53 protein-coding genes and 1 tRNA gene (2 of these 54 cut by a window edge) are annotated in these 56704 nt (G+C 61.0%); 20 read left to right on the top strand and 34 right to left on the bottom strand.

Annotated elements, in window-relative coordinates; translation table 11 throughout:
* Together HWW83_RS12960 and HWW83_RS12955 are read left to right on the top strand one after the other, a co-directional pair.
* Positions 1-323 carry the final stretch of an alpha/beta hydrolase gene (locus HWW83_RS12960; RefSeq protein ID WP_060660030.1) on the top strand. 466 nt of this gene lie to the left of the window's left edge, so 323 of the gene's 789 nt are visible here — the last part of the coding sequence; its start codon lies beyond the left edge, outside the window; it ends in the stop codon at positions 321-323.
* Between the two features lie 13 nt (positions 324-336).
* The gene (locus HWW83_RS12955) at positions 337-879 is read left to right on the top strand and encodes a chorismate mutase (protein ID WP_033641664.1); all 543 of its coding nucleotides are present in this window, start codon (positions 337-339) and stop codon (positions 877-879) included.
* 128 nt (positions 880-1007) lie between these two features.
* On the opposite strand, the gene HWW83_RS12950 is transcribed toward HWW83_RS12955, so the two are convergent.
* On the bottom strand, positions 1008-1886 hold the full coding sequence (locus HWW83_RS12950; protein ID WP_033641665.1) for a U32 family peptidase: 879 nt from the start codon (positions 1884-1886) through the stop codon (positions 1008-1010).
* Between the two features lie 11 nt (positions 1887-1897).
* Positions 1898-2893 (bottom strand): ubiquinone anaerobic biosynthesis protein UbiU, encoded by a 996-nt coding sequence (ubiU, locus tag HWW83_RS12945; RefSeq protein WP_047572964.1) that lies wholly within the window; start codon positions 2891-2893, stop codon positions 1898-1900.
* A 258-nt stretch (positions 2894-3151) separates the two neighbouring features.
* On the opposite strand from ubiU, the gene ubiT reads away from it, so the two are divergent.
* Both ubiT and HWW83_RS12935 read left to right on the top strand, forming a co-directional pair.
* Positions 3152-3673, top strand: coding sequence for a ubiquinone anaerobic biosynthesis accessory factor UbiT (ubiT, locus tag HWW83_RS12940; protein WP_033644181.1), 522 nt, complete (start codon positions 3152-3154; stop codon positions 3671-3673).
* Positions 3667-4170 carry a GNAT family N-acetyltransferase gene (locus HWW83_RS12935; protein ID WP_021504238.1) on the top strand — a complete coding sequence of 168 codons (504 nt, stop codon included), beginning with the start codon at positions 3667-3669 and terminating at the stop codon, positions 4168-4170. Before ubiT ends, HWW83_RS12935 begins: the two co-directional genes overlap by 7 nt.
* Here the strand turns inward: HWW83_RS12935 and HWW83_RS12930 are convergent.
* The 4 genes from HWW83_RS12930 to speFL form a co-directional block, all read right to left on the bottom strand.
* A complete protein-coding gene (locus tag HWW83_RS12930; RefSeq protein WP_139120340.1) occupies positions 4157-4462 on the bottom strand; it encodes a GIY-YIG nuclease family protein in 306 nt (101 codons plus the stop codon). The genes HWW83_RS12935 and HWW83_RS12930 overlap by 14 nt on opposite strands.
* Positions 4463-4548: 86 nt before the next feature.
* On the bottom strand, positions 4549-5865 hold the full coding sequence (gene potE, locus HWW83_RS12925) for a putrescine-ornithine antiporter (protein ID WP_033648789.1): 1317 nt from the start codon (positions 5863-5865) through the stop codon (positions 4549-4551).
* A 62-nt stretch (positions 5866-5927) separates the two neighbouring features.
* On the bottom strand, positions 5928-8090 hold the full coding sequence (gene speF / locus HWW83_RS12920; protein ID WP_069100495.1) for an ornithine decarboxylase SpeF: 2163 nt from the start codon (positions 8088-8090) through the stop codon (positions 5928-5930).
* A gap of 275 nt (positions 8091-8365) precedes the next feature.
* Positions 8366-8470: a leader peptide SpeFL gene (gene speFL / locus HWW83_RS12915; RefSeq protein ID WP_004933443.1), complete on the bottom strand. Its 105-nt coding sequence runs from the start codon at positions 8468-8470 to the stop codon at positions 8366-8368.
* Positions 8471-8903: 433 nt separating this feature from the next.
* Here speFL and HWW83_RS12910 point away from each other — a divergent pair, with 433 nt between their 5' ends.
* Positions 8904-9344, top strand: a complete 441-nt coding sequence (locus HWW83_RS12910; protein ID WP_069100496.1) for a YhbP family protein — start codon at positions 8904-8906, stop codon at positions 9342-9344.
* Between the two features lie 30 nt (positions 9345-9374).
* Positions 9375-10007, top strand: a complete 633-nt coding sequence (locus HWW83_RS12905) for an NAD(P)H-binding protein (protein ID WP_176589354.1) — start codon at positions 9375-9377, stop codon at positions 10005-10007.
* Here the strand turns inward: HWW83_RS12905 and phnP are convergent.
* From phnP to phnF, 11 genes are read right to left on the bottom strand one after another with little or no spacing between them, the layout of a single operon-like run.
* Positions 9964-10746, bottom strand: coding sequence for a phosphonate metabolism protein PhnP (gene phnP / locus HWW83_RS12900; RefSeq protein WP_033641671.1), 783 nt, complete (start codon positions 10744-10746; stop codon positions 9964-9966). The genes HWW83_RS12905 and phnP overlap by 44 nt on opposite strands.
* A gap of 12 nt (positions 10747-10758) precedes the next feature.
* A complete protein-coding gene (locus tag HWW83_RS12895; RefSeq protein WP_064290800.1) occupies positions 10759-11361 on the bottom strand; it encodes a DapH/DapD/GlmU-related protein in 603 nt (200 codons plus the stop codon).
* Entirely contained in the window at positions 11358-11927 is a 570-nt protein-coding gene (gene phnN / locus HWW83_RS12890; protein WP_176589353.1) for a ribose 1,5-bisphosphokinase, read from the bottom strand. The genes HWW83_RS12895 and phnN overlap by 4 nt, the downstream gene beginning before the upstream one ends.
* Positions 11927-13063 (bottom strand): alpha-D-ribose 1-methylphosphonate 5-triphosphate diphosphatase, encoded by a 1137-nt coding sequence (gene phnM / locus HWW83_RS12885; protein ID WP_048796086.1) that lies wholly within the window; start codon positions 13061-13063, stop codon positions 11927-11929. Before phnM ends, phnN begins: the two co-directional genes overlap by 1 nt.
* Positions 13063-13767 carry a phosphonate C-P lyase system protein PhnL gene (gene phnL / locus HWW83_RS12880; RefSeq protein ID WP_033641673.1) on the bottom strand — a complete coding sequence of 235 codons (705 nt, stop codon included), beginning with the start codon at positions 13765-13767 and terminating at the stop codon, positions 13063-13065. The genes phnM and phnL overlap by 1 nt, the downstream gene beginning before the upstream one ends.
* Before the next feature lie 16 nt (positions 13768-13783).
* Positions 13784-14572 carry a phosphonate C-P lyase system protein PhnK gene (gene phnK / locus HWW83_RS12875; protein WP_060434012.1) on the bottom strand — a complete coding sequence of 263 codons (789 nt, stop codon included), beginning with the start codon at positions 14570-14572 and terminating at the stop codon, positions 13784-13786.
* Complete coding sequence (locus tag HWW83_RS12870; protein WP_004933420.1) at positions 14572-15432, bottom strand: alpha-D-ribose 1-methylphosphonate 5-phosphate C-P-lyase PhnJ; 861 nt, start codon at positions 15430-15432, stop codon at positions 14572-14574. Before HWW83_RS12870 ends, phnK begins: the two co-directional genes overlap by 1 nt.
* On the bottom strand, positions 15425-16510 hold the full coding sequence (locus tag HWW83_RS12865; RefSeq protein ID WP_033641675.1) for a carbon-phosphorus lyase complex subunit: 1086 nt from the start codon (positions 16508-16510) through the stop codon (positions 15425-15427). Before HWW83_RS12865 ends, HWW83_RS12870 begins: the two co-directional genes overlap by 8 nt.
* Entirely contained in the window at positions 16510-17091 is a 582-nt protein-coding gene (gene phnH, locus HWW83_RS12860) for a phosphonate C-P lyase system protein PhnH (protein WP_069100499.1), read from the bottom strand. Before phnH ends, HWW83_RS12865 begins: the two co-directional genes overlap by 1 nt.
* Before the next feature lie 3 nt (positions 17092-17094).
* Complete coding sequence (phnG, locus tag HWW83_RS12855; RefSeq protein ID WP_019453314.1) at positions 17095-17538, bottom strand: phosphonate C-P lyase system protein PhnG; 444 nt, start codon at positions 17536-17538, stop codon at positions 17095-17097.
* On the bottom strand, positions 17539-18267 hold the full coding sequence (gene phnF / locus HWW83_RS12850) for a phosphonate metabolism transcriptional regulator PhnF (RefSeq protein ID WP_015376439.1): 729 nt from the start codon (positions 18265-18267) through the stop codon (positions 17539-17541). It abuts the gene before it with no gap.
* A gap of 227 nt (positions 18268-18494) precedes the next feature.
* Here phnF and HWW83_RS12845 point away from each other — a divergent pair, with 227 nt between their 5' ends.
* A complete protein-coding gene (locus tag HWW83_RS12845) occupies positions 18495-19550 on the top strand; it encodes a permease (protein WP_089197616.1) in 1056 nt (351 codons plus the stop codon).
* A gap of 213 nt (positions 19551-19763) precedes the next feature.
* The gene (locus tag HWW83_RS12840) at positions 19764-20207 is read left to right on the top strand and encodes an acetyltransferase (protein WP_074446861.1); all 444 of its coding nucleotides are present in this window, start codon (positions 19764-19766) and stop codon (positions 20205-20207) included.
* Positions 20208-20226: 19 nt separating this feature from the next.
* On the opposite strand, the gene HWW83_RS12835 is transcribed toward HWW83_RS12840, so the two are convergent.
* From HWW83_RS12835 to HWW83_RS12820, 4 genes are all read right to left on the bottom strand, one after another.
* Positions 20227-20811, bottom strand: a complete 585-nt coding sequence (locus HWW83_RS12835) for a helix-turn-helix domain-containing protein (protein WP_025305101.1) — start codon at positions 20809-20811, stop codon at positions 20227-20229.
* A 251-nt stretch (positions 20812-21062) separates the two neighbouring features.
* Positions 21063-21527 (bottom strand): anaerobic ribonucleoside-triphosphate reductase-activating protein, encoded by a 465-nt coding sequence (gene nrdG, locus HWW83_RS12830; RefSeq protein WP_142001831.1) that lies wholly within the window; start codon positions 21525-21527, stop codon positions 21063-21065.
* Positions 21528-21695: 168 nt separating this feature from the next.
* Positions 21696-23834 carry an anaerobic ribonucleoside-triphosphate reductase gene (nrdD, locus tag HWW83_RS12825; protein WP_049294746.1) on the bottom strand — a complete coding sequence of 713 codons (2139 nt, stop codon included), beginning with the start codon at positions 23832-23834 and terminating at the stop codon, positions 21696-21698.
* A gap of 244 nt (positions 23835-24078) precedes the next feature.
* Complete coding sequence (locus tag HWW83_RS12820; RefSeq protein WP_046688121.1) at positions 24079-24993, bottom strand: LysR family transcriptional regulator; 915 nt, start codon at positions 24991-24993, stop codon at positions 24079-24081.
* A gap of 104 nt (positions 24994-25097) precedes the next feature.
* On the opposite strand from HWW83_RS12820, the gene HWW83_RS12815 reads away from it, so the two are divergent.
* Complete coding sequence (locus tag HWW83_RS12815; protein ID WP_176589352.1) at positions 25098-25622, top strand: NAD(P)H-dependent oxidoreductase; 525 nt, start codon at positions 25098-25100, stop codon at positions 25620-25622.
* Positions 25623-25650: 28 nt separating this feature from the next.
* Here the strand turns inward: HWW83_RS12815 and treC are convergent, their stop codons facing one another.
* The 3 genes from treC to treR form a co-directional block, all read right to left on the bottom strand.
* The gene (gene treC / locus HWW83_RS12810; protein ID WP_089197619.1) at positions 25651-27315 is read right to left on the bottom strand and encodes an alpha,alpha-phosphotrehalase; all 1665 of its coding nucleotides are present in this window, start codon (positions 27313-27315) and stop codon (positions 25651-25653) included.
* Positions 27316-27584: 269 nt separating this feature from the next.
* The gene (gene treB, locus HWW83_RS12805) at positions 27585-29000 is read right to left on the bottom strand and encodes a PTS trehalose transporter subunit IIBC (RefSeq protein WP_033651452.1); all 1416 of its coding nucleotides are present in this window, start codon (positions 28998-29000) and stop codon (positions 27585-27587) included.
* Between the two features lie 129 nt (positions 29001-29129).
* On the bottom strand, positions 29130-30077 hold the full coding sequence (treR, locus tag HWW83_RS12800; RefSeq protein WP_042783558.1) for a trehalose operon repressor TreR: 948 nt from the start codon (positions 30075-30077) through the stop codon (positions 29130-29132).
* 424 nt (positions 30078-30501) lie between these two features.
* Here treR and mgtA point away from each other — a divergent pair, with 424 nt between their 5' ends.
* From mgtA to HWW83_RS12780, 4 genes are all read left to right on the top strand, one after another.
* Positions 30502-33210 (top strand): magnesium-translocating P-type ATPase, encoded by a 2709-nt coding sequence (gene mgtA, locus HWW83_RS12795; RefSeq protein WP_176589351.1) that lies wholly within the window; start codon positions 30502-30504, stop codon positions 33208-33210.
* Positions 33211-33421: 211 nt separating this feature from the next.
* Positions 33422-35815 carry a beta-N-acetylhexosaminidase gene (locus HWW83_RS12790; RefSeq protein WP_176589350.1) on the top strand — a complete coding sequence of 798 codons (2394 nt, stop codon included), beginning with the start codon at positions 33422-33424 and terminating at the stop codon, positions 35813-35815.
* Between the two features lie 141 nt (positions 35816-35956).
* The gene (locus HWW83_RS12785; RefSeq protein ID WP_033651448.1) at positions 35957-36535 is read left to right on the top strand and encodes a hypothetical protein; all 579 of its coding nucleotides are present in this window, start codon (positions 35957-35959) and stop codon (positions 36533-36535) included.
* Between the two features lie 62 nt (positions 36536-36597).
* Positions 36598-36864 carry a hypothetical protein gene (locus HWW83_RS12780; RefSeq protein ID WP_046688125.1) on the top strand — a complete coding sequence of 89 codons (267 nt, stop codon included), beginning with the start codon at positions 36598-36600 and terminating at the stop codon, positions 36862-36864.
* A gap of 47 nt (positions 36865-36911) precedes the next feature.
* Here the strand turns inward: HWW83_RS12780 and ridA are convergent, their stop codons facing one another.
* The 5 genes from ridA to argF form a co-directional block, all read right to left on the bottom strand.
* A complete protein-coding gene (gene ridA, locus HWW83_RS12775; RefSeq protein ID WP_004933379.1) occupies positions 36912-37298 on the bottom strand; it encodes a 2-iminobutanoate/2-iminopropanoate deaminase in 387 nt (128 codons plus the stop codon).
* Between the two features lie 159 nt (positions 37299-37457).
* Positions 37458-37922 (bottom strand): aspartate carbamoyltransferase regulatory subunit, encoded by a 465-nt coding sequence (gene pyrI, locus HWW83_RS12770; RefSeq protein ID WP_033641690.1) that lies wholly within the window; start codon positions 37920-37922, stop codon positions 37458-37460.
* 12 nt (positions 37923-37934) lie between these two features.
* Positions 37935-38870 carry an aspartate carbamoyltransferase gene (pyrB, locus tag HWW83_RS12765; RefSeq protein WP_033641691.1) on the bottom strand — a complete coding sequence of 312 codons (936 nt, stop codon included), beginning with the start codon at positions 38868-38870 and terminating at the stop codon, positions 37935-37937.
* A gap of 289 nt (positions 38871-39159) precedes the next feature.
* Complete coding sequence (locus HWW83_RS12760) at positions 39160-40728, bottom strand: ABC transporter substrate-binding protein (protein ID WP_176589349.1); 1569 nt, start codon at positions 40726-40728, stop codon at positions 39160-39162.
* Positions 40729-40924: 196 nt separating this feature from the next.
* Positions 40925-41944 (bottom strand): ornithine carbamoyltransferase, encoded by a 1020-nt coding sequence (argF, locus tag HWW83_RS12755; RefSeq protein WP_176589348.1) that lies wholly within the window; start codon positions 41942-41944, stop codon positions 40925-40927.
* 162 nt (positions 41945-42106) lie between these two features.
* Here argF and rraB point away from each other — a divergent pair, with 162 nt between their 5' ends.
* Together rraB and miaE are read left to right on the top strand one after the other, a co-directional pair.
* On the top strand, positions 42107-42532 hold the full coding sequence (gene rraB / locus HWW83_RS12750) for a ribonuclease E inhibitor RraB (protein WP_004933365.1): 426 nt from the start codon (positions 42107-42109) through the stop codon (positions 42530-42532).
* A gap of 179 nt (positions 42533-42711) precedes the next feature.
* On the top strand, positions 42712-43476 hold the full coding sequence (miaE, locus tag HWW83_RS12745) for a tRNA isopentenyl-2-thiomethyl-A-37 hydroxylase MiaE (protein WP_015376459.1): 765 nt from the start codon (positions 42712-42714) through the stop codon (positions 43474-43476).
* Positions 43477-43491: 15 nt separating this feature from the next.
* Here miaE and HWW83_RS12740 read toward each other — a convergent pair whose 3' ends face one another.
* The 5 genes from HWW83_RS12740 to pepA all read right to left on the bottom strand — a co-directional run bounded on the left by HWW83_RS12740 (position 43492) and on the right by pepA (position 50962).
* The gene (locus tag HWW83_RS12740) at positions 43492-45099 is read right to left on the bottom strand and encodes a GMC family oxidoreductase (protein ID WP_169539863.1); all 1608 of its coding nucleotides are present in this window, start codon (positions 45097-45099) and stop codon (positions 43492-43494) included.
* Positions 45100-45323: 224 nt separating this feature from the next.
* Positions 45324-45827: a GNAT family N-acetyltransferase gene (locus HWW83_RS12735; protein ID WP_033636872.1), complete on the bottom strand. Its 504-nt coding sequence runs from the start codon at positions 45825-45827 to the stop codon at positions 45324-45326.
* A 200-nt stretch (positions 45828-46027) separates the two neighbouring features.
* On the bottom strand, positions 46028-48904 hold the full coding sequence (locus HWW83_RS12730) for a valine--tRNA ligase (RefSeq protein WP_033641696.1): 2877 nt from the start codon (positions 48902-48904) through the stop codon (positions 46028-46030).
* Positions 48905-48916: 12 nt separating this feature from the next.
* Complete coding sequence (locus HWW83_RS12725; RefSeq protein ID WP_025305119.1) at positions 48917-49366, bottom strand: DNA polymerase III subunit chi; 450 nt, start codon at positions 49364-49366, stop codon at positions 48917-48919.
* 84 nt (positions 49367-49450) lie between these two features.
* Positions 49451-50962: a leucyl aminopeptidase gene (pepA, locus tag HWW83_RS12720; RefSeq protein ID WP_004933352.1), complete on the bottom strand. Its 1512-nt coding sequence runs from the start codon at positions 50960-50962 to the stop codon at positions 49451-49453.
* Between the two features lie 282 nt (positions 50963-51244).
* Between pepA and lptF the strand changes: the two genes are divergently transcribed.
* The 5 genes from lptF to dptF all read left to right on the top strand — a co-directional run.
* A complete protein-coding gene (lptF, locus tag HWW83_RS12715; RefSeq protein ID WP_033641697.1) occupies positions 51245-52339 on the top strand; it encodes an LPS export ABC transporter permease LptF in 1095 nt (364 codons plus the stop codon).
* Positions 52339-53409: an LPS export ABC transporter permease LptG gene (gene lptG / locus HWW83_RS12710; protein WP_033641698.1), complete on the top strand. Its 1071-nt coding sequence runs from the start codon at positions 52339-52341 to the stop codon at positions 53407-53409. The genes lptF and lptG overlap by 1 nt, the downstream gene beginning before the upstream one ends.
* 150 nt (positions 53410-53559) lie before the next feature.
* On the top strand, positions 53560-54279 hold the full coding sequence (locus HWW83_RS12705) for a LuxR family transcriptional regulator (protein WP_033641699.1): 720 nt from the start codon (positions 53560-53562) through the stop codon (positions 54277-54279).
* A 992-nt stretch (positions 54280-55271) separates the two neighbouring features.
* Positions 55272-55356 (top strand) — tRNA-Leu (locus HWW83_RS12700).
* Between the two features lie 438 nt (positions 55357-55794).
* Positions 55795-56704 carry the 5' portion of a DNA phosphorothioation-dependent restriction protein DptF gene (gene dptF, locus HWW83_RS12695; RefSeq protein ID WP_176589347.1) on the top strand. The gene runs 740 nt beyond the window's last position, so the window shows 910 of its 1650 coding nt (coding positions 1-910); it begins with the start codon at positions 55795-55797; the stop codon falls past the right edge of the window.

Below are 56704 nucleotides of genomic sequence, written 5' to 3'. Positions count from 1 at the left end.
CCGCGCTCTGGTGGGCGAATGGCGCGGTGCTGCCCGAAGGCGACGCTAAGCTTGCCGCAAGCATTGATTGGTTATCGCTGCTATTAGGCAGCCGCGAGGAGCGGGCGGAGCCGGACAGTACCGATCTTGAGAAAGAGATCTTCCAGCGCATAGGGGATAACCCAAGGTTGAATGTCAGGAATCTGGCGTCGCAGTTAGTGAAAGACGGCGAGCGCTGCAGCTTCGAGTTTCTTCCCGGGCGCAAACATCCGGCGGTGGCAAAAGATTATGCACGCATAGCGAATTTCGTTGCGAGCCAAAAACCACTGCCAACAGGGCTGTGACAGGAGAGGTTAAATGGATTTTAAAGTGACGAGAGGGTTGCTGCTTTTGGCTGGATTATTTTTCTCTATCACGGCGGTGGCAAAGCCTATTCAAACCGACGAGACCGCCTCATTGATTAACCAGCGATTGTCTTACATGAAAGACGTTGCCGGGTATAAGGCAAACAACCATCTGGCCATTGAGGATTTGCCTCAGGAGGCCAACGTATTGGCCAACTCAGTCCGCGAGGCGGAAGCATTGGGATTGGATGGCAAGTCGGTGGCTCCTTTTATACAGGCGCAAATGGATGCGGCCAAAGCGATTCAGTATCGCTACCGGGCAGACTGGCTGTCGGCGCCGGAAAACGGCTGGCAGCCTGAATCGCTGGACAGTGTGAGAGCGAAAATCAGCCGGTTGAATACCCAGATTTTGACCAGCGTCAGCAATAAATTGAAGAAAGGCGAGCGCTTTAATGACAGGTTTGTTTTTATGAAATCCCTGGAACAAACCCACCTGAAAGTTGGCGATAAAGAACGCCTGTGGCAGTCATTAAAGCGAATTGCGTTGAAAGGGTAATCGCCTGCCGTTGTTCTGGCTGAATGCGCCCGATGTGTGGTTTCGGGCGCATTCTCCTCACGGGCGGCCAGCCGAATAATGGCGTTGAAAGGCTCCTCTGGCGAGGGAAAGCCCGGCGCCGGCCTCAATCACCCCACCAACGCCAACCCGGCCACGCGGCGCCAGTAGCCGTTGCAGTCGGCGTGGTCGGTCAAGGCCAGCGGCTGCTCGCCGCGCTCGTTGGCGCGGAAGGCATCGATCTGCGCCAGCGTCTCGGCGCCCTGCGGCGACAGCCGCACGATGTCCACCAGCCCCTGCATGTTCGGCAGCTCGTTACCGAGGTTATAGCAGTAACCGCTCATCGTCTGGATGCCGTTGAGTACGAACACCTGCTGTTGTTCCTGCGAACGCATCATGCGGCCCTGCGGATACTTGATGCAGCAGGTTTCGCACTCGTCCTTGCCGCGGTTCTCCGAGCGGGCGGTGAAGCAGCGCGCGGAATAGGCCAGCGGCAGATGGCCGTAGCTCAGCACCTCCACCTCGAAGTCGTGGCGGAAGCCCAGCTCGTCGCACTGCGTCAGCAGATTGGCCAGCCAGTCGCGCGACAGCTCGACCGGCATGCACCAGCGGATCATGCCCTGACGGCGCAGCAGGCGCAGGGTATAGGCGTTGTAACAGTTCAGCGCATGGCCGGCGACGAACGGCAAGCCGCGCTCCGCCGCCATGTTCACCGCGCCCAGATCGTTGGCTTCAAACAGGAACTCGCCGTTTTCCACATAGCGTTTCAGCTCATTCAGTTCGGACGGCGCCTGCAGCAGCGCCAGCGTGGAGATCACCACCTGTTTACCACTGCGGGCGATTTCGCGCGCCAGCGCCAGCCAATCGCCGACCTTCATCTCGCGGCGCTTGGCGCAGACGCTCTCGCCGAGATAAATGATGTCGGCGCTGCTGTCCGCTGCCTGTTGATAGAACGTTGCGATGTCGTTTTTCGGCCAGTAGTAGAGTACCGGCCCGAGTGCGTATTTCATGTTTCCTCCGGCTACTGCCATTTGCGGTGATAGGCGCCCAGCGTGGTTTGGGTGCCTTCGGACATCGCGCCCAGCGTCTCCATCCAGGCGGCGTCGGCGCGGTAGGCGGCCGGATCGGCCTGGCAATGGTCGATCGCCTGGCGCCAGACGCGCGCCACCTGGCTGACGTAAGCCGGGCTGCGCTGGCGGCCTTCGATCTTCACCGAAGCGATGTTGGCGGCCAGCAACTCCGGCAGCAGCTCCAGGGTATTGAGGCTGGTAGGCTCTTCCAGCGCGTGGTAGCGCACGTCGTCCACCAGATAGCGGCCCTTGCACAGCGTCGGGTAACCGGCGTTTTCGTGGTCCTGATAGCGGTCGATCAGCACGTCGTTCAGGCGCGACTCCATGCCCTGTGCGGTTTGCTGCCAGCGCACGAAACGCGCCGGCGAACAGGCGCCGACGGTGTTCGGCGACTCGCCGGTCAGGTAGGAGGAGAGGTAGCAGCGCCCCTCGGCCATGATGCACAGGCTGCCGAAGGCGAACACTTCCAGCGGCACCGGGCTGGTGCGCGCCAGCTGTTTCACCTGGTGCATCGACAGCACCCGCGGCAGCACCACCCGGCCGACCTCGAAGTTGCGCTGGTAGAAACGGATCGCCTCCTCATTGGTGGCGGAAGCCTGCACCGAAACGTGGCGCTCCAGCTGCGGGTAGCGCTGGGCGGCGTATTCCAGCATCGCCAGATCCGCCAGAATCAACGCGTCGGCGCCCAGTTGGGCGGCCATATCCACCGCACGCTGCCAGCGGGCGTAGCCGTCGGGATGGGCGAAGGTGTTGATGGCGATATGCAGTTTGCGGCCGTGGCGATGCACGTAATCGACCGCTTCCTGCAGCTTTTTCTCGGTGAAGTTGAGGCCGGCGAAGTGGCGCGCGTTGGTATCGTCTTTCAGCCCGATGTAAACGGCATCGGCGCCGTTATCCACCGCGGCCTTCAGGGCCGGCAGGTTGCCGGCGGGACAAAGCAGCTCCATAGATTTATCCTGGCTTAGCCGTACGCCCGGCCGGGCGCACGCTGTCTTTAAAGGTTGCCGACGACGGTGTTCCGCCGGCAAACGCGAATCGGGGAGGCCATTTTAGGCAAAGGGGCGCGCACGGGTTTTGATTTGAGGCAGCTTATGGCGTATTGATAAACATGGCGGTGAAATGCACTATTTGTTGATATAGACCGCTGAAGCCGCGCGTCAGTGTGGCAAAATAGCGGTAGTCCGTATTGAAAGGAGTGGATGACCGTGTTGGAACAACTACGAGCACGCCTTGTGCGCCAGGGGCCGTCGCTGCTGCGCATCCCGCTGAAATTCACGCCGTTCGCTCTGCAGCGCCAACTGCTGCAACAGGTGCTGAGCTGGCAGTTCCGCCAGGCATTGGCGGATGGCGATCTGGAATTTCTCGAATCGCGCTGGTTAAAGATCGAAGTTCGCGATCTGGCGCTACAATGGTTTATGACGGTAGAAAACGACAAACTGGTGGTCAGCCAGCACGCCGAAGCGGACGTCAGCTTCAGCGGCGACGCCAACGATCTGATCCTGATCGCGGCGCGTAAGCAAGATCCGGATACGCTGTTCTTTCAGCGTCGGCTGCAGATTGAAGGGGATACCGAATTGGGCCTGTATGTGAAAAATTTGATGGACGCCATTGAGCTGGAAAGCATGCCTGCGCCGCTGCGCATGGGGCTGTTGCAGTTGGCTGATTTTGTCGAAGCAGGGCTGCAGGAGGGCACGGCGTCGGCTTCCCGTGTGGCGGCATCATGCTGATCCGCGTAGAGATACCGGTAGACGCGGCGGGCATCGATGCCTTGCTGCGCCGCGCCTTTGGCCGCGACGATGAAGCCGATCTGGTGCAGCAGCTGCGCGAAGACGGCCTGCTGACGCTGGGCGTGGTCGCCACTGACGACGAAGGCGGCGTAGTGGGTTATGCCGCGTTCAGCCCGGTGGATGTGGCCGGCGAAGATCGCCAATGGGTGGCGCTGGCGCCGCTGGCGGTAGATGAAAGCCTGCGCCGTCAGGGGCTGGCTGAAAAGCTGGTGTACGAGGGGTTGGATTCGCTGAACGAATTCAGCTACGCCGCGGTGGTGGTGCTGGGCGATCCGGCCTATTACGGCCGCTTCGGTTTCAAACCGGCCGCCGCCTATGGCCTGAATTGTCGCTGGCCGGACACGGAAAGCGCATTCCAGGTGTATCCGCTGGCGCAAGACGCTCTGAATGGCGTCAGCGGCGAAGTGGCGTTTTCGGCGCCGTTTAATCGCTTTTAACGACCGGCAATAGAGACTCCAACGACAGCGGCGGGTGATTCACCAGCCGCTCTTTTTGTATTTTGCTCAGCTGTTTGACGCGGTATTCCAGCTTCAGCGCCGTTGAGCGATCCCCCACCTGGCAGTGAAACGCCAGCGTCAGCTCCCCTTTACCACGCAGCGCCTTGGCGCCTTTGCCGGCTTGATGTTGCGCCAGGCGGCGCGCCACGTCGGTGGTGATGCCGGTATACAGCATGCCGCTCGGTAAACGCAGCATGTAGAGGTGCCAGGGAGTGGGGGTAGTGTCGGTCATCGTACGCCGTTTCGGTGGCCAGGGTCGGCGTATGATGGCATGTTCGCCGTCACAATCCCATCCCCGGCCGCCGGAGCCTTACCGCTTTACCCCTTTTTTCCCGCCAGCTCGAAGCGCGGCGAGACAATGCCGTACAGCGTCCAGCCGAGGAAGGTGGCGATGGCGCCCCACATCATCGCTTCCTCACCGGAGCTGTAAAGCGCATAGAAGCTGTACAGCGCGCCGATGCCGGCGATGATATTGGCGATGCGCGCCTTGTTGTCCGGCACCTTCGCCACTTTCTGAATAATGACCAGCGCCGCCATCGACAGGATGTAAGGGATGATGTTGGTCACCACCGCCAGGTTCACCAGCACGTTGAACTGCTTGTTCAGCGACGGGCTGATGGTCATCAGCGACAAACCGCTCTGGATGACGACGATGGTCAGCATGCCTTTAACCGGCGCGTCGGCCTTGCTCAGCTTGGAGAAGATTTTCGGGAAGAAGCCGCTGTCGGCGGAGGATTTGAACACCTGAGCGATGGTGAACTGCCAGCCGAGCAGCGAGCCGACGCAGGACATGACCATCAACGCCATGATAATCTTGCCGACCGTTGGGTTGAACATGTGGGAGAACGCCAGCCCGAACGGGGCGGTGGAATTGGCCAGATCCATGTTCGGCACAATGCCGGCGATCACGTTGGTCGAAACGATATAGATCACCGCCGCGCTGAGGGTGCCGCCCAGTACGGCGATCGGCACGTTGCGCTCCGGGTTTTCCACCACGTCGGTGTTGGCGCAGGCGGATTCCAGCCCCAGGAACGCCCACAGGGTCATTGAGATCGAGGCGCCGATGGCTTCGAAGGTCGGCACCTGATGCGGGTTCCAGGCGGCGACGTAAGCGCTGCCGCTGAACCAGTACCAGCCGATGACCGAGATGCCCACCACCGGAATGATCACGCCCCAGACGGTGATGCCGCTGATTTTGCCGGTGATGCGCGCGCCGCCGAAGTTAGCGACGGTCGCCAGCCACAGCACGCCGATGGTGGCGATACAGATCCCGAGCGGGCTGAGCGTGGTGTCGAACAGCTCGGTGCCGTAGCCGACGGCGGAAATGGCGATGGCGATATTGGCGATCAGCAGCGAAACGCCGTAGGTGTAGTTCGCCATGAAGTTGCCTGATTTACCGAAGGCGTATTCGGCGTAGCCGCCCATGCCGCCGGATTTACGGCTGAACATGCCGCATTTGGCGAACGCGTAGGCCAGCGCCATCGAGCCGACGGCGGTCACCAGCCAGGAAACGATCGAAATCGTGCCCACTTCGGCCAGCTTGGTCGGCAGCATAATTATGCCGGAACCCATCATATTCACGGCGGTCAGGATCGTTAATTGCACGACCCCCATTTTATTATTGGACTTACTCATGATCATTTTCTCTTTTAGGATGCGATCCGGGCGGCGAGAATAATCGCCGCCCCGTAAGGTGATTAATTTTTCATGACGTAGCCGTAAGCGCGGTTCCAGCCGTCCTCATCCTGTTGGATATAAACGCCCTGCAGTTCCGGCGCGAATCCCGGCAATAAGTTGATGCCTTCTTCCAATGCCAGGAAATAACGCTGCGCGGCGCCGCCCCAAATTTCACCGGGCACGACGCACAGCACGCCAGGCGGGTAAGGCAGGGCGCCTTCGGCGGCGATGCGGCCCTCGGCCTTGGCCAGCGAGACCAATTCCACGTTGCCGCGTACAAACTCGGTATTGGCGTCCTGCGGATTCATCACCACGCGCGGGAAATAACTTTTGCGGAACATCTCTTTTTGCAGTTCTTTAACGTCGTAGCTGACGTAAAGGTCGTGCATTTCCTGGCACAGCTGGCGGATGGTGTAGTTTTTGTAGCGCTGCTGGTGGTTTTTATAGACCGCAGGCAGCACCTCGCTGAGCAGGGAGTTTTGCTCGATGTGCTTCTCGAAGCGGGCGATCAGGGCCACCAGGTGTTGCATCTTGGCGATGTCTTCCGCCGGCGTCAGCAGGAACAGGATCGAGTTGAGGTCGCATTTTTCCGGCACGATGCCGTTTTCGCGCAGGTAGTTGGCCAGAATGGTCGCCGGGATGCCGAACTCGCTGTAGCTGCCGGTCGCGGTATCGATGCCCGGCGTGGTGAGCAGCAGTTTGCACGGATCGACGAAGTACTGCGATTCGGCATAGCCCTCAAAAGCGTGCCATTTTTCGCCGGGCACGAAGTTGAAGAAGCGCAGATCGTTGGCCATCGCCGCGGTGTCATAGGCTTGCCACGGCTTGCCGTCGATCTGATCCGGCACGAACGGTTTGATCATCGTGCAGGTATCCAGCAGCATTTTGCGCGCTTCGATGCCCACGCGCACACATTCTTGCCACAGGCGCTGGCCGCTCTTGCCCTCGTGCATCTTGGCGTTGACGTCCAGCGCGGCGAACAGCGGATAGAACGGGCTGGTGGAGGCGTGCAGCATAAAGGCGTTGTTGAAGCGCTTGTGGTTGCAGTAGCGGCTCTGCCCCTTGATATGCTTGTCTTTTTTGTGGATCTGCGAGGTTTGCGAGAAGCCGGCCTGCTGCTTGTGCACCGACTGGGTGACGATGATGCCGGGATCGTTCTCGTTCAGCTCCAGCAGCAGCGGCGAGCAGTCTTTCATCATCGGAATGAACTGCTCATAGCCCACCCAGGCGGAGTCGAACAGGATGTAATCGCACAGGTGGCCAATCTTGTCGACCACCTGACGGGCGTTGTAGATAGTGCCGTCGTAGGTGCCGAGCTGGATGATCGCGAGGCGGAACGGGCGGGCTTCGTTGGCGCGTTCCGGCGCCACTTCGCGGATCTGCTGGCGCAGGTAGCGCTCGTCGAAGCAGTGCGCGTCGATGCCGCCGATAAAGCCGAACGGGTTGCGCGCGGTTTCCAGATAAACCGGCGTGGCGCCGGCCTGGATCAACGCGCCGTGGTGGTTGGATTTATGGTTGTTGCGGTCAAACAGCACCAGATCGCCGCGCGTCAGCAGGGCGTTGGTCGCCACCTTGTTCGAGGCCGAGGTGCCGTTGAGCACGAAGTAGGTCTTGTCGGCGTTGAACACCTTGGCGGCGTGCTGCTGCGCCGCGCAAGGCGCGCCTTCGTGGATCAACAGATCGCCCAGTTTGACGTCGGCGTTGCACATGTCGGAGCGGAAAAGCGTTTCGCCGTAGAAGTCGAAGAACTGGCGGCCCGCCGGATGTTTGCGGAAGAACTCGCCGCCCTGGTGGCCGGGGCAGGCGAAGGTGGCGTTGCCCATTTCCACGTACTGCGTCAGCGTATTGAAGAACGGCGGCAGCAGCTCGCTCTCATACTTGGCGGCGGCGGCCTCCAGCTGTTTGCCGTAGAACTGGGTATTCTTGCCGCACAGCTCAAACACACCGTGCAGCGCCGGCAATACGGCGTTATCCAGCTCTTCTTCGCAGCAGACGGCGACGAACAGCGGAATGTTCAGGCCGTGCTCTTCGATGCGCACCACCATGCCTTGCGCGATGTCTTCTACCGACAGCACGATGGCGGCGACGTCATTAAAATCGCTGTGGTGCACATCGACGATGTCGCGTTCAGTTTCAAAGCAGCCGAGGGTTTGGGTGTTGGCGGCAATTTTTAATTTTTTCATTTTTCTCATTCTTCAGGCAAAGGCGCGCCGTCGGCAAATAATTCCATTTGCCGCTAACGCCTTCACGAAAATAAAGGTGTACGAGAACCCAGTGATGCCCTAAGACATTAACTGTGTTCTTTGTTTTATTTTTCTTGGAGGCTCTTTTACGGTATTAAAAATGTATTGCGCGCCCTTCCCGGTTTGCGGGGGAAAGACATTATCACCGGAGTGCGGAGAATAAAGTGAAACGCAAAGACACTCTTAACAACGGCGTAAGAGCGAGGGGGTGAGGGTTATCTGTAGTTGAAGAATGCGAAACTAAAGCAGCTGCGATGAGCCATCATCATAATATGGGTTGTGCGCCTGATGTGCGCCATTTTTCGATTATTGTTTTCCATTTTCTAATCCACCTTGCTGAGTGAAAAGATGGCGCTATTTTAACGCAAGATGGGCAGAAAATCGTGATTTTCATCACATAAATGCCGGTGTTTATAAATAACTATTCATTGATTATGCAGTGAGTTGCATAAACTGCGGCCTGGCAGACAAATGAGCATGTAAATAAATTGCTAATCGGCGCCGGGCAGACGCGCTAAATTTGCGTGCCGTCAGGATGGGAATAAAAGAATGGCGCAATTAATCGGTTGCCTAACGATCAAATAAATCCGGTTTGTTTTTTTTATGTTATAAACCCGCCCGATGTTGAAGTGAGTAAAAATACAGATATTGTGATTTTATATTCGCATGGGATTTTTGGTGATTATCGTTATTTGTGACTCGCTTCAACAACGCAGGGTAAGATGAAGTGAGTGAACCGGGAGGCGAGTAACCTTGAATACCCCAGAACAACGGCAACAGATTGCGGATTTCATCGGCAAGCAACATGTCCTAACGCTGTGCGCCGGCGACGGTCTCGACATGTGGTGCGCCAACTGTTTTTACGTGTTCGACACCGCGACGATGGCGCTGTGGCTGATGACCGAACCGCACACCCGCCACGGCGGGCTGATGCTGAACAACGGCCGGGTGGTCGGCACCATCGCGCCGAAGCCGAAAAGCATCGCGCTGATCCGCGGCGTGCAGTACCGCGCCGAGGCGGTGCTGCTGAGCGGCGAAGAGGCTGAGGCGGCGCGCGCGCGTTACTGCAAGCGCTTCCCGATCGCCAGGGCGATGAAGGCCTCGGTATGGCGGCTGGATCTGCACGAGGTGAAGATGACCGACAACACCCTCGGCTTCGGCAAGAAGCTGCATTGGGCGCGGTCTATACTTTAAGTCGACGTATTGATTACAACGGGAGATCGCATGGCGCGAGCACTGTTAGTCGGCGCAACCGGGCTGGTGGGGCGCGAGTTGCTGCAGTTGTTACAAAGCGATCCGCAGATAACGGCCATTGTGGCGCCGACGCGCACGCCGCTGCCGCCGCACGACAAGCTGACCAACCCGGTCGGCGATGCGCTGTTCGAGCTGCTGAGCGGCCTGCAGCAGCCGGTCGATCTGGTGTTCTGCTGCCTGGGTACCACCCGCCAGGCGGCGGGCAGCGCCGATGCCTTCCGCTACGTCGATTACCAACTGGTGGTGGAGAGTGCGCTGACCGGCCGCCGGTTGGGGGCGCAGCACTGTCTGGTGGTGAGCGCGTTGGGCGCCAACGCGGATTCCACCTTCCTGTATAACCGCACCAAAGGCGAGATGGAGCAGGCGCTGCGCGAACAGCGCTGGCCGCGCCTGACGCTGGTGCGGCCTTCCATGCTGGTGGGGGATCGCCCTGCGCCGCGCCTGATGGAGCGCCTCTTGCTGCCGTTGTTCAGGCTGCTGCCCGGCAAATGGCGCGCCGTCGCCGCCAAAGACGTGGCGCAAACGCTGCTGCAGCAGGCGTTCACGCCGGGCGAAGGGGTCAGGGTGCTGGAGTCGGATCGGCTGCACTGCTACCGAGGCTGACGCTGAGGTGGTCGAACGCCAGCTCCAGCCCGGCGGGCAGTTCGTTGTCCAGCAGCCACAGATCGAGATGATGGCTGATGTGCGTCAGCAGCGTGCGTTTGGGCTGCAGCAACCGCTGCGTCTCCTGCGCGCGGGTCAGGTCGTTGTGGTTGCGCGGCGCCTGCGGCTGAGGCGGCAGGCTGCAATCGAGCACCAGCAGATCCAGCGCCACGTTCTGCAGATAGTCGGCGGTGGCCGGCGGCAGGCCGACGGTGTCGGTCAGGTAGGCCAGCGCAGCGCCCGCCGCCTGGATCAGGTAGCCGTGGGTCAGTTTGGAGTGTTGCAGCGGCAGCGGGGTGATGCGCATGCCGCCCAGTTCGACGGTGGCGAAGGGCGCCAGCGGCGGCTGAAACGCCAGAATGCCCGGGTGTTTGAACAGATCGTCGCAGCCCTGTTCATCCGGTGGGCCATACACCGGAATGGAATTTCCGCACCCCCAACGCAAAGGAAATAACCCCTGAACGTGATCCATGTGGTAATGTGTCAGTAAAAAACGTTGAATTTGCCCCGCCGAAAATCGCCGCTCCAAAGCCGGCAATCCCGCATCCAATAAGGTCGTTTCCCCCTGATAGTTAAGCATGGCGCTGCACGCGCGCCGCCGAAATGCCGGCTCGCGCCGCGCCCGTTGGCAGATCAGGCAGTCGCAGCCGAACACCGGCACCTGCTGCGCGCCGCCGGTGCCGAGAAAGGTCAGTTGCATCGCTCCCCTCCGTTAAAGGTACTTCTGGGCAAAGCGGTTGATGTCGCGAAAATCCGCCAGCCGCGCCTGCAGCGTGGCGTGATCCCAGTGCCACCACTGGCTGCGTTCGATGCGTTCTATCAGCGCGTCGTCAAAGCGCATGCCGATCTTTTTGGCCGCCACGCCGGCGACGATGCTGTAGGGCTCCACGTCTTTGGTGACCACCGCCGCGCTGCCGATCACCGCGCCGTTGCCGACGCTGACGCCCGGCATCAGGATGGCGTTATGGCCGATCCACACGTCGTGGCCGACGGTAACGTGGTGCTCGCGCCGCCAGTCGAAGAACGCCGCGTCGTCTTCCCCCAGCCCGTATTCGGAAGCGCGGTAGGTGAAGTGATGCTGCGCGATGCGCTGGTAGGTCGGGTGGTTGCCGGGATTGATGCGCGCATAGGAGGCGATGGAGACGAACTTGCCGAGGGTGGCGTAAAAAATCTGGTTGTGCCCGGCGGTGTAGGAGTAGTCCCCCATCTCCACCTCTTCCAGGATCGCATCGTCGGCCAGGTGCACATACTGGCCGAGCCGGGTGCGGTTAAGGGTCACGTTGTCGCCGATTTTCGGCTGGGCAAAGTCGTTCATGGCGTCGCATCCTGAGCTTGTCGGGTAGGGGTGGGCAGCAGCGCCAGCAGCGCCGCCAGGGTGTCGTCGAGTGGGCCGTCGTTGTGCAGCACCCGGCAGCCGGCGGGCAGACTCTGCTGATATTCCGCCGCCCGCGCCAGCCGCTGCTCGATCTGTTCGGCGCTTTCTCGCCCCCGATCCTGCAGGCGCCGGCGCAGGATCGCGGCGTTGACCTGCAGGCATACCGGCAGCAGCTGCGCACCATAGCGCTGCTGCGCCTGCGGCAGGTGGGCGCGCGAACCGTTGACCGCCACGTCGATCCCCTGCAGCAACCAAAGATCCACTTCGATCCCGAACGCGTAGTGTTGCTGGTGGGCCTGCCAGTCGAGCGCGAATAGCCCCTTGGCGCGGCGGCGCAGAAATTCCGGTTCGCTCAGCGCGATGTGATTCTCGCAGCCGGCGTCCGCCGGCCGGGTGATGTAACGGTGCGCCACCAGCGGCGCGCGGTCGGCGTCGGCCCGCAGTGCGGCAAGCAGGCTGTCCTTGCCTGCGCCGGAAGGCCCCACCAGGTAGATGAGCCGCGCCATCAGAACACCTGCCTGCCCTGGCGCCACACGTTCTGCACGTAAACGTGCTCGCCGTGCGGCCGCGCCAGCACCAGATCCGCCCGCAGCCCTTCGGCGAGGGTGCCGCGATCCTGCAGATCCAGCGCCCGCGCCGGGTTGCGGGTGATCATGCGCACCGCCTGGGGCAGATCGTAGGCGTTGCGTTCGTCCGCCGCGAGGCGAAACGCCGCATCCAGCAGGCTGGCCGGGTAATAATCGGAAGAGAGAATATCCAGCACGCCCAGCGCCGCCAGGTGGTGCGCCGCCACGTTGCCGGAGTGGGAACCGCCGCGCACGATGTTCGGCGCGCCCATCAGCACCTGCAGGCCCTGCTGGTGCGAAGCGCGGGCGGCCGCCTCGGTGGTGGGGAACTCGGCGATGGCGCTGCCCAGCGCGCAGGATTCGGCCACGTGCGCGGCGGTGGCATCGTCATGGCTGGCCAGCGAGATGCGGCGTGCGCGGCAGTGGGCGGCGATCGCCTCGCGGTTCGGCGCGGCCCAGCGGGCGGACAGGGCGACCTGCTGCGCCTCGTACTCGCTCATCTGCTGATCGTTGAGGTGGTATTTGCCCTGATAATATTCGCGGTACTTTTCGCGCGAGGCGAACTGGCGCTGGCCCGGCGAATGGTCCATCAGCGACACCAGCGACACGCCCGGCTTGTCCATCAGCTGTTCGAACAGCGGCAGCGTGCTCTCGTGCGGCAGCTCGCAGCGCAGGTGCAGCCGGTGCTCGGCGCGGTTCACCCCGGCGCGCTGGCTGTGGATCACCGCATCGATCATCTTCTGCAGGTTTTCCAGCCGGTGGCCGCCGTCGCGCACGTCGCCTATCGCCACCGCGTCCAGCACCGTGGTGATGCCGTTGGCCACCATCAGCGCATCGTGGCTGCTCATCGCCGAATGGGCCGGCCAGTCGACGTTCGGGCGCGGGGTGAAAAACTTGTCCAGGTTGTCGGTGTGCAGCTCGATCAGCCCCGGCAGCAGCCAGCCGCCGTCGCCGTCCAGCGCCTGCGGCAGCCGGCTCGGGCCGTCGGCGAAGCTGCGGATCACGCCGTCCTGCATCTCCAGCGAGCCTTGCACCACCTGGTCATCCAGCACCAGCTTAACGTTATTGACGATCATCAGAGGGCCTCCAGCGCCTGTGGCGCCTGCATGTCATAAAGCCGGTCGGCGACCTGTCGGCGGACGCCTTCATCATGGAAAATGCCGACGATCGCCGCGCCGCGCGCCTTGGCGCGTTCGATAAGCTGTACCACCGCCGCGCTGTTGCGGCTGTCGAGCGAGGCGGTCGGTTCGTCCAGCAACAGAATGGGGTAATCGACGATAAAGCCGCGCGCGATGTTCACCCGTTGCTGTTCGCCGCCGGAGAAGGTGGACGGCGCCAGCGGCCACAGGCGATGCGGCACGTTGAGCGCGGCGAGCAGCGCTTCGGCGCGGTCGCGGCATTCGGCGCGCTCGACGCCCTGTTCCAGCAGCGGCTGCATCACCACCTCCAGCGCGCTGATGCGCGGGATCACCCGCAGGAATTGGCTGACCCAGCCCAGCGTATGGCGGCGCACCGCCAGAATCTGGCGCGCGTCGGCGCTGACCATGTCCAGCCAGTCGCCCTGGTGGTTGATCCAGATATGGCCGCTGTCCGGCAGGTAGTTGGCGTACAGCGAGCGCAGCAGGGTGGACTTGCCGCTGCCGGAGTGGCCGTGCAGCACCACGCATTCGCCGCCGTGGACCGTCAGGTTGGCGTCGTGCAGCACCGGCAGGCGGGTGCCGTACTGCTGATGCAGCACAAAGGTTTTACTGAGATGTTCAACTCGGATTTGCATAGTCATCTGTTATCGCCTTGGGTTACGACAGCACCGAAGAAACCAGCAGCTGGGTGTAAGGATGGTGTGGATCGTCCAGCACCCGATCGGTCAGGCCGCTCTCCACCACTTCGCCCTGTTTCATCACCAGCAGACGGTGGGCCAGCAGCCGCGCCACGCCGAGATCGTGGGTGACGATCACCGCCGCCAGCTGCATCTCCACCACCAGGTTGCGCAGCAGATCGAGCAGGCGCGCCTGCACCGACACGTCCAGCCCGCCGGTCGGCTCATCCATAAACACCAGCTTGGGGTGGGTCACCAGATTGCGGGCGATCTGCAGCCGCTGCTGCATGCCGCCGGAGAAGGTGGTCGGCAGATCGTCGAGGCGCGACAGCGGGATTTCGACGTCTTCCAGCCACTGGCCGGCCTGGCGGCGAATGTCGCCATAGTGGCGCTGGCCGATGGCCATCAGCCGCTCGCCGATGTTGCCGCCGGCGGAGACCTGCGGCCGCAGCCCGTCGAGCGGGTGCTGGTGCACCACGCCCCAGTCGGTGCGCAGCAGGCGGCGGCGATCGCTCTCTGCCATGGCGTACAGATCCTGTTCCTGGCCCGCCTGTGGGCGGTAAAGGATCTGCCCGTGCTGCGGCGCCAGCCGCGCCGAGATCGACTTCAGCAGCGTGGTTTTGCCGGAGCCGGATTCGCCGACGATGCCCAGCACTTCACCGGGGTAGATGTCGAATGACACGTCGCTGAAGCCCTTGCCGGGGGCGTACAGGTGGGTGAGCCGGTTCACCGACAGCAGCGGGGTGGTGCTCAAAGGGGTGGAAGTCATCAGTGCTGCGCCTCTTGCGAAGATTGCGCCAGCTGCTGCCGGCAGTAGTCGGTGTCCGAACAGACGAACATGCGGTTGCCCCGATCGTCGAGCACCACCTCGTCCAGATAGCTGTGGCGCGAGCCGCACAGCGCGCAGGGTTCGTCCCACTGCTGCACGCTGAACGGATGGTCGTCGAAGTCCAGGCTCTCCACCTTGGTGAACGGCGGCAGGGCGTAGATGCGTTTCTCGCGCCCGGCGCCGAACAGCTGTAGCGCCGGCATCATGTGCATTTTCGGGTTGTCGAATTTCGGGATCGGCGACGGATCCATCACGTAGCGATCGTTGACCTTCACCGGGTAGGCGTAGGTGGTGGCGATATGGCCGTAGCGCGCGATGTCCTCATACAGCTTCACCTGCATCACGCCGTACTCCTCCAGGGCGTGCATCTTGCGGGTCTCGGTTTCGCGCGGTTCGATAAAGCGCAGCGGCTCCGGGATCGGCACCTGATAGATCAGGATCTGGTCTTCGCGCAGCGCGGTTTCCGGAATGCGGTGACGGGTTTGAATCAGCGTGGCCTCCGGCGTGCGTTCGGTGGTTTCCACCCCGGCGACGCGCTGGAAGAAGCGGCGGATCGACACCGCATTGGTGGTGTCGTCGGCCCCCTGGTCTATCACCTTCAGCACGTCGGCGCGGCCGATAACGCTGGCGGTGAGCTGAATGCCGCCGGTGCCCCAGCCGTAGGGCATCGGCATCTCGCGGCCGCCGAACGGCACCTGATAGCCGGGGATCGCCACCGCCTTCAGGATAGCGCGGCGGATCATGCGCTTGGTCTGCTCGTCCAGATAACCGAGGTTATAGCCGGTCAATACTTCACTCATCGCGGGCCTCCTGACGCTCGCTGTATTCCTGTCGCAGCCGCTTGAGCAGCTCCAGTTCGGCCTGGAAGTCGACGTAGTGCGGCAGCTTGAGATGGGAGACGAAGCCGGCGGCCTCGACGTTGTCGGCGTGGGCCAGCACGAACTCTTCGTCCTGCGCCGGGCCGGCGACGCCTTCGCCGTAGTCCGGGCTTTGCAATGCGCGGTCCACCAGCGCCATCGCCATCGCCTTGCGTTCGGCGCGGCCGAACACCAGCCCGTAACCGCGGGTGAAGTGCGGCGGATGGTCCTTGGGATCGACGAAGCCGTTGACCATTTCGCACTCGGTCAGCAGGATTTCGCCGATATCGATGGCGAAACCGAGCTCTTCAGGCACGATCTCCACCGAAACGTGGCCGGTGCGGATCTCGCCGGCGAACGGGTGGTTGCGGCCGTAGCCGCGCTGGGTGGCGTAGCCGAGCGCCAGCAGAAAACCTTCGTCGCCGCGCACCAGCTGCTGCAGGCGCGCCGAGCGCGAGCAGGGGTAGACCGGCGGGTTGCGGGTGATGTCGTCCGGCGCGCTGCCGTCGTCCTGTTCCTCCCGCGCCAGCTGCTGGCGACACAACAGATCGAACACGTGGCTGCAGTTGTCCGGCAGCGGTTCGTCGGCCTGCGGCGCGCGCGGCGCCTCGCCTTCCGCCAGCAGCGCGAAGTCCAGCAGCCGGTGGGTGTAGTCGTAGGTTGGCCCCAGCACCTGCCCGCCGGGCAAGTCCTTGTAAACCGCCGAGATGCGCCGCTCCAGCCGCATGTTTTCGCTGGCCAGCGGCTCGCTGACCGCCAGGCGCGGCAGGGTGGTGCGATAGGCGCGCAGCAGGAAGATCGCCTCCACCAGATCGCCGCTGGCCTGTTTGATGGCCAGCGCCGCCAGCTCGCGATCGTAGATGCCGCCTTCGGTCATCACCCGATCCACCGCCAGCCCCAGCTGCTGTTCGATGTGTTCCGCGCCGATCGCCGGCAGCGCCTCGTCGCCGCGCCGCAGCTGTTCCTGCAGCTGATGGGCGGCCTCAATGGCTTTTTCGCCCCCTTTTACCGCTACGTACATCAGCACACCTCCACGCGGGTGGTCCGCGGGATCGCCAGCAGGCGATCGCCGCAGGTCAGCAAGATATCCAGCCCCAGCGGGAAGCGCTGCGGGCGGTTGACCAGGTAATCCAGCAGTGCCGGCGGCAGGCGCGGCGCTATCAGGCGTTGGCTCTCGATGCCGGGGCCGGTCAGGCGCAGCGCGGCGCCGTTCTCCAGCTCAGCAAGCTGCACCACCACCGTGGCGCCGCATTCCGGCGAGATTTCCGTGCCGTGCGGCAACGCCTGCAGATCGGCGGCCTGCAGCTGCTCATCGAACAGGGCAAAACAGACCTCCTGCGCCGTGGCGGCCAGCGGCGCGCCGCTGTGAAAACGAATGTTTGTTAGCACTTGCTCACTTTTAAGCGCAGCGCACAGCAGCAGCGGCGTTTCCTGATCGGCCAGCGTCAGCAGCGCGGCGGTGCTGGCGGCGTTCAGCGGCGCCCAGGCCGTGCCGGCCGGCAGCGTCACCCGGTGGCCCGGTTCGCTCAAGGCTTTAAGAATCAAACGAAAAGCGTGCTGCGATTGGTCTATCGGTTGTTCAAAACCGGTCAATAAACTCATGGCTTAATCCCCTCGCACCAGCGTAAAGAAGTCCACCCGGCTGGCGGCGATCGCCCGGGCGCGCAGCTGGCGCTGTTCGTGCTGCAGCGCGGCCAGCGGCGCGATCAGCTGTTGTTGCAGGCGTTCGCCGTGTTCCGGCTGTTGCAGCAGCGCATCGGCCAGCGCGCACAGCTCGGCGTGCGCCTTGTCGCGCCCGGCGATATAGCTGTAGCCGTAGCCGCCGTTGTCCAGCTGCACCACCGCGCGGGTGACCGTCATGTCCCCCAATACGAAGCGGCGGCCGGTGGCGCCCATGCGCCCCTGCAGCTGGGCCAGACCGATCTCCGGCGCGCGGATGCTGCGGTAACCCGGGCTGAGGTTCAGCGCCTGCCAGTGGCTGCGCAGCTGCTCGGGCCGGCTGTGCGCCAGCACCGACATCCAGCGTTGTCTCGACTCTAAGGCTTGCATTCAGTGCTCCATCGTCAGTTCAATCATGTCGGCGCGGGCCAGGCTGACGGAGTATTCCGCCACGTCTTCGCCGCCGCTGCGGACGTTAAGGGTGCGCACGCACAGCAGCGGCGCGTGGGTGGCGATCTCCAGCAGCCGGCTCTCTTTAGCCTGCGCACGGCGCGCGCTGATGCGCGTCTGGCGGCGGGTCAGCGGCTGCTGCAGGTGCTGTTCGATAAACTGGTGCAGCGAACCGCTGTGGAACTGCTGCAGCGCCGGCCACCAGTCCAGATCGGGCAGATAGTGGTCGATGACGCTCATCGGCACGCCGTTGACCCGGCGCAGAGTGCGCAGGTGGATTACCATTTCGCCTTCTTCACGCGAGAGTGCGCTGGCGACATGCCCATTGCACGGGCGCAAGACAGCGAGTAAGCGCTCACTGGTGGGATGGCTACCCTGCTCGAACAGGTTCTGGCTGAAGCGGGTATTGGCGTGCAGCGGGTAGTCGTAAGGCCGCATCAGCACCAGAATGCCGACGCCGTGGCGGCGCTGCAGCCAGCCGCGCTCCACCAGCTGATCCACCGCGCGGCGCAGGGTGTGGCGATTGACCTGATAACGCTCGGCCAGCTGCTGTTCCGAAGGCAGGTAGTCGCCGCAGCGGTATTGCGTGCGCAGCTCCTGTTCCAGCTGCGCGGCGATCTGCTGATAGCGCGTGGGGTAAGTGGTCGGATGTCTAGATAACTCCATCATAATAAAAACCTCGTCATACCGATGGCTGTGCGATGAAGGCGAAAGCGGTGCGTTTCATCGGGCGTCTACCCTGTGGTTTTCAAGTTGGCATCATGGTGCCGGGCGCAGATGACAATCGCGTTACGCGTCGGTGGCGAACAGATGAACTATTTAGGACAGCCCGGGCGTGCACGGGCGGCGACGGCGCGCTATGCTGGCGCCTCTGTTGACTGACTCTGGCCGCGACCATGCCGCAACCTCTAAACGCCCCTGAACACGCCCCACGCGCCTGGCCGCTGTGGAAACCGATCCTGTTTCTGCTGGTGGTGGCCGTTGGCCTCTACTACGTCAAATGGCAGCCTTACTACGGCAAGGCGTTCGTGGCGGCGGACAGCCACTCGATCGGCAAATCGATCCTGGCCGACGGCGCCGCGAGCCCCTGGCTGGCGGCCTGGCAGTACGCGCTGGTCTACTTCACCGCGGTATGGAAGGCGGCGCTGCTCGGGGTGCTGTTAGGTTCGCTGGTGCAGGTGCTGATCCCGCGCGACTGGCTGGCGCGCACGCTCGGCCACCGGCGTTTTTCCGGCACCGTGCTGGGGGCGCTGATCGCGCTGCCGGGCATGATGTGTACCTGCTGCGCCGCGCCGGTTGCCGCCGGCATGCGCCGCCAGTCGGTGTCCAGCGGTGCCGCGCTGGCCTTTTGGCTCGCCAACCCGGTATTGAACCCGGCGACGCTGGTGTTCATGGGGTTTGTGCTCGGTTGGCCGTTCGCCGCCATCCGCCTGGTGGCGGGCGTGGTGATGGTGCTGGGCATCGCCTGGCTGGTGCAGCGCGTGACCGCCAACGATCCGCAACCCGCCGCGCCGCAGCCTTTGGTGCTGACGGCGCAGAGCGATGAGCGGCCGTTCCTCGCCCGCTGGGGCAAAGCGCTGTGGGCGCTGTTTTGGTCGACCATCCCGATCTACGTGTTGGCGGTGCTGGCGCTGGGGGCGGCGCGGGTCTGGCTGTTCCCGCATGCCGACGGCGCCGTCGACAATAGCCTGCTGTGGATCGTTGCTCTGGCGATCGTCGGCTGCCTGTTTGTTATCCCCACCGCGGCGGAAATTCCGATCGTACAGACCATGATGCTGGCGGGCATGGGCGCCGGCCCGGCGCTGGCGCTGCTGATGACCTTGCCGGCGGTCAGCCTGCCTTCGCTGCTGATGCTCAACAAGGCCTTCTCCGCCCGCGCGCTGTGCCTGACGGCGGCGCTGGTGGCGCTGTGCGGCATGCTGACCGGCGTGGTGGGGATGGGGTTGGTGTAATTTACCGTTGCTGTCTCAAGAAGGAGACGGCAATGGCCACGTTTAACAACCGGTAAAGCGGACCAATGGCGTCAGTGAGTTAACGCTTCTCCTGTCGGATATCATGACATCACATTGAATGCACTATTGTGAACTTAAATTCACTATAGTAAATTTGCGTGGACTAATTTTGTATGTAAATACACCCAGTAATGACCACGGTAAGGTAGAAGAATGTTAAAAATCAGAATGTCACGTCCATCTGAAGCGCCAGAAATTATACGAATCTGGAAAAATTCTGTAGATGCTACGCACGACTTTCTCACTGCGCACGATCGACAAGAGATCGAAAAAGAGGTTGTCGGTTTTTTTTCTGAAACCCCCGTGTGGGTTGCCGCCGATCGGGAAGACCATCCGCTGGGATTTATGTTTTTACATGATGGTCATCTGGAGGCGCTTTTTGTCGATGCTGCAGCTCGCGGACATGGCGTCGGCAAGCAGTTGATATCACATGCACTGGCGCTTCATCCTGATTTAAGCGTCGATGTGAATGAACAAAACCAACAGGCCGTCGGGTTTTATCAACATATGGGCTTTGAAGTTTCAGGGCGTTCCGAGTTGGATAATCAAGGCAGGGCCTATCCCCTATTGCACCTAAGCCGCTCGGCGGGAATGTAGCCGTCGTGGCAGTGGCGCATTATTGATTTTTTTGGCTAAAAGCAACGACATATGCACAACCCTGCTCACTGTCGGGATTGCTCATTTGGTACTCGCTGGCAAAGGTCAGGGCAAAGCAGTCACCGGCGCGTAAATGATGGGTTTGATTATTGACCCGAAAATCAAGGCTGCCACTCAACACCCACAGCGTTTGGCCGGAAAGATGCTCACTGGCGGAAGCGGGTATCGTAAGTTGACCCAGAGCAGGAATTTCAACTTTGATAAGTTCGGGGCATGCGCCCGCTGGGGACAGAGACCAGCGGGTAATGCCCGACTTTTCATCTGTCCAATGCTGCTGCTGATGAGCAAAGAGCACCAGTGAGTTCTGGTGTTGCTCAAGTTCTGCGAAAAGTTTTGATAGCGTAATATTCATGGCATTGGCTAAACGGCCGAGGATCGTGGCGCTGGGACTGGAAGCCCCCCGTTCAACCTTGCTGATCATGGCCTGACTGACGCCCGACCGTTGGGCAAGCTCTGCTACCGTCCAGTTGCGTGCCTTTCTATGTTTAAGCAATAAACGCGCAATATCGCTGTCTACTATCTGATTTTTAGATGTTTTATCCATTCTCACCCTCACTTTCGCCAGCCTGATTATGCCATTACCGCAATGAGGCTGAAATCACTGATTTTACAAGTTTAAAAAATCAGTCGCCCTCTCAGTCAATCATAACCTCTGTAGAACCTACGGCATCATTAGAGCAAGGTTTGCAACCCTAACATCCGCTCTTGGCACAGAGCCACCTGTCAGATGACTCTATGCTGCCGATGCGTCAGGTCGAGTTTGGATGAATACCCATTGATATGTGTGTTGCTGGCTCAGCGCAACCTATGCACCACCTGGTTGCTGCTGCCGCGCCAGATCAGCGCCGGGTCTTTCAAATCCTGCACGAACTTGCCGTCGATCAGCACGTTGATTCTGTCCACTATCTGCATTTGCTGTGCGTCCAGCTCCGCCAGCCGGTAGCCGGTCCACAGCCAGATATCCTTGCCGGGGCACTCGGCGTGCACCCGTTTCACCAGCGTTAAGATGCTCGGCACGTTGGCCGGATGCAGCGGATCGCCACCGGAGAGCGACAACCCCTGGCGCGGCACGCGCGTATCGTTCAGATCGGTGATGATGCGGTCTTCCAACGCCGGGGTAAACGGCTGGCCGGAGTTGAGCCGCCAGGTGCTCTTGTTGTAGCAGCCGGGGCACTGGTGCACGCAGCCGGCGACAAACAGCGTGCAGCGGGTGCCGGGGCCGTTGACCACGTCGATCGGGTAGTACTGGTGATAATTCATGTGAGGCCTGCCCATCAGGCTATTTTACTGGCCATTTTGCCTCCGGGCAGTGCTGCCACTCCTCACGTACTGCGTGTACGCTGCGGTTGGTGCGCGCTGGCCGAAGGCAAACTGGCTGCGACAATCACGCCTGATGAACAGGCTTCTGCATAGGTTGCACGGCGTTTCTCAGCCGAGCTGCCCATTACCGAGGTGTTTCACCCGGCGTTTCACCTCTTCCTGCTTGCCGGCGTTGAACGGCCGGGCATCGGGGCTGCCGAGATAGCCGCACACCCGGCGGGTGACCGAGACCTTGGCCGAGTCGTGGTTGCCGCATTTCGGGCAGGTGAAGCCTTTGCTGGTGCAGGAGAATTCACCGGTGAAGCCGCACTCGTAGCACTCGTCGATCGGCGTGTTGGTGCCGTAGTAAGGCACCCGGGTGTAGCTGTAGTCCCACACGTCTTCCAGCGCCTTCAGGTTGTGCTGCAGGTTCGGGTATTCGCCGTAGCAGATGAAGCCGCCGCTGGCCAACGGCGGGTAGGGCGCTTCGAAGTCCAGCTTGTCGTACGGATTGACCTTCTTCTCCACGTCGAGGTGGAAGCTGTTGGTGTAATAGCCCTTGTCGGTGACGCCCGGCACCACGCCGAAATCGGCGGTGTCCAGCCGGCAGAAGCGATCGCACAGGTTTTCGCTCGGCGTGCTGTAGAGGCTGAAGCCGTAGCCGGTCTCGTCTTTCCAGGCGTCGACGGCGGCGCGCAGCCGCGCGACGATCGCCACTGCTTTGGCGCGTAGCGCTTCGTCGTCATACACGTGGTTTTTGCCGCCGAACAGCGCGTTGATGGTCTCGTGCAGGCCGATGTAGCCCAGCGAAATCGAGGCGCGGCCATTCTTGAAGATATCCGCGATGTTGTCGTCGGCCTTGAGCCGTACGCCGCAGGCGCCTTCCATGTACAAGATTGGCGCCACCCGCGCCTTGATGCCTTCCAGCCGGGCGATGCGCGTCATCAGGGCCTTTTTCGCCAGCTGCAGGCGCTGATCCAGCAGCGCCCAGAAGCGCGACTCATCACCCATCGCCTCCAGCGCGATGCGCGGCAGGTTGAGGCTGATGACGCCGATGTTGTTGCGGCCGTCGTGCACCAGCTCGCCGTCCTGCTCGTAGGTGCCGAGGAAGCTGCGGCAGCCCATCGGCGTTTTGAACGAGCCGGTGACCTTCACCACCTGATCGTAGTTGAGAATGTCCGGGTACATGCGCTTGCTGGCGCACTCCAGCGCCAGCTGCTTGATGTCGTAGTTCGGATCGCCGTACTGGTGGTTGAGGCCGTCGCGGATGGCGAACACCAGCTTGGGGAACACGGCGGTCTTACGGTTTTTGCCCAGCCCGGCGATGCGGTTTTTCAGGATCGAGCGCTGGATCAGGCGCGATTCCCAGCTGGTGCCGAGGCCGAAGCCGAAGGTGACGAACGGCGTCTGGCCGTTAGCGGTGTGCAGGGTGTTGACCTCGTACTCCAGCGACTGGAAGGCGTCGTAACACTCTTTCTCGGTGCGCGCCATGGCATAGCCTTTGGCGTCCGGGATCTGCCACTCTTCCGCCACCTGCAGGTGTTTGCGGAAGCTCTCGTCGACGAACGGCGCCAGAATTTCATCGATGCGGTTGATGGTGGTGCCGCCATAAATATGGCTGGCAACTTGGGCGATGATCTGTGCGGTCACGGCGGTGGCGGTGGAGATCGATTTCGGCGGCTCAATCTCGGCGTTGCCCATCTTGAAGCCGTTGGTCAGCATGCCTTTCAGATCGATCAGCATGCAGTTGAACATCGGGAAGAACGGCGAGTAGTCGAGATCGTGGTAGTGAATTTCGCCGCGTTCATGGGCCAGCACCACGTCGCGCGGCAGGATGTGCTGCTTGGCGTAGTGTTTGGCGACGATGCCCGCCAGCAGGTCGCGCTGGGTGGGGATCACCTTGCTGTCCTTGTTGGCGTTTTCGTTCAGCAGCGCGCGGTTGCTCTGCTCGACAAGGCCGCGAATTTCCTGATTCAGGCGGCCGCGCAGCTCGCGCGCCACGTCGCGATCGTGGCGGTATTCGATATAGGCGCGCGCCAGCTGTTTGTATTCGCCGGCCATCAGCTGGTTTTCCACCGCCTGCTGGATCTCGTGGATATCGACGCGCGGCTGCTGCTCCATGCGCTGAGCGACCACGCGGGCGACGGTGGCGCAGTAGTCGGCATCGACCACGCCCACCGCCAGCGCGGCGCGCTCGATGGCCTGCGCAATGCGCGCTTCGTCAAAAGGTACCTGGCAACCGTCCCGCTTAATCACTACTGGTTTCACATTGTACTCCTTGTTCCCCGAGGGAGCGTTCATACCCGCCTGGCGTGGCGAGCAACCGTCAAATTTCGCTTATCCACAGGGCAAAGCCGCAGCGCGCAAGGGCTGTGGCGGCGTGTGGATGATTTTGTGGATAACTACTATATATAGGTGTTCGCAATTCTTAATGCACTATATATAGATATCGGCGCGATTCTTTTGATGTAGAACAAGGAAAACGAAAGAGCGTGCGCAAGCTGAACAGTCGTCAATCGCCCGCCGGCCGATCGCGAAAATGTTCCAGCAGAAAATCGACCCAGACGCGCACCCGCGGCGGCAGATCCGCCGAAGCGTAATAGAGCCACAGCTGCACCGGGCGCGGCCAGCATTCCGCCAGCACCGGCCGCAGCGTGCCCTGCTCGAAGTGTTTCTCGACGTACCAGCGCGCCAGGTTGACGATGCCCAGCCCGGCCAGCGCCGCATCCAGCAGCATTTCCGGGCGGCTGGCTACCAGCCGGCCGTTCAGATCCAGCGCCAGCGTTTCGCCCTGATGGCGCAGCTGCCATTTGACGTGGCGGCCGTTGGCCGGGTTGCGGTGCAGCAGGCAGTCGTGCCGCAGCAGATCGTGCGGCGTTTGCGGTTCACCGCGCCGCGCCAGATAGTCGGGCGACGCCGCCAGCACCATGTGCATCGGGTAGAGCGGGCGGGCCACCAGCCGGCTGTCGGGATCGACCCGGCTGCCGATGCCGACGTCGAAACCTTCGCCCACCAGATTCACCACCCGGGCGTCCAGCGACAGATCGAGATCGATCTGCGGATAGCGCGCCAAAAATTGCGGGATCAACGGCATCAGCATCTGGCGGCCGAAGCCGGGGATCATCGTGACGCGCACCACCCCGGCAGGCGCCTGCCGTTCGCCGCCGGCGCTTTCCAGCGTCGCCGCCAATGCCTGCCACAGCGGCGCTACCTGCGCCAGCAGCGCTTTGCCCTCGTCGGTCAGCAGCACGTTGTGGGTGTTGCGCTGAAACAGCCGCAGCGCCAGCTTCTCTTCCAGCGCGCGGATGTTTTTGCTGACCGCCGCCGGCGTCACGCCCAGCTGGCGAGCGGCGGCGGAGAAATTTTGCGCCTGCGCGGCGGCGAGGAAGGCCGGCAACAGGCGGTGTACGTCAAAGGGCAGCGACATAGTGGTTGATACTTTCAGTTGAAATTGAAATGACCTCTAACAGCCTACACCCGCAGCGGCGGAAATGGAAAAATGCCTCATCTTCTTATGACCGAGGAATCGTTATGTCACGCATTTTAGTGTTAACCGCCCACCGCACCCCCGACGAGTCACGCATCAACCAGGCGCTGATCGAGGCCGTACGCACGCTGCCTAACGTGACCGTACATGAGCTGATCCGCGCGTACCCGGATTACCGCATCGACGTGGCGCGCGAACAGGAGTTGCTGCAGAGCCACGATGCGGTAGTGATGCTGTTCCCGTTTTACTGGTACAGCTCGCCGGCGATCCTCAGCGAATGGCAGGATGCGGTATTAACCTACGGTTTTGCCTACGGCAGCGAAGGCACCCAACTGCACGGCAAGCCGCTGCAGCTGGTGGTGAGCACCGGCGGTAACGCGCAGGCTTATACGGCGCAAGGGTATAACCGTTATCCGGTGCAGGATCTGCTGCTGCCGTTCCACGCCATGGCCAACCTGACCGGCATGGATTATCTGCCGCCGCATCTGGTGCAGGGCGTGAGCGACATGAGCGATGAGCAGTTGGCGCAAGAGGCCGCCGGCGTGGCGGCGCTGCTGGGGAAATGGTAGGGCGCAGCGTTCGCCGCGCCCTGCGGGGTCAGTCTTCGAGCAGCCACCACACCGCTTCGAACGGCCGCAGCGTTAGCGCCTGCGGCTGGTCCGCCGAATCGGCGTAGTTGCTCATCAGCGGGCGCCATTGCGCGGAAGCTTCCACGCCTTCCGCCGCCCAGGCCAGCGGTTCGCGGCTCAGGTTGGCCGCCACCAGCAGGCGCTGGCCGTTCCAGCTGCGCTGATAGCACCACAGCGCCGGGTGTTCCGGCGCCAGATCCTGATAGTCGCCGTGGGTCAGCAGCGGATACTGCTTGCGCAGGGTGATCAGCTGGCGATAGGCGTAAAACACCGAGTCGAGATCGGCCAGCGCCGCGTCGGCGTTGATCTGCGGGTAGTTCTCGGCGCAGCCGATCCACGGCGTGCCGGTGGTGAAACCGGCGTGCGGTGCGGCGCTCCACTGCATCGGCGTGCGGCCGTTGTCGCGCGATTTGTCGGCCAGGATCGCCAGCAGCTCGGCGTCGCCGCGGCCCTGGGCGCGCAGTTCGGCGTACATGTTCAGGCTTTCCACGTCGCGATACTGCTCGATGGCGCGGAAGCCGGGGTTGGTCATGCCGAGTTCTTCGCCCTGATAGATATAAGGCGTGCCCTGCATGCCGTGCAGCACCATCGCCAGCATTTTGGCGGCCGGCACCCGCAGTGCGCCTTCATCGCCGAAGCGCGACACGATGCGTGGCTGATCGTGGTTACACCAGAACAGCGCGTTCCAGGCGCGGTTATGCATCCCTTGTTGCCAGTGGCGGAAGATCTGCTTCAGTTCCACGTAATCCGGCGCCGCCCGCGTCCATTTTTCACCGCCGGCGTAGTCCACCTTCAGGTGATGGAAGTTGAAGGTCATCGACAGCTCTTCGCCGCTCTGCGCCGCGTAGCGCTGGCAATGCTCAAGCGTGGTGGAGGACATCTCGCCCACCGTCATCAGGCCGCGCGGCTGAAACACGTCGCGGCTCATCTCCTGCAGGAACTCGTGGATGCGCGGGCCGTCGGTGTAGAAGCGGCGGCCGTCGCCCTGGCTGTCGGATGGGAAGTCCTGCTGTTTGGACACCAGGTTGATCACGTCGAGACGCAGCCCGTCGACGCCTTTGTCCGCCCAGAACTGACACACTTTCTTCAGCTCTTCGCGCACCGGCGGGTGCTCCCAGTTGAGATCCGCCTGCTCGGCGGCGAACAGGTGCAGGTAGTACTGGCCGCTGTCGGCGTGCCACAGCCAGGCGTTGCCGCCGAACTTGGAGCGCCAGTTGTTCGGCGGCGTTTCACCCTCGCCGTCGCGCCAGACGTAGAACTGACGATACGGGCTGTGGCGATCCTGCGCGGCCTTGAACCACGGGTGCTCGGTCGAGGTGTGGTTGAACACCATGTCCATCACGATGCGGATGCCGCGCTGGTGGGCGGCGGCGACCAACTGCTCGAAGTCCGCCATCGTGCCGTAAGCCGGATCGATGGCGCAGTAGTCCGCCACGTCATAGCCGTTGTCCACCTGCGGCGATACGTAGACCGGCGTCAGCCAGATGGCGTCGACGCCCAGCTCCTGCAGATAGTCCAGCCGCCGGGTCACGCCGGCCAAATCGCCGTAGCCGTTGCCGGTGCTGTCCTGAAAACTCTTCGGATAAATTTGGTAGATGACGCCGTTCTGCCACCAGGGGGTTGGGTTGCTCATAACTGGATACCTTTGAATCGTGACAACAGGCCCGTACCCTTCATCTTTCAAACTGCAGCGTTGTTGGCTGCTGGTGCTGCACCCCAGTCACTTACTTGAGTAAGCTCCTGGGGATTACGAGCCTCGTCCGGAGGCTCGCCCTTTGGGCCAGCGCAGGCGCTGTTCAAATCGGTTCCCGACCGATTTGTTGCACCCTTGCCGCCTAGCTACAGCTCGAAAGCTATAGGGTATTTCCGGCCCCTACATTCATGTTGCGTATTTTGCGTCAATCAAACCGGCAGCTCGCCGCGGGCGGCCTTGCGTTTGTAGACCATGATGGTCAGCACCAGCGGGATGACGATCGCCACCAGAATCGCCAGCGAGTAAATCAGCCAGAACTGCGGCTTGATAGACAGGATGCCCGGCAGGCCACCGACGCCGATGCCGTTGGCCATCACGCCGTCCAGCCCGCAGATAAGGCCGGCGATCGCGGAGCCGATCATCGCGCACAGCATTGGGAAGCGGTATTTGAGGTTGATGCCGTACATCGCCGGTTCGGTCACGCCGAGGTAGGCGGAGATCGCCGCCGGCACCGAGATTTCACGCTCGTTGGCCTTGCGGCTGATGATGATGATGCCGAGCACCGCCGAGGCCTGCGCGATGTTGGACAGCGCAATCAGCGGCCACACCGGGGTGCCGCCCATGCTCTGGATCATCTGCATGTCGATAGCCAGCGTGGTCTGGTGCACGCCGGTGATCACCAGCGGCGCATACAGGAAGCCGAACAGCGCGGCGCCCACTGGCGCGAAACTGCCGGTCATCACCGATTTCACCGCCCAGGCGACGCCGTCGCCGATCATGCGGCCGAACGGCCCGATCAGCGCGTGCGCCAGGAACACCGCCAGCAGCAGCGAGACCACCGGCACCACCACCAGATAGAGATAGTCGGGAACGATCTTTTTCAGCCGGGTTTCGATCCAGCCCAGCGCCATGCCCGCCAGGATCGACGGGATCACCTGCGCCTGATAGCCCACTTTCTGGATCACGAACCAGCCGAAGTTCCACACTTCCGGCGTTTGTTGGCCGAGCAGGTAGGAGTTCATCAGCTGCGGCGACACCAGGGTGACGCCCAGCACGATGCCGAGCACCGGGGTGCCGCCCATCTTTTTCACCGTCGACCAACAGATGGCCACCGGCAGGAACATGAAGATCGCTTCACCGAGCAGCCACAGGAAGTCGTAAACGGTTTTCCACGCCGGGTGCATCTGCGCCAGCGTTTGGCCGCCGGACATCGGGATGTCGCCGATCACGTTGCGGAAGCCGAGGATCAGACCGCCGCTGATCAGCGCCGGCAGCAGCGGGAAGAAGATCTCGGCGAAGTGGGAGATGGTGCGCTCGGTCCAGGTCATGTTCTGGCGTGCGGCCACCTTGGCCTGTTCCTTGTCGGCCTCGTTGACGCCGGTGCTGGCGATCAGCGCCTGATAGTAGTCGCCGACGTCGGTGCCGATCACCACCTGGAACTGCCCGGCGTTGGTGAAGCAACCCTTGACCATCGGCAGCTCTTCGATCTCTTTCGGTTTCGCCTTGTTGGGATCGTTGAGGACGAAACGCAGCCGGGTAATGCAATGGCTGACGGTGGCGATGTTCTCGCGGCCGCCGACCAAAACAATCAGGCGATCAATATCCTGCTGTTTTACTTTGCTCATTATGGGATACCTGCAGAGGTGTTGACTGAGTAATGATCAAAGCTTAGCCACTCGGCATTTTGAATGAAATGGGAACGTTCCCGGTTTGGGGCGAGGATCACAAAATGACGAAAAATGGTCAACTTCCGATCAGGAAAGTTTGCTGGGCACCACCAGGCGGCGGATCCCCTGTTCGCCGCTGAGCTGCGCCAGCAGCTGCTGCGCGGCCAGCAGGCCGGCGCTGCCGTAGCCGAACTCCACCGACAGGGTGTCGGGGAACAGGAAGCTGAGCAGCGGGGTGTTGCCGATGGCGCATACCTGGATGGCGCGCGTCGGCTGTTGTTGCAGGTATTTGATCGCCCCCAGGGCGATGCTGTCGGAGGCGCAAATCAGCGCGCTGGTGTGCGCGTCAATCACTTCGGCGGCGTGCTGGAAACCGCTCTGGTAGCTCAGTTCGCCCAGCGTGGCGCGCGGCGTGAGCGTGAGGCGTTCACAGGCGTCGAGATAGGCCTGATAGCGGCGCTGGCCGGTGGTGGCGTCGCTGAGCTGCACCCCCAGATAGCCGATATGCCGATGCCCTTGCTGATACAGGCGATCCATCAACAGGTTCACCGCGCCGGCGTCGTCGTAGCAGACGGACGAGAAGCCGTCGTATTCGCGCACCATCACCACCATTTTTTCCTGCCACGGCTTGAGCATCGCCGCGGTCAGGCCGGTGAAGCCGAACAGGATCACGCCGTCGACGTTGCGCTGATGCAGTACGTGCAGGTGCTCCTGCACCAGGCGGGTTTCGAACTGGCTCTCCATCACGATCGGATCGAAGCCTTGCTGATACAGCAGCGGCAGCATGGTGCGCACCGCCTGGTTTTCCGACGGCGAGTCGAGACGGGAAACGATGATGCCCACCACTTTGTCGCTTTGGCCGCGCATGGCGCGCGCCGACTTGGAGGGCGTAAACCCTTGCTGACGGATCACCGCTTCCACCCGTTCACGGGTTTGCGGGCTCACGCTGCCTTCATTATTCAGCACGCGTGAGACGGTGGATTTGCCTACGCCGCTCAGGCGCGCGATGTCCTTGATGGTCAGCCGGTTTTGCATGGTTTACTTTTCGTTGAGGTGGACAGGCGTAACATAAAGGCCTGTAAAACAATGCCCGTCAGCATAGCTCATTTTCCGACGCGGATCTTGATGCAAAACGGGATTGTGACATTGCGATGAACGGCCGCTCCTGCCGCTCTGTTTTTCCCTTTACCGGAGGTTATTCCCCATATGGACCCCGACCCGACTGCTTTAGACACTCACTCGGTTCTCCGGTAAAACCTCTCCGCCTGGCGCTGCTGTTTTACCGGTGAAGTACATCACGGTAACCGGTAGCGCGCGCTTCGTCGTTCGCTCCTGCTGCTGAAAAAAAGAATAAGGATCTGCGTTGGCAGAGGCTTTTTGGCGCACCCGCCATTCGCCCGGCCGATGACGATCCCCGTTTACCCGCTGCCGTGAGGCACCGGGCGACGAGGTGCGAACCATGAAACTGAAAAAACTCCCCCGTCAGCTGCTGGGCCTGTTCGCCCGCGGCCTCCCGCGCCGTTTGGTGCGCCGCGACAGCCTGCTGGACAGCGTCGGCGGCGCTGCGCGCGACATGCCGGCCGGCCTGGCGCAGCAGCGGCTGGAATGCGCCGCCGCAGAAACGATGCAACTCTTTGAGCGTTTTCACAGCCATCCGGAAGGCATCACCGCCCATGAGGCGGAACAGGTGCGCCAGCGCTGCGGCGAGAACGTCATCGACGATCAGCAGAAAGAGGCCTGGTGGCAACACCTCTGGCACTGCTACCGCAACCCGTTCAACCTGCTGCTGACCGCGCTCGGCATGATCTCTTACGCCACCGAGGATCTGACCGGCGCCTTGGTGATCGCGCTGATGGTGCTGATCTCCACGCTGCTGAATTTCATCCAGGAGGCGCGATCCAACCGGGCGGCCGACGCGCTGAAGGCCATGGTGAGCAACACCGCCACGGTGATCCGCAGCGATGCGCTCACCGGCAAGAGTGAGCACGTGGAGCTGCCGATCGCGCAGCTGGTGCCGGGCGACATCATCAAGCTGGCGGCCGGCGACATGATCCCGGCGGATCTGCGCGTGCTGTCGGCTAAGGATCTGTTCATCAGCCAGGCGGCGCTGACCGGCGAATCGCTGCCGGTGGAAAAATCCGCCGCGCCGCAATTGTCGGCGGCCGATCCGCTCGACTGCCCGAACCTGTGCTTCATGGGCACCAACGTGGTCAGCGGTACCGCGCTGGCGATGGTGATCGGCACCGGCGGCGGCACCTATTTCGGCCAGCTGGCGCAGCGCGTCACCAGCCAGGATGAGCAGCCGAACGCCTTCCAGAGCGGCATCAGCAAGGTCAGCTGGCTGCTGATCCGTTTTATGCTGGTGATGACGCCGATCGTGCTGCTGATCAACGGCTACACCAAGGGCGACTGGTGGGAGGCGGCGCTGTTCGCGCTGTCGGTGGCGGTCGGGCTGACGCCGGAGATGCTGCCGATGATCGTCACCTCGACGCTGGCCAAAGGGGCGGTGAAGCTGTCGCGCCAGAAGGTGATCGTCAAACGGCTGGACGCCATCCAGAACTTCGGCGCGATGGACATTCTGTGCACCGACAAGACCGGCACTCTGACCCAGGACAAGATCGTGCTGGAGCGCCATACCGACGTGTTCGGCGCCAGCAGCGAGCGGGTGCTGCGCTACGCCTGGCTGAACAGCTTCTACCAGACCGGGCTGAAAAACCTGCTCGACGTGGCGGTGCTGAGCTGCGCGGAGCAAAATCAGCAGCCGCAGGCGCTGCAAAACTACCGCAAGGTGGATGAGATCCCGTTCGACTTCGTGCGCCGCCGCATGTCGGTGGTGGTGGCCAAAGACAACGAGTATCACGAGCTGGTGTGCAAGGGCGCGCTGGAAGAGATGCTGGCGATTTGCAGCCACGTGCGCCACGAAGACGAGGTGATCCCGCTGAGCGAGGCGCTGCTGGCGAGGATCCGCCGCATCACCGACGATCTCAACCAGCAGGGGCTGCGGGTGGTGGCGGTGGCCAACAAGATCCTGCCGGCGCAAACCCATGAATACGGCGTGGCGGACGAGTCGGATCTGATCCTCGAAGGCTACGTCGCCTTCCTCGATCCACCGAAGGAAAGCACCGCGCCGGCGCTGGCGGCGCTGAAACAGAACGGCGTCACGGTGAAGATCCTCACCGGCGACAACGAGCTGGTGGCCGCCAAAGTGTGCCGGGACGTCGGGCTCGAGGCCGATCATCTGCTGCGCGGCAGCGAGATCGAGCAGATGGACGACGAGCAGCTGGCGCAGGCGGCGGCGCGCACCACGGTGTTCGCCAAGCTGACGCCGCTGCACAAGGAGCGCATCGTCAAACTGCTGCGCCGCCAGGGGCACGTGGTGGGCTTTATGGGCGACGGCATCAATGACGCGCCGGCGCTGCGCGCGGCCGATATCGGCATCTCCGTCGATTCGGCGGTGGACATCGCCAAGGAAGCGGCGGACATCATCCTGCTGGAAAAAAGCCTGATGGTGCTGGAGCAGGGGGTGATCGAAGGGCGCCGCACCTTCGCCAACATGCTGAAATACATCAAGATGACCGCCAGCTCCAACTTCGGCAACGTGTTCAGCGTGCTGATCGCCAGCGCCTTCCTGCCGTTTTTGCCGATGCTGCCGCTGCACCTGTTGATTCAGAACCTGATGTACGACATCTCGCAGATCGCCATCCCGTTCGATAATGTCGACGACGATCAGATCACCCAGCCGCAGCGCTGGAACTCTGCCGATTTGGGGCGGTTTATGGTGTTCTTTGGGCCGATCAGTTCGATCTTCGACGTGCTGACCTTCAGCCTGATGTGGTGGGTATTCAAGGCCAACACGCCGGAAATGCAGACGCTGTTCCAGTCCGGCTGGTTCGTGGAAGGGCTGCTGTCTCAGACGCTGATCGTGCACATGATCCGCACGCGCAAAATTCCGTTTATCCAGAGCCGCCCGTCCTGGCCGCTGTGCATCATGACGCTGGCGGTGATCGCCACCGGCATCGGCCTGGTGTTCTCGCCGCTGGCTGGCTTCCTGCAGCTGCAGGCGCTGCCGCTCGGTTACTTCCCGTGGCTGGTGCTGATCCTCGCCGGTTACATGGTGCTGACCCAGTGCGTGAAAGGCTGGTTCGTGCGCCGCTACGGCTGGCAATAACCCGTTCGCCCCCTCCGGCCGGGAGGGGGCAACTGTGATCCCGTCCGCTTTTTCACCGCAACGGTTGGACATCTGTTCTGTGCTAAGTCTTTATCTACAGCGTTGGCTGTTTTCCCCTGCGCCTTTCAAACCAACGCGTTGTTGTTTATCGTCTAGCGGTGGTTTGAAATTCATTGGGGATATTTTGTTTTTTTCCTCTGAGGAATTTCCGATGCACAGACCTTTCCGTTATACGCTACTGGCTTCATCGTTATGGTTTTCTTGCGGCGCGCTGGCGCAGCCGGCGGGTGATTTGCCGCTGATGCCCTGGCCGCAGCAGGTGGAAGTGACGCAACCGGCGGGCAAACTGATTTTGGATCACCGGCTGTCGTTAAGCCTCCAGGGCGATGATTTGGGCGACGCGCTGCCGCGCTGGCGCCAGCGCATCGAGTTGCAGACCGGCTGGACGCTGGCGCCGAGGGAAGAAGCAAACGGCGCGGCGATCAAGGTGGTGATCAAGGATCGGGTGGCGGCGCAGCCGCTGCCGGGCAGCGATGAGAGTTACCGGCTGGCGGTCACGCCGCAGGGCGCCACGCTGACCGCCAACACCCGCTTTGGCGCGCTGCGCGGCATGGAGACCCTGCTGCAACTGCTGCAGACCGATGGGCAAAACACTTTCCTGCCATTGGTGGATATTCGCGACGTGCCGCGTTTTCCGTGGCGCGGCGTGCTGCTGGATTCGGCGCGCCATTTCCTGCCGCTGCCGGACATTTTGCGCCAGCTTGACGGCATGGCGGCGGCCAAGCTCAACGTGTTGCACTGGCACCTGAGCGACGATCAGGGCTGGCGCTTCGCCTCCGAGCATTACCCCAAATTGCAGCAGCAGGCCAGCGACGGCCAGTTCTACACCCGCGAGCAGATGCAGCAGGTGGTGGCTTACGCCACGGCGCGCGGCATTCGCGTGGTGCCGGAGATCGACATGCCGGGGCACGCCTCCAGCATCGCGGTGGCCTATCCCGACCTGATGAGCGCGCCGGGGCCGTATCGCATGGAGCGCGAGTGGGGCGTGCATAAGCCGACGCTCGATCCGACCCGCGACGAGGTGTATCAGTTTGTCGATACGATCGTTGGCGAGCTGGCGGCGATCTTCCCCGATCCTTATCTGCACATCGGCGGCGACGAAGTGGACGCCAGCCAGTGGCGGGCGTCGCCGTCGATTCAGGCGTTTATGCAGCAGAACGGGCTGGCGGATACCCATGCGCTGCAGGCCTACTTCAACCAGAAGCTGGAAAAGGTTCTCGAGAAGCACCAGCGGCAGATGGTCGGCTGGGACGAGATCTATCATCCGTCGCTGCCGCGTTCGATCGTCATTCAGTCCTGGCAGGGGCAAGACTCGCTGGGCGCCAGCGCGCAGGATGGCTATCAGGGCATTCTCTCCACCGGTTTCTATCTCGATCAGCCGCAAAGCATCGCCTATCACTACCGCAATGAAATTCTGCCGCAGACGCTGGGGGTCGAAACGGCGGTGCAACCCGGCGAGCAGGCGCAAAGCTGGCGTTTCAGCATGCCGCGCCTGAAGGGCAGCGCGGTGGAGGGCAGTTTCACGCTGATCGAGGGCAAGCAGGGCTGGCGCGGCTTTATCGATTTCAACGGCAAATCGCGCCGCGCGGTGCACGATATCGTCTGGCGCACGCCGCAGCAGGTGACGTTCCGCGTCGATACCTGGATGGGCGACACGCGGCCGGTGTTTACGCTGCAACAGGACAAGCTCAGCGGCTATACGTTGGTCGGCAACGTGCGTTACCCCACCCAGGGCGAGAAACTGGCGGCGGCGCCGGCGGGCAAGATGCCGGTGGTGCCGGATGAGAAGGGGCAGGCCAAGATCCTCGGCGGGGAAGCGGCGCTGTGGGCGGAAAACGTGCGCGCGCCGCTGATCGATCTCAAGCTGTGGCCGCGCGCCTTTGCGGTGGCGGAGCGGCTGTGGTCGGCGCAGGACGTCATCGACGAAAGCAACATGTACCGGCGGCTGGCGGCGATCGACGCCTGGTCGGTGGTGTCGGTCGGCCTGCAGCAGCACGCGGAAACGGCGCGCGAATTCACCCGGCTGAGCAACAGCGTGCAGATCATGCCGCTGCAGATCCTGGCCGAGGCGGTGGAACCGGCGCAGTATTACACCCGCCAGCACCTGAAGTTCCAGGCCGGCAACTATCATCAGTTCGAACCGCTGAACCGCTTTGCCGATGCGCTGCCGCCGGAGAGCGAGGCGGTGCACGCCATGCATGCGCAGGTCGCGGCTCTGCTGAAGGATAAGCGCGATAAGGCGACGGCGCAGGCGCTGCGCGAACGGTTGCAGCGCTGGCAGGCGAACGGCGCGGCGCTGCAGACGGCGATCGCGGGCAACCGCACGCTGCGGGAGCTGGCGCCGGTGGCGCAGGACGTCGATGCCCTGGCCGCATTGGGGTTAACGCTGCTGGAGCGCTATCAGCAGGATAAACCGCTGAGCCGAGCAGAGGCAGAACAAGCGCAGCGCCGGCTGGATGCGGCGGCGCAGACGCGCGACGAAGTGGTGATTGCGGCGGTGTACCCGCTGGAGGCGTTGCTGCGGGGGTTACAAACGGCTCCGTAAGGAGAGGTGGCGAATAAACTGCGGGGCGTATTCCATATCTCGACATTGCGATGTGGTTGAAAGAGCAGAAACGACGGGCTGGTTGTAAAATCCAGCCCGATTTGTTCATTCAATACGGTTTACGCATTCAAAGGATTGATAATGCCGCAGGTTTTTAATGTCCGATTGATTGGAGAACGCGCACTGGCTGCAACCAATGACCTCTTTGCTGAGGCCGGGTATGGCGTCCGGGTGCAAATGATGAAGGCTGAAGATTTTGAGTGGTGCGTTGCGTTGGCTCGCCAACAACCTGAAGAGCGCCGTATTCCCTGGGCGTTGAATGGCGCCGCGTTGGACGATCCTGACGGTTTTACGTTTAGTTTTAAGATACAGGGCATCGATGACCGGCCGGCAGGCGCCTGTATCTGCCGATTTTGTCCGGCGGCTGGCGAGCAACTGGCGATGTTAAATATTGAGATGCTGCAAAACTTTCGGATTAGAGACTCGAGCCTTGATGGCAATACGCTGCGTTTTGCGCTCTATGTCGCCGTGCTCTTTATGGTGGATACGGCATGCGCAGGTTTGCGTTTAATATCGCCGATTAATACGGAGTTGGCTGATTATTATATAAATTATCATCAATTTGTTGACCTCACCGGGGGGCTCAAACAGATACTTTATCGAGATGCTGAGGCGCTTTTCCTGTGGTTCCAGGAAGGTTTTTTGCCGCCGGCCTCATAATTGAAGGTGGATGAAATTTGCGCAATAATGACGAAATGCCGGTGGGGTCACAGGAGGTTCGCATGGTGATAAAGTCAACAAAACGTCAGGTAACACAACCTGCCTCTTATGAGCTGAAGGTGTATAAATTCGGCATGGAAGGTGTAGATGCAGTGAACACCTATACATCTGAACAGATTGACCGCATAACGCCTCGCGGCAAACCGATTACGGCTTCGCGAGAAGAGGTTATCGCCGTTTTAAAACAGGCGGTAAAACAGGTTAACGCTTCATCCTCTCCAGCAGCGGAAACTCTGGGTTGTGTCCGTCGGCGCCCAGCATTCAAGTAATGTAAAAACGGCCAGTCTGCACTGGCCGTGATGCGCGTGACCGTCGATTAACGACGCACGGCGATGGCTTCGATTTCGATCTTCACGTCTTTCGGCAGACGCGCCACTTCCACGCAGGAACGGGCCGGGAACGGCGCGCTGTGCTCGGTGAAGAAGGCTTCGTACGCGGCGTTGACGGTGGCGAAGTCGTTCAGGTCTTTCACGAACACGGTGGTTTTCACGATGTCGGCAACGATCAGGCCGGCGGCTTCGACGATCGCTTTGACGTTTTCCAGCGACTGGCGCGCCTGAGCGGCGACGTCGTCGGCGACGGCGCCGGTTTTCGGATCGACCGGGATCTGGCCGGAAGTGATGATCATGCTGCCCAGATCAACGCCCTGCACGTAAGGACCAATGGCTGCCGGGGCGAGTTCAGTGCTGATGTTACGTGACATGTTTTCTCCTGATAAACCCGTTGTCTTTCACGCCGCCGCGCGGTCGGCCGCAGCGTAAAATTCGGTGGGTAGCAACGTGGGTAGAGTGATTTTCAGAGGACCCATTATAGGGCGTCACCGGGAGAATAACAGCGCCATCTCCCGGCGCCCATGCCGGGATTAGTCCGCCTGCAGCACCACCTGATGCTCGAACTCTTTTTCGCAGTAGCGGCACTTCAGGTGTACTTCACCGTCGCGCGATTTGACGCTGAAGCTCGACGCCACCGGCTCGCTGCGGCTGATGCAGTTGCCGTTCGGGCAGGTCAGCACGCCGTCGATGTGGTCCGGCAGGCTGAGGGTCAGCTTGCGCACCACTTCATAGTTGTCGATGCGGTTTACCGTGGCCTTCGGCGCGTACATCGCCAACTGGTTGGCCTGCTGCTCGGTCAGGAAGGTGTTCTCGATCTTGATCAGATCCTTGCGGCCCAGCTCGTTGGAGGGCAGGTTCAGGCCGATGGTGATGCGCTGGTCGGTGGCGGTCAGCTTGAACAGCGTCAGCAGTTTGAAACCAATCTGCGCCGGAATGTGGTCGATCACCGTGCCGCATTTGATCGCTTCAACCTGCAGTTTATTGTCGTGAGTCATGGCGGTTCCCCCTTAAAGAGCCAAATCTGCGTTGAGCACCAGCGCCAGCAGCGCCTGACGGGCGAAGATGCCGTTGCCCGCCTGCTGGAAGTAGTAAGCGTGCGGCGTTTTATCCACGTCGGTGGCGATCTCGTCGATGCGCGGCAGCGGGTGCAGCACCTTGAGGTTGGCGCGCGCGCCGGCCAGATCCGCGGCGCGCAGCACGAACTGCGCCTTCACGTTGGCGTACTCGGACGGATCGAGGCGCTCTTTCTGCACCCGGGTCATGTAGAGAATATCCAGCTCCGGCACCACTTCTTCAATGCTGCCGTGCAGGCTGTACTCGATGCCTTTCTCTTCCAGCATTTTCAGGATGTAGGCCGGCATCGCCAGCGCGTCCGGGGCGATGAAGTAGAAGCGGTTGCCTTCGAATTTGGCCAGCGCCTGGGTGAGCGAGTGCACGGTGCGGCCGTACTTCAGGTCGCCGACCATGGCGATGCTGAGGTTGTTCAGGCGGCCCTGGGTTTCCTGGATGGTGAACAGATCCAGCAGGGTCTGGGTCGGGTGCTGGTTGGCGCCGTCGCCGGCGTTGAGCACCGGCACGTTGCCGGAGAACTCCGAGGCCATGCGCGCCGCGCCTTCCTGCGGATGGCGCATCACGATGGCGTCCACGTAGGTGCTGATCACCGAGATGGTGTCGGCCAGGGTTTCGCCTTTTTTGCCGAGCGAGGTGTTGCTGCCGTCGGCGAAACCGACCACCGAGGCGCCGAGGCGGTGCATCGAGGTTTCGAACGACAGGCGGGTACGGGTCGAGGCTTCAAAGAAGCAGCTGGCGATCACCTTGTGTTTCAACAGTTCCGGCTGCGGGTTGGCTTTCAGACCGGCGGCGGTGCGCAGCACCAGCTCCAGATCCTCGCGGCTGAGATCGTTAATAGAGATGATGTGTTTGTGATACAGCGGGTTGGCCATTTTTCACTCCTCCTCGACGCGTGCCCGTGGCGCGGGACTTTTTAAGGCAAAAAAAAGCCCCTCAATGAGGGGCTTGAAACGATCGGTTTAGCAACAGGAGAAACAACGGCAGCTGGCCGCCGATAGGCAGTCGGTTTTGTCGATTGCGGCTAACAAAACAAACGTCGTTTTTCATGCTTTCTCCTGGCAAATTGTGGCGCATTATACTCGCGCTTTTCGCCACTGCAAGCGTTAAAACGCCGTTTTTTGCCGCCCCGCAATCGATTGGCCGGCGATGGCCGCCTGCGGGCTATTTGCTGACGCGATCGTAGTAGACCATGTCGGCGTTCAGCCCCTGCTGGTAGCCTTTGACGTTGTCGCGCAGCACCACTTCGGTTTTGGCCTGATCGATAAACACGTACGGCGAACTGCGCTGCAGCTCCTGCTGCATGGCGGTGTACAGCTCGCGGCGCTTGGCCGGATCGGCTTCGGCCAGTGCCGCCAGCGTCTGCTTATTCAACTGCGGGATCTGCCAGCCGTTCAGCCCGGCCACCGTGCTGCTCTTGCCGTCGTTGTAGGCAAAGGCGCTGGCGTTGGAGTGGGCGTCGAAATAATCCGGGATCCACAGGCGGATTGCCGCCTGATGCTGCCTGGCGCGCACGCGGGAGTAAACCTGGCTGCCCGCGGCCGGCAGCAGCTCGACCTTCACGCCGGCGGCGGCGAAGCTGCCCTGCAGCGCCTGCGCGATGGTGATGAACGGCGGTTTGTTCTCTACGTCCAGCGTAAAGGCGGCGTGGGTGATGCCCGCCTTGGCCAGAATGGCTTTCGCCTTGGCCGGATCGTAGCGGAACGGGTTGGTCTCCAGCGCGCCCGGCAGCCCGACCGGCAGGAAGCTCTGATGCACGAAGTATTGGCCCTTCAGCAGATCCTGGGTGATGCCCTGATAATCCACCAGATAGCGCGCTGCCTCCCAGAAGGCCGGGTTGTTCAGCAGCGGATTGGCGCCGTTGCCGGTGTTGAATACCAGGTAGTTTTGCTCGGCGGACGGGATCTCCAGCACCTTAACCCCCGGCTGGTTCTTCAGCGTGTCGGTCTGGTCGGCGCCCAGTTCGCGGGCGATATCGGCGTCGCCCTGCTGGACCAGCAGGCGGCGGGTGGCCGGATCCGGCACGTTCTTGATGATGATGTTTTTCAGCTGCGGCTTGTCGCCCGGCGTCGTGAGGTTGGCGTCCAGCACGATCGCCTGATGCGGCTGATAGACGCGCATCTTGAACGGGCCGCTGCCGGCGGAGTGCATTTTCAGCCAGGCGTTGCCGAAGTCGCCGTCTTTAACGTTGGCCAGCGCCGCTTTGCTGTCGACGATCGAGGCGATCGGCGTCGAGAGGATATTCAGCGCCACCGCCGGGCTGACGTCCGCCGTCCAGCGCAGCTGCACGGTATGGTCGTTGATCTTCTTCAGCTGCGCGTCGATGTTGTCCGGCTGCCAGCCGAGCACGTTGAGGATGAACGCCGGCGACTTGTTCATTTTCACCGCGCGGCTGTAGGAGAAGATCACGTCGTCGGCGGTCAGCGGGTTGCCGGAGGCGAACGCCGCCTGCGGCCGTAGTTTTACCGTCAGCGTTTTGGCCGCCGCATCGCTCTGCCAGCTTTCTGCCAGCACCGGTGCCACCTTGGCCGGATCGTCGCGATCCGCCTGTATCAAGCGCTGGTACAGGCTGGGCACCGTCTGGATGCTGGAGAGTTCGTTGGCTTCCGCCGGATCGAGGCTGACGATGTCATCCAGCGATTGCACCACCACCAGCGTATTCGGCGGCGTGGCGGCTAACGCGGCGGCGGGCAGGGCGGCGAGCAGGAACAGCGGCAAGAGTTTGGTTTTCATCGGTGTGTATCCCCTGAAGGCGCCGCAAGGCGGCGCTGAGAACGGTTTGTTATCGTTGGTTTTTACGGCGCGGGCGCCGTCGGCCTGTCACGGTAGAACCTTTGTCCGCGGCGGGCAAAGGCCAATGCGCTATTTGATATTCCAGGAATATATTAGCCGCCCTGGCCGGGGGCGCCAGGGCGGAGGGAGAGGCGTGTCAGAGCGTTGCGCTCAGCGTGGCGACCAGCACCGCCTTGATGGTATGCAGCCGGTTTTCCGCCTGATCGAACACCACGCTGTGCGCCGACTCGAACACCTCGTCGGTCACTTCCATGCCGCCGTGCAGATCGTACTGCTGCGCCATCTGCTTGCCGAGCGTGGTTTGATCGTCGTGGAACGCCGGCAGGCAGTGCAGGAACTTCACGTTCGGGTTGCCGGTCAGTTTCAGCATCGCCATGTTGACCTGATACGGCCGCAGCAGCGCGATACGCTCCTGCCAGGTCTCTTTCGGTTCGCCCATCGACACCCACACGTCGGTGTAGAGGAAATCGGCGTCTTGCACCCCTTCGGCGATGTCTTCGGTCAGGGTGAGTTTCGCGCCGGTTTGCTGCGCCAGCGCCTGGCATTCGGCCACCAGCTCCGGCTGTGGCCAACAGGCCTTCGGCGCCACCAGCCGCAGATCCATGCCCGCCAGCGCGGCGGCTTCCAGCAGCGTGTTGCCCATGTTGTTGCGCGCGTCGCCGACGTACGCCAGCTTCACTTCGTTCAGCGCCTTGCCCGGCAGGTGTTCCTGCACGGTGAGCAGATCCGCCAGCAATTGGGTAGGGTGGAACTCGTCGGTCAGGCCGTTCCACACCGGCACGCCGGCGTGCTGCGCCAGGGTTTCCACCAGCGCCTGGCCGTAGCCGCGGTACTGAATACCGTCGTACAGGCGGCCCAGCACCCGGGCGGTGTCTTTCATCGACTCTTTATGGCCGATCTGGCTGCCGCTCGGGCCGAGGTACGTGACCTGCGCGCCCTGATCGAATGCGGCAACTTCGAAAGAGCATCGCGTGCGGGTTGAGTCTTTTTCGAAGATGAGCGCAATGTTTTTGCCCTGCAGCCGGCGCTGTTCCTGCCCCTGCTTCTTGGCCTGCTTCAGATCGGCCGAAAGCTGCAGCAGCGCCTGCAGCTCGGCGGGGGTGAAATCCATTAACCTCAGAAAGTGACGTTGGTAGAACGTATTGCCGGTGCTCATAGTCCGATTCCCCGATTGCTCAATTGAATTAAAATTCACTTTATATGTATGAATATTCAATTTCAACCCCGGCGAGGAAATCTTTCACGTTTATCGTGGAAGCAATGTCGGCGGTGTGTGAAAATAGAAGGAATGAAGGCCATTTGACTTGAGGATATAGGCATGGCAAACCGCGAATTGCTGGAAGAACAACGTGAAGAGACCCGCCTGATCATCGAAGAGCTGCTGGAAGACGGCAGCGATCCGGACGCGCTCTACACCATCGAGCACCATCTGTCCGCCGAGAAATTTGAGGTTCTGGAGCAGGCCGCCGTTGAAGCCTTCAAGCTGGGCTACGAAGTGACCGACGCCGAAGAGCTGGAAGTGGAAGACGGTTCGCTGGTGATGTGCTGCGACGTGATCAGCGAAGTCGGCCTGAACGCCGAGCTGATCGACGCCCAGGTAGAACAGCTGGTGGCGCTGGCGGAGCGCTGCGGCGTCAACTACGACGGCTGGGGCACCTACTTTGAAGATCCGAACGGTGAAGACGGTGAGGATGACGAAGACGGCGACTACATCGACGAAGACGACGACGGCAAACGCCACTAATTCCTTTCCGATTAATGCCTGTGGGCCGGCTCTCGCCGGCCCCTGATATCCCCGTCGTCTTTCAAGCTGCAGCGTTGTTGGCTGCACTCTCTCACCCCAGTCACTTACCTGAGTAAGCTCCTGGGGATGAGTGAGCTGGCCGCCTAGCTGCAACTTGAAATACATAGGGCAATGACGCCATGACATACCAATCCCTGCTAGCCCCGATTTTAAGCTTCCTGCACTGTGAAACTCCCGACGCCTGGATCGACGCCGCGCGCCGTCCGGAAAACCTGCAGCTGTTGCTGACCGACCACCTGGTGTGCGAGCTGAAAGCCGCGCAGACCGGCATGTGGCTGATCCGCCGCTACGTGGCGGACAAAGAGAGCGGCGACGCGCTGTTGGCGCTGCTGCGGCCCTACGAGGCGTTTCTGCACGAAGCGCAGGGCGCGCCCGATACATTGTTCCGTCAGGGTCAGTTCACCCGCAAGATCCTGCCGAAAAACGGCTCGGCCTACGGCCAGGATCTGGCGGATCGCATGGTGCTGCTGATCAAGGAAGAACTGCATCACTTCTCGCAGGTGCTGGAGATCATGCAGGCGCGCGGGATCCCGTATCGTAAGATCACCGCCAGCCGCTATGCCAAGGGTATGATCCGCGAGATCCGCACCCACGATCCGGCGACGCTGATCGACAAACTGATCTGCGGCGCCTACATCGAAGCGCGATCCTGCGAGCGCTTCGCCAAACTGGCGCCGCACCTGGACGATGAGCTGAACCGCTTTTACGTCTCGCTGCTGCGATCCGAAGCGCGCCACTATCAGGACTACCTGACATTGGCCGAGCAGATCGCCGGCGGCGACATCAGCGAACGGGTGGCGCATTTTGGCCGCCTCGAAGCTGAACTGATCCTGTCGCCGGACAGCGAGCTGCGTTTCCACAGCGGCGTGCCCGCCGCCGCCTGACGTTGAGGCGCGTCCTTACTGCGGCGCGCCCAGCAACAAATCCACCGCCTTTTCCGCCAGCATAATGGTCGGCGCATTGGTATTGCCGCTGGTGAGCTGCGGCATCACTGAGCAGTCGATCACCCGCAGCCGTTCAAAACCGTGCACCCGCAGCTGCGGATCGGTCACCGCGTCCTGCGGCGACGGCCCCATGCGGCAGCTGCCCACCGGGTGATACACCGTCTTGCAGAAGTTGCGCACGAAGGCTTCCAGCTGAGCTTCGTCGCGCGTCCACTCCGGCTGCGGCATCAGCAGATCTTTGATCAGCGGCTTCAGCGCCGCGGTTTGCAGGAAGCCCAGGCCGAACTTCACCGCGCGCACGCTGCCGGCCAGATCGTCCGGGTGGCCGAGGTAGTTGGCGTGCAGCTTGACCGGATCGCGCGGGTTGCTGCTGCGCAACAGCACTTCGCCGCGCGCCTTCGGCTGCAGGTAGCCGACCTTGAGCGTGAAGCCGTGAATGTTCGGCAGCGGTTCGCCGGGCACGTCGTCCCAGCTGTCCAGCAGCGGCAGAAAGTGGATCTGCACGTCCGGCCGGCCGTCGCCCTGGCTGTCGGTGAAGGCGGCGCCTTCCAGCACGTTGGACGAGAGCACCCCGCTGCGAAACGCCAGCCACTGCGCGCCGTGGCTCAGCGCCTGCAGGCCGCGATCGGCGCCGAACAGGCTGATCGGCTCGCGGGTGCTGACGTTGATCGACATGTGCAGATGGTCGTGGAAGTTTTTGCCCACCGGCAGATCCGCCCGCACCTCGATGCCCAGCTGCTGCAGGTGGTCGCGCGGGCCGATGCCGGACAGCATCAGCAGCTTCGGCGAACCGACCGCGCCGGCGCTGACGATCACCTCTTTGGTGGCGCGCGCGGTCACTTCCGCGCCGCCGTTCTGGCTGTAAACCACGCCGGTGGCGACGTTGCCCTCGAAGGTCAGCCGGTGCGCCAGGGCGTTCAGTTTCACCACCAGCCGCCGTTCGTCGCGCACCGCCTTCAGATAGGTGCGGGCGGTGCTGGCGCGCTCGCCGTTGCGGGTGGTGGTTTGGTAGAAACCGACGCCGTGCTGGCTATCGCCGTTGAAGTCGTTGCGATAGGGCAGGTTCAACTCCTGGCCGGCGCGGATAAACGCCATGCTCAGCGGGTGGCGGTAGCGGTTTTCGCTGACCGGCAGCAGCCCGTCGGCGCCGTGGTAGTCGTCGGACAGGCTTTCGTTGGCCTCGGCGCGTTTGAAGTAGGGCAGCACCTCCCGGTAGCTCCAGCCGGCGCAGCCATAGCGCTCGGCCCAGTCGTCGTAATCTTGCGGCTGGCCGCGCAGGTAGATCATGCCGTTGACCGAACTGCTGCCGCCCAGCACCTTGCCCTGCGCGATCTGCATGCGGCGGTTATTGGCGTGCGGTTCCGGTTCCGTTTCGTAGGGCCAGCTCTTTTTGGCGATGATCTTGGCCACGCCGGCCGGCATTTTGATAAACAGGTTATTGTCGTCGCCGCCGGCTTCCAGCAGCAGCACCCGCGCCTGGGTGCGGCGGATCAGCTGCGCCGCCAGCACGCAGCCGGCGGAACCGGCGCCGACGATAATGTAATCAAAGGTGTTTTCCGACATGACAGCTCTCCGTGCGCGATTGGGATACTGGCAGAGTAGCGCGGGGGAGCAAGCGGTCAATTTACGATCGTTAATTTATTAACGAACTTCACATTAAATTTACATCGCGGTTTTTAACGTCAGTTTATCTGCTTGAAAAACGGCGTTATAGCGAGTTTTACTGATTGATTGCGATATTAATAAAAAGGCGCAGCAAGCTGCACCCTGATGGAGAGACGGGACGGTTACAGCGTTTTCAGCATGGTGACTTCGCAATCGACGTGGCCGGTGGCGCCCATCGCGTGGTCGATGTGTTCGAAACCCAGGTGTTCGTACAGCGCAACGGCCTGCGTCAGGCTGGCGGTGGTCTCGAGGTAACAACAGCGGAAGCCGTGCCGGCGGGCGAAATCCAGCGCCTGCAGCGCCAGGCGTTTCGCCAATCCCTTGCCGCGCAATACCGGCAGGAAATACATCTTCTGCAATTCGCAAATATCGTCTGCGCCGCCCTGCAGCGGCGCGATGCCGCCGCCGCCGGCGACCTGGCCGTCCACCTCGATCACCCAGTAAGCGCTGCGCGGCAGGCTGTAGAGCTGATACAGGGCGTCCAGATTGGGATCGGAGACGGTATAGCCTTTATCCGCCGTCAGGCCGTGCTCGGCGGAGACTTCGCGAATGACGTGAGCAATGGCGGCATTGTCTTCCGCCGTGATGGGGCGCACCAGCAGGCGCGCCGGGGTTGCTGTTGTCATGTTTACACTCGCCATTGAAAGAGACCACGTTCGTTTTTCGTTTTTATCGCAGCACGAAACGCGCCGGGGATTATTTCCCGGCGGCGTCCCTGCAGCAGTAATATCTTGTAATAACATCTAACCCGGCCCGGATGCAACGGCGATAAAAAAACAGCGGGGAAGACCCCGCTGTTTTTCAGGCGTTGGCGTGAGCCGGCGGATTACAGCGCGGCGATGGTCGCCTGCTGTTCCTGCAGCTTCACTTTGCCTTCTTTGCAGGCCGCCAGACGATCGCGTTCTTTGGCGACCACCGCTTCCGGCGCGCGCGCCACGAAGCCTTCGTTCGCCAGCTTGCCCTCGATCGCGGCGATTTCCGCATCCAGTTTGCCCATCTCTTTGGCCAGACGCGCGATCTCGGCGTCCTTGTCGATGAAACCGGCCATCGGGATCAGCAGCTCAGCGCCGTCCACCAGCTTGGTGACGGAGACCGGGCCTTTCTCACCGGCCGGCAGCAGCGCGATGGATTCCAGGCGCGCCAGGCGGGCGATAAAGCTTTGGTTCTCCTGCACGCGGCGCTGGGCGTCGGCGCTGCAGTTGCGCAGCAGCACGTCGAGCGCTTTGCTTGGCGCGATGTTCATCTCGGCGCGGATGTTGCGCACGGCGATGATGGTTTGCTTGATCCACTCCAGATCGTTCAGCGCCTGCTCGTCTTCCAGCGCGGCGTCGTAGGCCGGGAACGGCTGCAGCATGATGGTGTCTGCGGTCGTGCCGGTCAGCGGCTTCACGCGCTGCCAGATGGTTTCGGTGATGAATGGAATGATCGGGTGCGCCAGGCGCAGCAGCGCTTCCAGCACGGTAATCAGCGTGTGGCGGGTGCCGCGCTGTTCCGCTTCGCTGCCGTTGCTCACCACCGGCTTGGTCAGCTCCAGATACCAGTCGCAGAACTGGTTCCAGGTGAATTCGTACAGGATGTTGGCCGCCAGATCGAAGCGGTAGGTGTCCAGCGCTTCGCGGTAGGCTTTCACCGTGCGGTTGAATTCGGCCAGGATCCAGCGATCCGCCAGCGACAGCACTTTCTCGCCGCCGTTGAAGCCGCAGTCGTGCGCTTCGGTGTTCATCAGCACGAAGCGGCTGGCGTTCCACAGCTTGTTACAGAAGTTGCGGTAGCCTTCCAGGCGCTTCATGTCCCAGTTGATGTCGCGGCCGGTCGATGCCAGCGCCGCCAGGGTGAAGCGCAGGGCGTCGGTGCCGTGCGGCTCGATGCCGTTCGGGAATTGCTTCTCGGTGCGCTTGCGGATTTTCTCCGCCAGCTGCGGCTGCATCATGTTGCCGGTGCGTTTTTCCAGCAGATCTTCCAGCGAGATGCCGTCGACCATGTCCAGCGGATCGATCACGTTGCCTTTCGACTTGGACATCTTCTGGCCTTCGTCGTCGCGGATAAGGCCAGTCATGTAGACGGTCTTGAACGGCACCTGCGGCTTGCCGTTTTCATCCTTGATGAAGTGCATGGTCAGCATGATCATGCGCGCGATCCAGAAGAAGATGATGTCGAAGCCGCTGACCATCACGCTGGTCGGGTGGAAGGTTTTCAGCGCCTCGGTCTGCTCCGGCCAGCCCAGGGTAGAGAAGGTCCACAGGCCGGACGAGAACCAGGTGTCCAGTACGTCTTCGTCCTGGGTCAGCACCACGTCGGCGCCCAGGTTGTTCTCGCTGCGCACTTCTTCTTCGCTGCGGCCCACGTAGACTTTGCCGTTCACGTCGTACCAGGCCGGGATGCGGTGGCCCCACCACAGCTGACGCGAGATGCACCAGTCCTGGATGTCGCGCATCCAGCTGAAGTACATGTTTTCGTACTGCTTCGGCACGAACTGGATGTCGCCCTGTTCGACCGCTTCCACCGCCACTTTGGCCAGCGGCGCGGTGCGCACGTACCATTGGTCGGTCAGCATCGGCTCGATCACCACGCCGCCGCGGTCGCCGTAAGGCACCGTCAGGTCGTGCGGTTTGATCTCGTCCAGCAGGCCCAGATTATCGAAGGCGGCAACCACCGCTTTACGCGCCGCGAAACGCTCCAGGCCGCGGAACTCGGCTGGGATCTCGTTGCAGTAGTCGGTGCAGACTTCGCCCAGGGTGTTGAACACTTCTGCTTCCTGACGGATGTCGCCGTCGAAGGTCAGAATGTTGATCATCGGCAGGCCGTGGCGTTTGCCGACTTCGTAGTCGTTGAAATCGTGCGCCGGGGTGATCTTCACGCAGCCGGTGCCTTTTTCCATATCGGCGTGTTCGTCGCCGACGATGCGGATGCGGCGGCCGACCAGCGGCAGAATGATCTCTTTGCCGATCAGGTCTTTATAGCGCGGATCTTCCGGGTTGACCGCCACGCCGGTATCGCCCAGCACGGTTTCCGGACGGGTGGTGGCGACCACCAGGTAGTCTTTGCCCTCGGCGGTTTTCGCGCCGTCGGCCAGCGGGTAGCGCAGGTGCCACATGGAACCTTTGGATTCGCGATTTTCCACTTCCAGATCGGAGATGGCGGTGCGCAGCTTCGGATCCCAGTTCACCAGGCGCTTGCCGCGGTAGATCAGGTCTTCTTTGTGCAGACGGACAAACACTTCGCGCACCGCGTTCGACAGGCCTTCGTCCATGGTGAAGCGCTCGCGCTCCCAGTCCACGGAGTTGCCCAGACGGCGCATCTGACGGGTGATGGTGCCGCCGGATTCCGCCTTCCACTGCCAGATTTTGTCGATGAACGCGTCACGGCCGTAGTCGTGGCGGGTTTTGCCTTCTTCCGCAGCGATCTTGCGCTCCACCACCATCTGGGTAGCGATGCCGGCGTGGTCGGTGCCCGCCTGCCACAGGGTGTTTTTACCCTGCATGCGCTGATAGCGAATCATGGTGTCCATGATGGTCTGCTGGAACGCGTGGCCCATGTGCAGGCTGCCGGTGACGTTCGGCGGCGGGATCATGATGCAGAAGCTTTCCTGGCTGGTGTCGCCGTTCGGCTTGAAGTAACCCTGACTCTCCCAGTGATCGTACAGCTTCTGTTCGATCTGTTTTGGGTCGTATGCGGTGTCGAGCTGACTGTTTGTCTTTTCCATTCTTTATCGTATTCAGTGAGTTGGCGGCGTAGCCGTGGTCAAATGGAAGCCGACGCTGCGATAGGCCTTGTAACGGTCGCGCGCCAACTGTTTCAGAGTGTCTTCGTAAGGAACGAAGTCTACCACTTCATGGAAAGCGGTAGCAAAATCGGCAAACTGCGGCAGCAGGGCGATCAGCAGATCGCGCGGGGCGTTGCCGCGCTTGCCGGGCCAGCACAGTTCCACCGGCGCGCCGTAGTGCGGCCCTTCGCCGGCCAGGTTGTGCGGCACGAATTCATGCGGCTCGCGCTGCCACAGCGCTTCGTCCAGCCGCTGGGCCTGCTCCTGGCTCTCGCAGGCGATCAGCACCCGCTTGCCGGAACGGAAGCCGCTGGCGGCAACGGCGCAGGCCACGGCCTCATGGGCGCTGAGCGCGCCTGACGGTTCCGCGTTGTCGAGCAAATAAAACGTCGCCTGTTTCATTAAGGATCCACCGCTGCCGATAAAAAAATGTAGGGGCACAGCATGCTGTGCCCCTTGGGATTATACCTGAATTACCGCTCAGATTTAATCGTCGCCGTTCAGGCCTGCGCGGTTTAATAGGAACTGCGACAGCAGCGCCACCGGGCGGCCGGTCGCGCCCTTGGCTTTACCGGAGCGCCAGGCGGTGCCGGCGATATCCAGGTGCGCCCAGGTGTACTTGCGGGTGAAGCGCGACAGGAAGCAGGCGGCGGTGATGGCGCCGCCAGGGCGGCCACCGATGTTCGCCATGTCGGCGAAGTTGGAGTCCAACTGCTCGTAGTACTCGTCGGCCATCGGCAGACGCCAGGCGCGGTCGCCGGCCTGCTCGGAAGCGCCCAGCAGCTCGTGCGCCAGCGGGTTGTGGTTCGACATCAGGCCGGTGATGTGGTGGCCCAGGGCGATCACACAGGCGCCGGTCAGGGTGGCGATGTCGATCACCAGCTCCGGTTCGAAGCGTTCGACGTAGGTCAGGGTGTCGCACAGCACCAGACGGCCTTCGGCGTCGGTGTTCAGCACCTCGACGGTCTGGCCGGACATGGTGGTCAGCACGTCGCCCGGTCGATACGCCCGGCCGCCCGGCATGTTTTCACAGCCGGCCAGCACGCCGATCACGTTCAGCGGCAGGTTCAGCTCCGCCACCACGCGCATCACGCCGTACACGGTCGCCGCGCCGCACATGTCGTATTTCATCTCGTCCATGCCGTCGGCCGGTTTGATCGAGATGCCGCCGGAGTCGAAGGTCAGCCCTTTGCCTACCAGCACGATCGGCTTAGCGTCCGGATTTGGGTTGCCCTTATATTCCATCACCGACATCAATGATTCGTTCTGCGAACCGGCGCCGACCGCCAGATAGGCGTTCATGCCCAGCTCTTTCATCTGCTGTTCGCCGATGACGCGGGTGGTGATGTTAGTGCTGAAGGCGTCCGCCAGTTGGCGGGCCTGTGAGGCCAGGTAGCCGGCGTTACAGATGTTCGGCGGCATGTTGCCGAGATCTTTGGCCGCCTTGATGCCGGAAGCCACCGCCAGGCCGTGCTGGATGGCGCGCTCGCCGCTGGTGAGCTCACGGCGGGTCGGCACGTTGAACACCATTTTGCGCAGCGGACGACGCGGCTCCACCTTGTTGCTTTTCAGCTGATCGAAGGTGTAGAGCGTCTCTTTGGCGGTTTCCACCGCCTGACGCACTTTCCAGTAGGTGTTGCGGCCTTTCACGTGCAGTTCGGTCAGGAAGCAGACCGCTTCCATCGAGCCGGTGTCGTTGAGGGTATTGATGGTTTTCTGGATCACCTGCTTGTATTGGCGCTCATCGAGCTCGCGCTCTTTGCCGCAGCCGATCAGCAGAATGCGCTCGGAGAGAATGTTGGGCACATGGTGCAGTAGCAGCGTCTGCCCGACCTTGCCTTCCAGTTCGCCACGGCGCAGCAATGCGCTGATATAACCATCACTGATTTTGTCGAGTTGTTCTGCGATAGGGGACAGGCGGCGCGGTTCGAAAACGCCGACTACAATACAGGCACTGCGCTGTTTTTCCGGGCTACCGCTTTTTACACTGAACTCCATGCACTCTCCTGAATCTTAAAGACAAAGGCGGACGCTACGGCTAGAATAACCGACTCCGTAACGATCTCCTGCCATTTGAGTTAACGGATTATGTTAACCTGAACGGCATAAATTGCTCTGTTTTGGCGACTATAAGCAAGTTCCTATAGGACACCCAAACGGCTTGATGTTGTAATACTATTTTAGCTGTGAAGGTTGCCATATGATGAGAATAAATGGCGGATTAACGATGAAATTATCGATTTTCCTGCAAAAAGACAAGTTTTCACAGGCGTAATAAGCGTGATCATCATAAGATATCTGGTACGGGAAACGCTCAAGAGCCAAATCGCCATCCTGTTCATCCTGCTTCTGATCTTCTTTTGTCAGAATTTGGTCAGGGTGTTGGGCGACGCGGTGGACGGCAATATCCCGACAAACTTAGTACTCTCTCTGCTCGCGTTGGGCGTGCCGAAAATGGCGCAGCTCATCCTGCCTTTGAGCCTGTTTCTCGGCTTGCTGATGACGCTTGGGCGGTTGTATACCGAGAGCGAAATCACCGTCATGCACGCCTGCGGGCTGGGCAAACGCACCCTGATTATCGCCGCCATGATCCTGGCGCTGCTCACCTCTGCGATCGCGGCGGTGAACGTATTTTGGGCCGGCCCCTGGGCCTCGCGCTATCAGGACGTGGTGGTGAACGAAGCCAAGGCCAACCCGAGCATCGCCGGGCTGGCGGAAGGGCAGTTCAAACCCTCGCAGGACGGCAACGCGGTGCTGTTTATCGGCAACGTGAAGGGCAGCACCTTCAACGACGTGTTCCTGGCGCAGCTGCGGCCGAACGGCAACCAACGTCCGTCGGTGGTGGTGGCCGAGCACGGCAACATCGTGCAGCAGAAAGACGGCTCGCAGGTGGTGACGCTCGACAAGGGCACCCGCTTTGAAGGCACCGCGCTGCTGCGTGACTTCCGCATTACCGACTTCACCGACTACAAGGCGGTGATTGGCCACCGCACCGTGGCGGCGGACAACACCGAATCCGAACAGATGTCGATGCAGACGCTGTGGGAATCCGACGATCCGGACGCGCGCGCCGAATTCCACTGGCGCCTGACGCTGGTGGTGTCGGTGGCGCTGATGGCGCTGCTGGTGGTGCCGCTCAGCGTGGTGAACCCGCGCCAGGGCCGCGTGCTGAGCATGCTGCCGGCCATCCTGCTGTACCTGATCTTCTTCCTGCTGCAGACCTCGCTGCGCTCCAACGCCGGCAAGGGCAAACTGGATCCGATGCTGTGGCTGTGGCTGGTTAACGGCGTTTACTTCGCGCTGGCGCTGGCGCTGAACCTGTGGGATACCGTGCCGATGCGCAAGCTGCGCGCACGCCTGAGAGGAGCGGCCTGATGTTTGGCGTATTAGACCGTTATATCGGTAAAACGATTTTCAACACCATCATCATGACGCTGTTCATGCTGGTGTCGCTGTCCGGCATCATCAAGTTCGTCGATCAGCTGCGCAAGGTCGGCCAGGGCGAATACACCGCGCTGAGCGCCGGCATGTACACCCTGCTGAGCGTGCCTAAAGACATCGAGATCTTCTTCCCGATGGCGGCGCTGCTCGGCGCGCTGCTCGGCCTGGGCCAGCTGGCGACGCGCAGCGAACTGGTGGTGATGCAGGCTTCCGGCTTCACCCGCCTGCAGATCGCCGGCTCGGTGATGAAAACCGCCATTCCGCTGGTGCTGCTGACCATGGCGATCGGTGAGTGGGTGGCGCCGCAGGGCGAGCAGATGGCGCGCAACTACCGCGCCCAGCAGATGTACGGCGGCTCGCTGCTCTCCACCAAGAGCGGGCTGTGGGCGAAGGACGGCAACGACTTCATCTACATCGAGCGCGTCTCCGGCGATAAAGAACTCTCCGGCGTCAACATCTACCACTTCAACGATCAGCGTCGCCTGGAGACGGTGCGCTATGCCGCCACCGCCAGCTTCGAGAACGGCCTGTGGCAGCTTTCGCAGGTGGACACCTCGGATCTGACCAACCCGAAACAGGTGACCGGCACCCAGACGCTGACCGGCGAATGGAAAACCAACCTGACCCCGGACAAGCTGGGCGTGGTGGCGCTGGATTCGGATTCGCTCTCCATCAGCGGGCTGCACAACTACGTGAAGTACCTGAAGCAGAGCGGCCAGGAATCCAACAAATACCAGCTCAACATGTGGCGAAAAATCTTCTCGCCGCTGTCGGTGGCGGTGATGATGCTGATGGCGCTGTCGTTCATCTTCGGCCCGCTGCGCAGCGTGCCGATGGGCATCCGCGTGGTGACCGGCATCAGCTTCGGCTTCCTGTTCTACGTGCTGGATCAGATCTTCGGTCCGCTGAGCATGGTTTACAGCATGCCGCCGGTGCTGGGGGCGCTGCTGCCCAGCATGCTGTTCCTGCTGATCAGCGTGTATATGCTGCTCAAACGCAAGTAGCGGGGCGAGCGGTATGGGAAAAGGCGTGGCCGCGGGGCCGCGCCTTTTTTGTGGGTGCGGCATGCCCCGGTGAACCACTCCCCCGACCTGTCGCTTTTCGTCGTGCTATAGTCAACCCTGCGGCATGCGGATAGAGGGAGCGGGCAGTCAATGGAAGACGAATACAATCTCAGCAATATCATCGGCAAGCGCCTGGAAGCGGCGTTGGGGGAGTTGGGCGAGCTCCTGTGGGCGTATGTGGTGTTATCCAAAAAAGACATTTCCTGTATTTTTGGCGTCACCAACTACCCGACTGAATGGGTCAACAAGTATCAAGAGCAGGGTTTGCAGTACATTGATCCGGTGGTGATTACCGCCCGCAACCGCCTGACCCCCTTCGCCTGGGACGAGCAAATCATGGCCGACTCAGGGCTACATTTTCCCGAACTGTTCGAGCAGGCTCGCGAGTTTGGCGTGACGCACGGCTATACCTTCGTATTGCACGATTACAACAACAATCTCGTCACGCTTTCCTTTGCCTTCAGCGCAGAACAGAAAGCGGAAATCATCCCGGCGCTCATCGAACGTAAAGGTGAAATCTCGGTATTGCTGGCCTCAATCCATGAGTCGTATCTGGCGCTGGCCCCACCGTCAGATAAAAACGCCGCAGCGCTGGAGGGCAACGCCCGCTTTACCGACAGGGAAAACGAAATCCTCTATTGGGCCAGCGTGGGTAAAACCTACCAGGAAACGGCGATGATCCTGGGCATAAAGACCGGCACCATCAAGTACCATATGTCCAACGTCGTCAAAAAGTTGGGGGTAACGAATGCCCGACATGCCGTGCGCCTGGGGATGGAGCTGCGGCTGATTAAACCGGTGGATGGATAGGCTGCTCGCTCACGGCAGCTTTCGAACCGGGAAATGACGGGCGTTAATCGGTATTGAGTGGGCAGCGTGGCGGCTCACGAGAGGGAAGCAATACAGCACCGGCCCTGATTTCTACGATGTGAAATAATAACCTGCATGAACTGATAAAGGTCTAGTAAGGGACTGTACTTTAGTCTAACTAGTTTCTCACCCCTTAAGGCGATACACTTTCCCGGTAATGTTTTGATAAAAAATATAAAAAAAAACCTGACCGCGTAGGTCAGGCTGCCAATATTGGCCAACACCAGGGAAAATTTTCTTACATCATCTTAAAGCTATTAACTCTGCAGAGGCAAGTGTTCTCTGCTGGTTTTTACGCCTTGAGTTGCTATTTTGTTACGTATGTACGCTATTTTCTGGTGATTTTAGATAACCCCCCATCTAACCGAAATAGCGCCTCTCCCCTGAAAGCAGTATTCCGCTTCTTTATTTCCCATCTGATATTCATTAATGAAAAAATAGTGTTCTCGGAATGTTGCGCAACCTCATTCTTTATTCGCTGACACATTGGCGTGCAATTATTTGCAGCATTGCCATTACGGCTGGGGATTATTTTGTTTTTGCCAGGCGCAGGGTGAGACAGTGGCGATGGGGGAGGCGGTTGCGGCCTGCGGTGTGCCGGGCTCCTGAACCTGTTTCGCTAGCAGGGCGAGCGGTTCTGGCTAGTGGGAGTGAGTGACGTGCGGCACAGGAGCCACCATTGCTCTGTGCAACGATGCTAGAACCTGGGATCGGATGGTATTGCGTGAGTGTGGCGCCTGATCCTGGATGCTCGTTGCAATGCAGTATGCTCATCATCAACGTGGTTGGGAAGGGCGCACAGCGAGAGGATGGGGCGTGCAAACGCGCGTGGCGGCGGTTTTTTCGACACTTAACTCATTGAACAACGGATAAGTGTTGCGTGCTGGTCGCGGGAAGGTATAATTCACCCGTTTTCCGCATACTACTTCAGTGCCGAAGTGGCGAAATCGGTAGACGCAGTTGATTCAAAATCAACCGTAGAGATACGTGCCGGTTCGAGTCCGGCCTTCGGCACCATTAAGTACCGCGCGAACAAGAAGCCACCGAAAGGTGGTTTTTTTGTGCCTGGAATTTGCCCTGGGCTGGGTTTTCTACGATTTGCGTCAACAAGCTGCTGCAACGTACATATGCTTAAAGCTAGTGCTATTGCATAGCCTGTTATATTGGTAGAGTTTGTCGGTACATCCCAAATACAAAGTATAAACTCGTTTGGAATAGCGGAGTTAAGTCTTGTAGGTATATCAAAGAACTGATTGAATCATATTCAATAGCGTATGGCAGGCGGAAGTGTTTACTGGACTCTTTTAATAATTCAATCGCTATTAGTTTCATTTGTTTATTTTCATTACAGATGATGACTTCAGTTGCTCAGCATAACTGGAGACAAACGCATCTGGAGATCAATTGTTATTTTGTATAGAATGAGGATATTCTTTCTTTTGAGAACATGAAGTTATGAGCGCGATCACATTACGTAAGGCGTTAGGTGTACTTGCGAAGTCATCTTCGTTTTCCGTCACCACCGTGACACATCGCCAGAAGGATGAGTTCGACCAGTTGAAAGAACAACTCTTTGTTAAACAAGAGATCGAAACTGAATTACAACGTTATTTAGATATTGCCGCGCCTGGCGAAATTATTTTTTTGTGCGGTAGTAGCGGGGACGGTAAGTCCGAAATTTTAACCCGCTGTCAGTCAGATCCGCGTTATCAGCGGCGATTTATTTTCCATCTGGATGCCACTCATAGCTTTGCCCCTCGACAATCAGCCATTGATGCTTTGAATGAGTTATTTGCTAATCATCATCAGCAGTCATCTCCGTTGCTCATTGGCATCAACACCGGAATGCTTGCTAACTTTGCCCGAGAAGGCGCTGAATGCCACAGGGTGATCCGGTCTGCCATTGACTCATTTTTATCAGGGCAGCAGGATGCAAGCCGTCCTTACCATAACGAGAATTGTTCTTTTTTTGATTTTGAACACTATCCTAAATTCCAGTTTAACGAAAATAAAAACTATTCATCATTTATTAAATCCTTATTAGATAACTTAACTCGTGACGATGATAATAATTTATTTCAGTTTATCTTTCGGCGCGATGAGTCAATTAATCCAGAGCTAAAAGAGGTCGCAAACTTTAAATTGCTTTGCATGCCTGGCGTGCAGAATGTATTAATTACGCAGCTCTTTAAAGCGCGGTTGATTAAAGACCAGTTTGTTACGACCCGAACGCTGCTGGACTTTCTGCATCATCTGTTGATGGGGCCTGGTTACTTATTTGATAACCTCTTCATCGGTGCAGAAAATGATCTGATTAAAAAAGTTTCTGATTTTGATCCCGCCAGACTGCATACCTATGAACTTG

Origin of the sequence: Serratia ureilytica (genome assembly GCF_013375155.1) — a bacterium.
Taxonomy (GTDB): domain Bacteria; phylum Pseudomonadota; class Gammaproteobacteria; order Enterobacterales; family Enterobacteriaceae; genus Serratia; species Serratia ureilytica.
Note: the sequence above shows the minus strand (reverse complement) of the source record. Positions and strands in the feature narration are given on the sequence as shown.

Bases quoted from the DNA above. Each gene is read 5' to 3' on its own strand.
- HWW83_RS12955 (WP_033641664.1), top strand. From the start codon at position 337: ATGGATTTTAAAGTGACGAGAGGGTTGCTGCTTTTGGCTGGATTATTT.
- HWW83_RS12950 (WP_033641665.1), bottom strand. From the start codon at position 1,886: ATGAAATACGCACTCGGGCCGGTACTCTACTACTGGCCGAAAAACGAC.
- ubiU (WP_047572964.1), bottom strand. From the start codon at position 2,893: ATGGAGCTGCTTTGTCCCGCCGGCAACCTGCCGGCCCTGAAGGCCGCG.
- HWW83_RS12935 (WP_021504238.1), top strand. From the start codon at position 3,667: ATGCTGATCCGCGTAGAGATACCGGTAGACGCGGCGGGCATCGATGCC.
- HWW83_RS12930 (WP_139120340.1), bottom strand. From the start codon at position 4,462: ATGACCGACACTACCCCCACTCCCTGGCACCTCTACATGCTGCGTTTA.
- potE (WP_033648789.1), bottom strand. From the start codon at position 5,865: ATGAGTAAGTCCAATAATAAAATGGGGGTCGTGCAATTAACGATCCTG.
- speF (WP_069100495.1), bottom strand. From the start codon at position 8,090: ATGAAAAAATTAAAAATTGCCGCCAACACCCAAACCCTCGGCTGCTTT.
- speFL (WP_004933443.1), bottom strand. From the start codon at position 8,470: ATGGAAAACAATAATCGAAAAATGGCGCACATCAGGCGCACAACCCAT.
- HWW83_RS12905 (WP_176589354.1), top strand. From the start codon at position 9,375: ATGGCGCGAGCACTGTTAGTCGGCGCAACCGGGCTGGTGGGGCGCGAG.
- phnP (WP_033641671.1), bottom strand. From the start codon at position 10,746: ATGCAACTGACCTTTCTCGGCACCGGCGGCGCGCAGCAGGTGCCGGTG.
- HWW83_RS12895 (WP_064290800.1), bottom strand. From the start codon at position 11,361: ATGAACGACTTTGCCCAGCCGAAAATCGGCGACAACGTGACCCTTAAC.
- phnN (WP_176589353.1), bottom strand. From the start codon at position 11,927: ATGGCGCGGCTCATCTACCTGGTGGGGCCTTCCGGCGCAGGCAAGGAC.
- phnM (WP_048796086.1), bottom strand. From the start codon at position 13,063: ATGATCGTCAATAACGTTAAGCTGGTGCTGGATGACCAGGTGGTGCAA.
- phnL (WP_033641673.1), bottom strand. From the start codon at position 13,767: ATGACTATGCAAATCCGAGTTGAACATCTCAGTAAAACCTTTGTGCTG.
- phnK (WP_060434012.1), bottom strand. From the start codon at position 14,572: ATGACTTCCACCCCTTTGAGCACCACCCCGCTGCTGTCGGTGAACCGG.
- HWW83_RS12870 (WP_004933420.1), bottom strand. From the start codon at position 15,432: ATGAGTGAAGTATTGACCGGCTATAACCTCGGTTATCTGGACGAGCAG.
- HWW83_RS12865 (WP_033641675.1), bottom strand. From the start codon at position 16,510: ATGTACGTAGCGGTAAAAGGGGGCGAAAAAGCCATTGAGGCCGCCCAT.
- phnH (WP_069100499.1), bottom strand. From the start codon at position 17,091: ATGAGTTTATTGACCGGTTTTGAACAACCGATAGACCAATCGCAGCAC.
- phnG (WP_019453314.1), bottom strand. From the start codon at position 17,538: ATGCAAGCCTTAGAGTCGAGACAACGCTGGATGTCGGTGCTGGCGCAC.
- phnF (WP_015376439.1), bottom strand. From the start codon at position 18,267: ATGATGGAGTTATCTAGACATCCGACCACTTACCCCACGCGCTATCAG.
- HWW83_RS12845 (WP_089197616.1), top strand. From the start codon at position 18,495: ATGCCGCAACCTCTAAACGCCCCTGAACACGCCCCACGCGCCTGGCCG.
- HWW83_RS12840 (WP_074446861.1), top strand. From the start codon at position 19,764: ATGTTAAAAATCAGAATGTCACGTCCATCTGAAGCGCCAGAAATTATA.
- HWW83_RS12835 (WP_025305101.1), bottom strand. From the start codon at position 20,811: ATGGATAAAACATCTAAAAATCAGATAGTAGACAGCGATATTGCGCGT.
- nrdG (WP_142001831.1), bottom strand. From the start codon at position 21,527: ATGAATTATCACCAGTACTACCCGATCGACGTGGTCAACGGCCCCGGC.
- HWW83_RS12820 (WP_046688121.1), bottom strand. From the start codon at position 24,993: ATGTCGCTGCCCTTTGACGTACACCGCCTGTTGCCGGCCTTCCTCGCC.
- HWW83_RS12815 (WP_176589352.1), top strand. From the start codon at position 25,098: ATGTCACGCATTTTAGTGTTAACCGCCCACCGCACCCCCGACGAGTCA.
- treC (WP_089197619.1), bottom strand. From the start codon at position 27,315: ATGAGCAACCCAACCCCCTGGTGGCAGAACGGCGTCATCTACCAAATT.
- treB (WP_033651452.1), bottom strand. From the start codon at position 29,000: ATGAGCAAAGTAAAACAGCAGGATATTGATCGCCTGATTGTTTTGGTC.
- treR (WP_042783558.1), bottom strand. From the start codon at position 30,077: ATGCAAAACCGGCTGACCATCAAGGACATCGCGCGCCTGAGCGGCGTA.
- mgtA (WP_176589351.1), top strand. From the start codon at position 30,502: ATGAAACTGAAAAAACTCCCCCGTCAGCTGCTGGGCCTGTTCGCCCGC.
- HWW83_RS12790 (WP_176589350.1), top strand. From the start codon at position 33,422: ATGCACAGACCTTTCCGTTATACGCTACTGGCTTCATCGTTATGGTTT.
- HWW83_RS12785 (WP_033651448.1), top strand. From the start codon at position 35,957: ATGCCGCAGGTTTTTAATGTCCGATTGATTGGAGAACGCGCACTGGCT.
- HWW83_RS12780 (WP_046688125.1), top strand. From the start codon at position 36,598: ATGGTGATAAAGTCAACAAAACGTCAGGTAACACAACCTGCCTCTTAT.
- ridA (WP_004933379.1), bottom strand. From the start codon at position 37,298: ATGTCACGTAACATCAGCACTGAACTCGCCCCGGCAGCCATTGGTCCT.
- pyrI (WP_033641690.1), bottom strand. From the start codon at position 37,922: ATGACTCACGACAATAAACTGCAGGTTGAAGCGATCAAATGCGGCACG.
- pyrB (WP_033641691.1), bottom strand. From the start codon at position 38,870: ATGGCCAACCCGCTGTATCACAAACACATCATCTCTATTAACGATCTC.
- HWW83_RS12760 (WP_176589349.1), bottom strand. From the start codon at position 40,728: ATGAAAACCAAACTCTTGCCGCTGTTCCTGCTCGCCGCCCTGCCCGCC.
- argF (WP_176589348.1), bottom strand. From the start codon at position 41,944: ATGAGCACCGGCAATACGTTCTACCAACGTCACTTTCTGAGGTTAATG.
- rraB (WP_004933365.1), top strand. From the start codon at position 42,107: ATGGCAAACCGCGAATTGCTGGAAGAACAACGTGAAGAGACCCGCCTG.
- miaE (WP_015376459.1), top strand. From the start codon at position 42,712: ATGACATACCAATCCCTGCTAGCCCCGATTTTAAGCTTCCTGCACTGT.
- HWW83_RS12740 (WP_169539863.1), bottom strand. From the start codon at position 45,099: ATGTCGGAAAACACCTTTGATTACATTATCGTCGGCGCCGGTTCCGCC.
- HWW83_RS12735 (WP_033636872.1), bottom strand. From the start codon at position 45,827: ATGACAACAGCAACCCCGGCGCGCCTGCTGGTGCGCCCCATCACGGCG.
- HWW83_RS12730 (WP_033641696.1), bottom strand. From the start codon at position 48,904: ATGGAAAAGACAAACAGTCAGCTCGACACCGCATACGACCCAAAACAG.
- HWW83_RS12725 (WP_025305119.1), bottom strand. From the start codon at position 49,366: ATGAAACAGGCGACGTTTTATTTGCTCGACAACGCGGAACCGTCAGGC.
- pepA (WP_004933352.1), bottom strand. From the start codon at position 50,962: ATGGAGTTCAGTGTAAAAAGCGGTAGCCCGGAAAAACAGCGCAGTGCC.
- lptG (WP_033641698.1), top strand. From the start codon at position 52,339: ATGTTTGGCGTATTAGACCGTTATATCGGTAAAACGATTTTCAACACC.
- HWW83_RS12705 (WP_033641699.1), top strand. From the start codon at position 53,560: ATGGAAGACGAATACAATCTCAGCAATATCATCGGCAAGCGCCTGGAA.